The 57671-nt window shown below is 47.8% G+C and carries 52 protein-coding genes, 1 pseudogene, 1 riboswitch and 1 other annotated feature (1 of these 55 running past the window's edge); of the genes and pseudogenes, 13 read left to right on the top strand and 40 right to left on the bottom strand.

Annotation, left to right across the window (positions count from 1 at the left end; translation table 11 throughout):
- The 10 genes from sigB to acpS all read right to left on the bottom strand — a co-directional run.
- A protein-coding gene (gene sigB, locus M3N64_RS10455; RefSeq protein WP_249102022.1) for an RNA polymerase sigma factor SigB crosses the window boundary here: on the bottom strand, window positions 1–753 show its 5' portion. 36 nt of this gene lie to the left of the window's left edge; 753 of the gene's 789 nt are visible here — the first part of the coding sequence; its start codon is at window positions 751–753; its stop codon lies off the left edge, out of view.
- The gene (gene rsbW / locus M3N64_RS10450) at window positions 725–1204 is read right to left on the bottom strand and encodes an anti-sigma B factor RsbW (protein ID WP_249102020.1); all 480 of its coding nucleotides are present in this window, start codon (window positions 1202–1204) and stop codon (window positions 725–727) included. The genes sigB and rsbW overlap by 29 nt, the downstream gene beginning before the upstream one ends.
- On the bottom strand, window positions 1197–1535 hold the full coding sequence (locus M3N64_RS10445; protein WP_249102017.1) for an STAS domain-containing protein: 339 nt from the start codon (window positions 1533–1535) through the stop codon (window positions 1197–1199). Before M3N64_RS10445 ends, rsbW begins: the two co-directional genes overlap by 8 nt.
- A 61-nt stretch (window positions 1536–1596) precedes the next feature.
- Entirely contained in the window at window positions 1597–2610 is a 1014-nt protein-coding gene (locus M3N64_RS10440) for a PP2C family protein-serine/threonine phosphatase (RefSeq protein WP_249102015.1), read from the bottom strand.
- 634 nt (window positions 2611–3244) lie between these two features.
- Window positions 3245–3595, bottom strand: coding sequence for a type II toxin-antitoxin system PemK/MazF family toxin (locus tag M3N64_RS10435; protein WP_093674775.1), 351 nt, complete (start codon window positions 3593–3595; stop codon window positions 3245–3247).
- 2 nt (window positions 3596–3597) lie between these two features.
- On the bottom strand, window positions 3598–3876 hold the full coding sequence (locus tag M3N64_RS10430) for a CopG family ribbon-helix-helix protein (protein ID WP_249102012.1): 279 nt from the start codon (window positions 3874–3876) through the stop codon (window positions 3598–3600).
- Between the two features lie 153 nt (window positions 3877–4029).
- Complete coding sequence (gene alr / locus M3N64_RS10425; RefSeq protein ID WP_249102010.1) at window positions 4030–5220, bottom strand: alanine racemase; 1191 nt, start codon at window positions 5218–5220, stop codon at window positions 4030–4032.
- A gap of 490 nt (window positions 5221–5710) precedes the next feature.
- Entirely contained in the window at window positions 5711–6715 is a 1005-nt protein-coding gene (locus M3N64_RS10420) for a LolA family protein (protein WP_249102008.1), read from the bottom strand.
- Window positions 6716–6762: 47 nt separating this feature from the next.
- Window positions 6763–8277: an NAD(P)H-hydrate dehydratase gene (locus M3N64_RS10415; RefSeq protein ID WP_249102006.1), complete on the bottom strand. Its 1515-nt coding sequence runs from the start codon at window positions 8275–8277 to the stop codon at window positions 6763–6765.
- Window positions 8278–8332: 55 nt separating this feature from the next.
- Complete coding sequence (gene acpS, locus M3N64_RS10410; protein ID WP_249102004.1) at window positions 8333–8695, bottom strand: holo-ACP synthase; 363 nt, start codon at window positions 8693–8695, stop codon at window positions 8333–8335.
- Window positions 8696–9240: 545 nt separating this feature from the next.
- Between acpS and M3N64_RS10405 the strand changes: the two genes are divergently transcribed.
- Both M3N64_RS10405 and M3N64_RS10400 read left to right on the top strand, forming a co-directional pair.
- Window positions 9241–9855 carry a rhomboid family intramembrane serine protease gene (locus tag M3N64_RS10405; protein WP_249102002.1) on the top strand — a complete coding sequence of 205 codons (615 nt, stop codon included), beginning with the start codon at window positions 9241–9243 and terminating at the stop codon, window positions 9853–9855.
- A 238-nt stretch (window positions 9856–10093) separates the two neighbouring features.
- A complete protein-coding gene (locus tag M3N64_RS10400) occupies window positions 10094–10330 on the top strand; it encodes a ferredoxin family protein (RefSeq protein WP_249102001.1) in 237 nt (78 codons plus the stop codon).
- 252 nt (window positions 10331–10582) lie between these two features.
- Here M3N64_RS10400 and M3N64_RS10395 read toward each other — a convergent pair whose 3' ends face one another.
- The 3 genes from M3N64_RS10395 to M3N64_RS10380 form a co-directional block, all read right to left on the bottom strand.
- Window positions 10583–10849 carry a late competence development ComFB family protein gene (locus M3N64_RS10395; RefSeq protein WP_249101999.1) on the bottom strand — a complete coding sequence of 89 codons (267 nt, stop codon included), beginning with the start codon at window positions 10847–10849 and terminating at the stop codon, window positions 10583–10585.
- A 374-nt stretch (window positions 10850–11223) separates the two neighbouring features.
- Window positions 11224–12183 (bottom strand): peptidoglycan-binding protein, encoded by a 960-nt coding sequence (locus tag M3N64_RS14115; protein ID WP_283163410.1) that lies wholly within the window; start codon window positions 12181–12183, stop codon window positions 11224–11226.
- Window positions 12184–12362: 179 nt separating this feature from the next.
- Entirely contained in the window at window positions 12363–13094 is a 732-nt protein-coding gene (locus tag M3N64_RS10380) for a DsbA family protein (RefSeq protein WP_249101995.1), read from the bottom strand.
- Between the two features lie 281 nt (window positions 13095–13375).
- On the opposite strand from M3N64_RS10380, the gene M3N64_RS10375 reads away from it, so the two are divergent.
- Window positions 13376–13978, top strand: coding sequence for a DedA family protein (locus M3N64_RS10375; protein WP_249101993.1), 603 nt, complete (start codon window positions 13376–13378; stop codon window positions 13976–13978).
- A gap of 34 nt (window positions 13979–14012) precedes the next feature.
- Here the strand turns inward: M3N64_RS10375 and M3N64_RS10370 are convergent, their stop codons facing one another.
- From M3N64_RS10370 to M3N64_RS10345, 6 genes are all read right to left on the bottom strand, one after another.
- Complete coding sequence (locus tag M3N64_RS10370; protein WP_249101991.1) at window positions 14013–14906, bottom strand: DUF1002 domain-containing protein; 894 nt, start codon at window positions 14904–14906, stop codon at window positions 14013–14015.
- A 143-nt stretch (window positions 14907–15049) separates the two neighbouring features.
- Entirely contained in the window at window positions 15050–15349 is a 300-nt protein-coding gene (locus M3N64_RS10365; RefSeq protein WP_249101989.1) for a Dabb family protein, read from the bottom strand.
- Between the two features lie 1001 nt (window positions 15350–16350).
- Complete coding sequence (locus M3N64_RS10360; RefSeq protein ID WP_249101987.1) at window positions 16351–18213, bottom strand: bifunctional homocysteine S-methyltransferase/methylenetetrahydrofolate reductase; 1863 nt, start codon at window positions 18211–18213, stop codon at window positions 16351–16353.
- On the bottom strand, window positions 18213–19400 hold the full coding sequence (metC, locus tag M3N64_RS10355) for a cystathionine beta-lyase (protein WP_249101985.1): 1188 nt from the start codon (window positions 19398–19400) through the stop codon (window positions 18213–18215). Before metC ends, M3N64_RS10360 begins: the two co-directional genes overlap by 1 nt.
- Window positions 19393–20514: a PLP-dependent transferase gene (locus M3N64_RS10350; RefSeq protein WP_249101983.1), complete on the bottom strand. Its 1122-nt coding sequence runs from the start codon at window positions 20512–20514 to the stop codon at window positions 19393–19395. Before M3N64_RS10350 ends, metC begins: the two co-directional genes overlap by 8 nt.
- A gap of 95 nt (window positions 20515–20609) precedes the next feature.
- Window positions 20610–20723, bottom strand: a riboswitch (SAM riboswitch).
- Window positions 20724–20874: 151 nt separating this feature from the next.
- The gene (locus M3N64_RS10345) at window positions 20875–21708 is read right to left on the bottom strand and encodes a MurR/RpiR family transcriptional regulator (protein WP_249101982.1); all 834 of its coding nucleotides are present in this window, start codon (window positions 21706–21708) and stop codon (window positions 20875–20877) included.
- Window positions 21709–21893: 185 nt separating this feature from the next.
- Here M3N64_RS10345 and M3N64_RS10340 point away from each other — a divergent pair, with 185 nt between their 5' ends.
- Genes M3N64_RS10340 through M3N64_RS10325 form a run of 4 tightly spaced genes read left to right on the top strand, consistent with a single transcriptional unit; the run spans window position 21894 to window position 26067 of the window.
- The gene (locus M3N64_RS10340; protein ID WP_249101980.1) at window positions 21894–22766 is read left to right on the top strand and encodes a DUF8171 family membrane protein; all 873 of its coding nucleotides are present in this window, start codon (window positions 21894–21896) and stop codon (window positions 22764–22766) included.
- Complete coding sequence (locus M3N64_RS10335) at window positions 22726–24480, top strand: ABC transporter ATP-binding protein (protein WP_368389913.1); 1755 nt, start codon at window positions 22726–22728, stop codon at window positions 24478–24480. The genes M3N64_RS10340 and M3N64_RS10335 overlap by 41 nt, the downstream gene beginning before the upstream one ends.
- Window positions 24447–25271 carry an energy-coupling factor transporter transmembrane component T family protein gene (locus tag M3N64_RS10330; protein ID WP_249101977.1) on the top strand — a complete coding sequence of 275 codons (825 nt, stop codon included), beginning with the start codon at window positions 24447–24449 and terminating at the stop codon, window positions 25269–25271. The genes M3N64_RS10335 and M3N64_RS10330 overlap by 34 nt, the downstream gene beginning before the upstream one ends.
- A gap of 16 nt (window positions 25272–25287) precedes the next feature.
- Window positions 25288–26067, top strand: coding sequence for a PHP domain-containing protein (locus tag M3N64_RS10325; protein ID WP_249101974.1), 780 nt, complete (start codon window positions 25288–25290; stop codon window positions 26065–26067).
- A 52-nt stretch (window positions 26068–26119) separates the two neighbouring features.
- On the opposite strand, the gene msrA is transcribed toward M3N64_RS10325, so the two are convergent.
- The 9 genes from msrA to M3N64_RS10280 form a co-directional block, all read right to left on the bottom strand.
- Window positions 26120–26653, bottom strand: coding sequence for a peptide-methionine (S)-S-oxide reductase MsrA (gene msrA, locus M3N64_RS10320; RefSeq protein ID WP_249101971.1), 534 nt, complete (start codon window positions 26651–26653; stop codon window positions 26120–26122).
- A complete protein-coding gene (locus tag M3N64_RS10315; RefSeq protein WP_249101967.1) occupies window positions 26637–27968 on the bottom strand; it encodes a sensor histidine kinase in 1332 nt (443 codons plus the stop codon). The genes msrA and M3N64_RS10315 overlap by 17 nt, the downstream gene beginning before the upstream one ends.
- Before the next feature lie 7 nt (window positions 27969–27975).
- Window positions 27976–28647: a response regulator transcription factor gene (locus tag M3N64_RS10310; RefSeq protein ID WP_249101964.1), complete on the bottom strand. Its 672-nt coding sequence runs from the start codon at window positions 28645–28647 to the stop codon at window positions 27976–27978.
- A gap of 68 nt (window positions 28648–28715) precedes the next feature.
- Window positions 28716–29879, bottom strand: coding sequence for an ABC transporter permease (locus tag M3N64_RS10305; protein WP_249101963.1), 1164 nt, complete (start codon window positions 29877–29879; stop codon window positions 28716–28718).
- Window positions 29879–30565, bottom strand: coding sequence for an ABC transporter ATP-binding protein (locus tag M3N64_RS10300; protein WP_283163409.1), 687 nt, complete (start codon window positions 30563–30565; stop codon window positions 29879–29881). The genes M3N64_RS10305 and M3N64_RS10300 overlap by 1 nt, the downstream gene beginning before the upstream one ends.
- Window positions 30562–31563 (bottom strand): efflux RND transporter periplasmic adaptor subunit, encoded by a 1002-nt coding sequence (locus tag M3N64_RS10295; protein ID WP_249101961.1) that lies wholly within the window; start codon window positions 31561–31563, stop codon window positions 30562–30564. Before M3N64_RS10295 ends, M3N64_RS10300 begins: the two co-directional genes overlap by 4 nt.
- 170 nt (window positions 31564–31733) lie before the next feature.
- A complete protein-coding gene (locus M3N64_RS10290) occupies window positions 31734–32858 on the bottom strand; it encodes an AbrB family transcriptional regulator (protein WP_249101959.1) in 1125 nt (374 codons plus the stop codon).
- Between the two features lie 121 nt (window positions 32859–32979).
- Window positions 32980–34812 (bottom strand): APC family permease, encoded by a 1833-nt coding sequence (locus M3N64_RS10285; RefSeq protein ID WP_249101957.1) that lies wholly within the window; start codon window positions 34810–34812, stop codon window positions 32980–32982.
- A 176-nt stretch (window positions 34813–34988) separates the two neighbouring features.
- Window positions 34989–35945: a DMT family transporter gene (locus tag M3N64_RS10280; protein WP_283163408.1), complete on the bottom strand. Its 957-nt coding sequence runs from the start codon at window positions 35943–35945 to the stop codon at window positions 34989–34991.
- A gap of 477 nt (window positions 35946–36422) precedes the next feature.
- Between M3N64_RS10280 and M3N64_RS10275 the strand changes: the two genes are divergently transcribed.
- From M3N64_RS10275 to M3N64_RS10255, 5 genes are all read left to right on the top strand, one after another.
- The gene (locus M3N64_RS10275) at window positions 36423–37178 is read left to right on the top strand and encodes a glycerophosphodiester phosphodiesterase (protein ID WP_249101955.1); all 756 of its coding nucleotides are present in this window, start codon (window positions 36423–36425) and stop codon (window positions 37176–37178) included.
- Window positions 37179–37287: 109 nt separating this feature from the next.
- On the top strand, window positions 37288–37959 hold the full coding sequence (gene rpiA, locus M3N64_RS10270; RefSeq protein ID WP_249101953.1) for a ribose-5-phosphate isomerase RpiA: 672 nt from the start codon (window positions 37288–37290) through the stop codon (window positions 37957–37959).
- Window positions 37960–38299: 340 nt separating this feature from the next.
- Complete coding sequence (locus tag M3N64_RS10265; protein ID WP_249101951.1) at window positions 38300–38716, top strand: Rrf2 family transcriptional regulator; 417 nt, start codon at window positions 38300–38302, stop codon at window positions 38714–38716.
- Window positions 38717–38768: 52 nt separating this feature from the next.
- Window positions 38769–39407, top strand: a complete 639-nt coding sequence (locus M3N64_RS10260; RefSeq protein WP_249101949.1) for an NAD(P)-dependent oxidoreductase — start codon at window positions 38769–38771, stop codon at window positions 39405–39407.
- A gap of 157 nt (window positions 39408–39564) precedes the next feature.
- A complete protein-coding gene (locus tag M3N64_RS10255; protein WP_249101947.1) occupies window positions 39565–40089 on the top strand; it encodes a YceI family protein in 525 nt (174 codons plus the stop codon).
- A gap of 189 nt (window positions 40090–40278) precedes the next feature.
- On the opposite strand, the gene M3N64_RS10250 is transcribed toward M3N64_RS10255, so the two are convergent.
- The 11 genes and pseudogenes from M3N64_RS10250 to argC all read right to left on the bottom strand — a co-directional run bounded on the left by M3N64_RS10250 (window position 40279) and on the right by argC (window position 54456).
- Window positions 40279–40674 (bottom strand): hypothetical protein, encoded by a 396-nt coding sequence (locus M3N64_RS10250; protein WP_249101944.1) that lies wholly within the window; start codon window positions 40672–40674, stop codon window positions 40279–40281.
- Window positions 40675–40689: 15 nt separating this feature from the next.
- Window positions 40690–41930 (bottom strand): annotated as a pseudogene (locus M3N64_RS14265) (multidrug effflux MFS transporter).
- Between the two features lie 317 nt (window positions 41931–42247).
- A complete protein-coding gene (argH, locus tag M3N64_RS10235; protein WP_249101936.1) occupies window positions 42248–43636 on the bottom strand; it encodes an argininosuccinate lyase in 1389 nt (462 codons plus the stop codon).
- Window positions 43593–44852, bottom strand: a complete 1260-nt coding sequence (locus tag M3N64_RS10230) for an argininosuccinate synthase (protein ID WP_249101934.1) — start codon at window positions 44850–44852, stop codon at window positions 43593–43595. The genes argH and M3N64_RS10230 overlap by 44 nt, the downstream gene beginning before the upstream one ends.
- 22 nt (window positions 44853–44874) lie before the next feature.
- Window positions 44875–45834: an ornithine carbamoyltransferase gene (argF, locus tag M3N64_RS10225; protein ID WP_249101932.1), complete on the bottom strand. Its 960-nt coding sequence runs from the start codon at window positions 45832–45834 to the stop codon at window positions 44875–44877.
- A 5-nt stretch (window positions 45835–45839) separates the two neighbouring features.
- Entirely contained in the window at window positions 45840–49076 is a 3237-nt protein-coding gene (gene carB, locus M3N64_RS10220) for a carbamoyl-phosphate synthase (glutamine-hydrolyzing) large subunit (protein ID WP_249101930.1), read from the bottom strand.
- Complete coding sequence (locus tag M3N64_RS10215; RefSeq protein ID WP_249101928.1) at window positions 49060–50148, bottom strand: carbamoyl phosphate synthase small subunit; 1089 nt, start codon at window positions 50146–50148, stop codon at window positions 49060–49062. The genes carB and M3N64_RS10215 overlap by 17 nt, the downstream gene beginning before the upstream one ends.
- A gap of 17 nt (window positions 50149–50165) precedes the next feature.
- Entirely contained in the window at window positions 50166–51362 is a 1197-nt protein-coding gene (locus tag M3N64_RS10210) for an aspartate aminotransferase family protein (RefSeq protein ID WP_249101926.1), read from the bottom strand.
- Complete coding sequence (gene argB, locus M3N64_RS10205; RefSeq protein ID WP_249101922.1) at window positions 51355–52158, bottom strand: acetylglutamate kinase; 804 nt, start codon at window positions 52156–52158, stop codon at window positions 51355–51357. The genes M3N64_RS10210 and argB overlap by 8 nt, the downstream gene beginning before the upstream one ends.
- A 23-nt stretch (window positions 52159–52181) precedes the next feature.
- Complete coding sequence (gene argJ, locus M3N64_RS10200; RefSeq protein ID WP_283163406.1) at window positions 52182–53405, bottom strand: bifunctional ornithine acetyltransferase/N-acetylglutamate synthase; 1224 nt, start codon at window positions 53403–53405, stop codon at window positions 52182–52184.
- 13 nt (window positions 53406–53418) lie between these two features.
- Window positions 53419–54456, bottom strand: a complete 1038-nt coding sequence (argC, locus tag M3N64_RS10195) for an N-acetyl-gamma-glutamyl-phosphate reductase (protein WP_249101920.1) — start codon at window positions 54454–54456, stop codon at window positions 53419–53421.
- Between the two features lie 163 nt (window positions 54457–54619).
- Window positions 54620–54874, bottom strand: a binding site (T-box leader).
- A gap of 664 nt (window positions 54875–55538) precedes the next feature.
- Here argC and bacA point away from each other — a divergent pair.
- Window positions 55539–56342 (top strand): undecaprenyl-diphosphate phosphatase, encoded by an 804-nt coding sequence (gene bacA / locus M3N64_RS10190; RefSeq protein ID WP_249101918.1) that lies wholly within the window; start codon window positions 55539–55541, stop codon window positions 56340–56342.
- Window positions 56343–56620: 278 nt separating this feature from the next.
- Here bacA and M3N64_RS10185 read toward each other — a convergent pair.
- The coding region (locus M3N64_RS10185) for an N-acetylglucosaminidase (protein WP_249101916.1) at window positions 56621–57671 on the bottom strand (1051 nt) is incomplete at its 5' end.

Raw genomic sequence — 57671 nt, 5'->3', positions numbered from 1 at the left:
CGGCAGATTGTCCCGCAGTTTGCGAAGCGCGTTGCGCTGCAGGCGTGAAACATGCATTTGTGAAATTCCGAGACGTTCACCCGTTTCCTTTTGACTCATATTTTCAAAATAGGTGCAGGCTAAAATGGTTTTCTCGCGTTCTGAAAGCACCTGAAAGGCCTCGTTCAGAACAAGTTTCTGATGAACTTTTTCATATCCGCTGTCCTGTCTGCCAACAATGTCGAGCAAAGTCATGGCACTGCCTTCTGAATCACCGTCGATTCGCGAATCAACAGACAGCGTATTGTACCCCCGTGCCATTTCGAGCGTTTCCAGAACCGTCTCCTCATTTTCGCCGATTTCCTCCGCAATTTCTTCAATTTTTGGAGAGCGCTGTAACGTTCGGGTCAGCTTTTCTGTCGCTCTGCGAATTTTCGGACTCAATTCCTTAACACGCCTTGGCACGTGGACGCTCCACGTTTTGTCTCGGATATAGCGCTTGATTTCACCGACGATTGTCGGAACGGCAAAAGATTCAAAACTGCTCCCAACCGACGGATCAAACCGTCTGATTGCGGCAATCAGACCGATCATGCCCACTTGATAAAGATCTTCGCTCACATCACTGTTCCTGGCAAATTTATTTGCCAATGCACGAACCAGATGATCATAATGCCGGATAATTCTGGTCTGCAAAGATTCATCCTCGGGATTCTTCTGAAATTCAGCAATCCATTTGTGAATGTTACTCTGTTGTTGAGACCTTGTTGGCAATGCGCCCCACCCCGTCTCCGTTCAAGAACTTGATCATTCGGACAGCTACACCGCATTCTGTGCTTATCGTCACCTGATCCATCAGCGCATTGATCAAAAAAAGTCCCAAACCTCCTTCACTGACTTTATCCAGTTCAGCGGACGCGTCAATCGGTTTAAGATTCTTCAATACATGTCCGGCATCGAAACTCTCACCATTATGCAAAATGGTGATGGCCATCCCGCTGCTTCCGCACTCCAGATCAATCTGGATGTTGCCTGTGCCCTTTTTCCCGTATCCGTGGCTTACTGCATTGGTACAGGCTTCCGACACTGCAACTTTGATATCTTCAATCGCGTCAAACGTATACCCCATTCTGCTCGCTGCGCCCGAGCATGCCAGTCTTGCAACGCTGACAAATTCGGGTTTTGCCGGTATAAGAAGCCGAATGACATCATTCGCTTCAGTCATTTGCAACCCCCCTGCTTGTCTGTACTCGCTTCAGAAGCTCCATCAGCCCGGTGATTTCAAAAAGTCTTTGAATGCGCGGTGTCATGCCAGTCACTGAAAAGCTGCACTGGTGCCTGGATGCAGACTTCAGCGCTGCAACGATCACACCAAGTGCCGTACTGTCCATATATCTGGTTTCATTTAAGTCCAATATCAGCGTACCGCCGCGTATTTCGGTCAACGGCAGCAGTCCTTTCTGCAATTCCGGAGCTGTAAAAACATCGATCTCTCCTGAAACAGCAACCAGAAATCGATGATCTCCCTGATCCTTACGTTTAATTGATATATTCATCGCTATCCTCCTGATCACCATAGCTTTATAAGTTAATACCCGTTTGCCTGCGGTGCCAAACTTAAAACTTTATAGCAATAAATGTAAAGTCGTCCTGCAAAGAAAAATCCTGCATTTTTTTCAAGGCACGCATTACCTGCTTCACAATCTCTGCGGCAGGCAGGTGCATCCAGCGACGGATCAGGGCAACGATCTGTTCACGTTCGATAAAATCATGATCTTTTCGAATCTCGGTCACGCCATCCGTCAAGAGAAAAATCATATCACCGCTGTAAATCCGGCGTGCATATTCTTTGTACTCAGCTTCCCTTGCCAGTCCAAGCGATAATCCTCTTGCCTCAAGATCCATGAATCGATCTTCACGCGCGGAATAGTAAAATCCAGGTTCATGCCCGGCGGAAGAATTTGAGAAAATTCCTGTCTCCGGATCATAGACACCGTAAAACATAGTGATGAACATATTTGTATCTACATTCCGCTCAACAACCCGATTCAAAAGAGACAGAATGTACGAAGGGGCACCCTGGCTATTTTCCGGCAGGCTGTCCATCGCGTATTTAATCATCGACATACACATTGCAGCCGGAATACCCTTGCCAACAATGTCTGCAATGGTGACCACCAGGCGTTTTCCGTCATTTACAATTCGGTAATAGTCTCCGCTCATTCTTTTCGCCGGTTCGCTGATTGCACCAATATCGGCAAATGAACAGGCAGGCACCTTTCCATCCAGCAGTGTCTTTTGAAGTGCCGAGGCAATGTCAAGTTCCGTATCCAGCTGTTTCTGCCAGTCTTTCAATTCCTGATGTTCTCTGTATGCCTTACTATAGCCCGACATCATTTTCATTAAAAAGTTCAGGGAGCGCATCATTGCGGATTCCGAAAAAATGCCTGCGCCTTTCAGCGCTTCAATATGCAACCCGAGCAAATCTTCTGGAAGAATTCCGCAGGCATGCAGTTGTCGACGAAGATGCTCACTTTCTTCAGTCGGGAGTTTCTGGTCTTTCTGAGAAATATAGTGTGCAAGCAATGTTCGGTACTCAGAAAGCTGTGATTCGTCTTCTTGTGTTTCCATCTTGTCCGCTCCCTTCCCGCCTCAAAAATCATCACTTCTTCGATGAATGAATATTCTTGCATTAAGAGACACAGAAGCTCGTGCCGTTTTAATTTAACACTGCTAAATGCCGCCCGTTTTCGTTTCACTTTGACCATTTGCCAATGCACATGAATGATCAATCGCTATTTGTTACAAATGTGTCAATAAACGATGCCGACCCGATCTTTAACATAGCCAGATTTCAGGAAGAAAGGATAGGTTGAAAAAGATTGCATCTCTTATTAATTATTTCATGTAATCCTTATTATGGCAAAAAATATGGACGGCGAAATTCAGTACCTGCAGCCAAGACAGGCGGTTGGCGAAAGACGCAGAAAATAAATTCAGAAAATCACCCGCCTCAAGCAAGCCATGAATGTTTCTTATTTGTGCAAAAAAAGAAGCCTGCATGCTCCTGATAATCATCTGGAGAAACAGCCTTCCGTTTTCTCATATTTATTTTTTCAATAATAATTGGCACTGGTAAGTCCCACTGCTGATTTTCCCATTCATCTGGAATGATTGATGAAGCCTGTTCGCAAAAGGGTTCTCCCTTCACGGATAGATCGTCCTGGGAAAAAACGGCACGATGCCTTGTCAAATAGTCAGGCATTTAAAAGTCGATCAGGCTGAGACTGATCTGAATCGCCTTGTTCACCCGGCTCATCATTTCTTCATCCAGATGCGTGATTTTATCCGTCAGCCGCTGCTTGTCAATGGTTCTGATCTGTTCAAGAAGGATGACCGAATCGCGATCAAAGCCATATCTCTTTGCATCGATCTCCACATGAGTCGGCAATTTGGCTTTCTGAATTTGTGCGGTGATGGCCGCTACTACAACCGTTGGGCTAAAGCGATTGCCAATGTCATTTTGGATAATCAGAACCGGACGGACACCGCCCTGCTCCGATCCAACGACCGGTGAAAGATCTGCAAAGTAAACATCGCCGCGCTTAACAATCACTGTTACACCCCGCTGACGGAGCGTTCCAGAGTGATCTCTGCCTCCTCTTCAGCAAGGAATGCTTCAGAAGCAATGTTCAGATTTATTTTCGCCATTTCCATGTAGCCCTGACGCATAAGTTCACGGATATAGCCCTTGTTACGCTCGCGCAGATACAGTCTGATGGCGCGATGGAGAAATTCACTGCGGTTCATGTTGTCCCGACTGGCCATTCCATCAATCTCACTCAACAAATGTTGTGGTAAACTCAGCATGATTTCTTTAATCTTAGATTCCGGCATGCCTGCACCCCCATCACTTTCGTCAGAATATATCTTTTTTTCAACTAAAAATTATGTTACCATGTCACAATTCATTTGCATAGCTATTTTCGCCAAAAAGCGCATGCTTTTATGCTTAATTATGATATTTTTTTCATTTTTTTGTCGATTTTTTCACTGATTCTCTGCAAGTGCCAGAACCGGATTGCTTATTTCTGTACGTTTGCCATTTTTCCAGTAAATTCTTGGCACACGTGGATGCACCATGCACGTCACCTCATAATTGATTGTCCGAAGCTGCCGTGCACGATCATCTGCTGTCATTTGCTCGCTGCCGTTCCTTCCGATCAGCGTGACTTCCGTTCCTTCAGGATATGCATGTGGCAGACGGCACATAAACTGATCCATACAGATACGTCCGACAATCGGGCAACGCTGACCGTCAATGAGTACGTCTGAACCCGCAAGTGCCCGCAACCAGCCGTCCGCGTAACCAATCGGCACAGTTCCGATCCATTCATCCGCAGATGCCTGATACGTTGCACCATAACCGATTTTCGTTCCGGCCGTTACTTTCTTGACAAAGGTCAGGCGGCTGTGCAGGGACAGTACCGGTTTCAGCTGAAATGGAAGCTGTTTCGCCATTTCCGGAGACGGTGACAAGCCGTACATGGCAATTCCATAACGGACCATGCTGAATAGATGCCGTTTCTCCGCCGGATATTTCAGTGTCATCGCACTGTTGCCGCAATGGATCACCTCAGGATGCGCGCCGAGCGCATGAATCCAGTCGACCATCCGTTCGAAGCGTGCATACTGCTCATTGAAATAAGTCCCGTCATCCTGGTCGGCAGTTGCAAAGTGCGTAAACAGACCTTCAAGCGTGAACCGTGAATCCGACTCGATTTCATCAATCAGAGCTGCCGCCTCTTTCCGTGTGCGGACGCCGATTCGTCCCATACCCGTGTCACACGAAAGATGGAGAAGCACCTGTTTGGAACCTTCATAGTATTTTTTTGCCTGTCTGACCCATTCCTGAGCAGATACAGTCACTGAAATGCAATTTTCCGCTGCAAGCCCTGCGTGCTGCGGCGGAATGGGCGAGAGCACGAGAATCGGTGCTTTGATCCCCTCCTTGCGAAGCGCAAGTGCCTCGTCAAAAAGCGCAACGGCCAGCCATGTCGCCCCGTTTTCCAGAGCCGTTTCAGCTACCTGCAGGGCGCCATGCCCGTACCCATTCGCTTTGACGACCGCCAGAAGTGCAACATTTGCAGGAATCTGTTTCTTCATATTCTGCACATTGACGGCAACTGCGTCTAAATCAATATCTGCCCAAGTTTCCCGATAATAGGATGAAGCTTTCATCGCTTACCTCGACCATCCAATCTCATTTAGTGATTTTTTACAGGAGAACGCCTTCGGTTCGGTCCGACTTCAAAACATATCCATGCTACGGTGTCCGGCTCCCCTTGATTCGACAAGTTCTTTTTCTATTTAATCACTTCTTCGTCGAAAACGAAAGTGGGTTTAGGCGGCGAATCCGTTCAGGAATTTTTTCTCCTGGCTGAGCGCTTCACTCGGCGGTGAATTCTCTCATTGACATCTCTGGTAGATCATTGCAAATCTAAGAAAAAAACAGACTTAGTCCGATCTTTTGCCGTCGATCTTGTACCGGGCGACACTCCAGCTGCTCGCTTGACGCGCGAACCATGAACCTCCTCAAGCAGGATGTGTAATCTGCGAGATCTCGCAGGCATCATCACACGGACATTAAATGTCTCTGAATCTTACATTGTCTTATTTGTGTAAAAAAAAACGCCCGTTCGTAAAGAGCGGGGGCGCTGATTATCAATGATCATTTTGTCGCTGTGCCATTGACGGACTGGGCGATTACTCTCATTTCATCGTCAGTCAGTTTATCGGATGCAAGGAAATAATCGGTGCCGTTATGTGACCAGGAAAGTGATTTATCACTAATTGAACCGATCGCAAAGCCAAGATTCTCCGGATTTCCGGTCGCCAGTGTCGGTGTTGACGACACGGATGTCTGACTCTTCGATTCAATCAGCGTGAACGGCTTTTTACCTTGATACTTCAGTACATAGCGGTCACCGATCTGCGTCGTTTCCGGCTCTACTGACGAGAGTTTGGTTCCCGAAAGCGTCGCCGTCGGATACAGCAGTTTAAATGAACTATTCTTTGCCGTTGCTGTCTGTGTTTTTGAAATAAGCGCGGCAGTCATATTCTGCTTTACATCAAAGGTTTTGTTATCGATTGACGGATTCACCTTAAACGATTTGAATTTTACTGTCACTACAGTGTTCTCGTCTTTATCTTTAATTTGCACATTTTCCGGTGTCAGGTCTTTTTTCAGAGTAATCGTTTGATTAGCCAGCTGCGGCGTGTTGTAGTTCGTTTTTGTTTTAAAAATATATTGATTTTCTTTAGCAGTAAAGCCTGGGTTCGGATCATTCAGAATATCCTTTGCAAGTGAGTGAAAAAGATAAGCCTGACTGCGATTGTTGGGCCAGTCACTGGTGAAGCGATAACTCTTTTTTAATTCCGGTGTCAGAACAAAGACACCATCCTTGTTCTTCAAAATCATTTGCTGATTGGTCTGGTTTCCATCACTGAGTGCGACTTTATAATAGTTCGGTTTTTTATAGGTGACATTGATCTTGTAGACCTGTTTTTTCCCCTGACTCTGAAACGTCATCACTGCATCTGTCGAATAGCTGTTCATGTTCTCATAACGCTTGTTTAAGTCGTCAATCACGTCTTTTTCCGATTTGGTGCCGCATCCGGAAAGCAAGGCGATCATCAGGATTGCGCCAATCCATAATGCCGACCACTTTTTCATATATCTCCAACCCCTTTGCCTCTATTCAGTGACAAAGGAGGAACCGGTTATCGGCCGGTCGTATCGCTGTAAAGCTGGTGCAGAACAGGAGGAATCATTTCAATGACATCAGTTGCCAGTACGTCAAGCAGAGAATGCCCACGCTTCACGAGTTCATCCGCGGCCGCCCCATGAACGTATACCGCATTGCAGACGGCTTCCATTATCTGTTCATGTTGAAGCAGAAAGGCGAGCAGAATACCCGTTAATACATCGCCTGACCCGCCCTTTGCAAGCGCGGCATTACCGGTCGGGTTGACCGACTGCCGTCCGTCAGGCGCGGTGATAATCGTATACTTGCCCTTAAGCACTAGGTAGACGTGGTTATTTTGTGCAAAAGCTTGTGACAGCGCAAATCGACTGCGCTCAACTTCCTTGACCGACACGCCGGCCAGACGCGCCATTTCGCCCGCATGAGGCGAAAGAACAGCAGGAACTTTACGCGCGCGCAGCACATCCAAATGCGTTTTTAAATGGAAAAGCGCGTCGGCATCAATGACACAGGGTACCTCGCTGCTCTCTTCAACAGCTCGCAGGACAAGTGCTTCTTCATCACGCCCCCGCCCAAGCCCCGGGCCAATTGCAACGCCGGTGATGCTCTCAAAGTTAAGCTGATGACGCGACATATACATTGCCTCTGGAACTCCTGCGCCAATCACCGGTTTCACCGCATCAGGAACGCAGACCTTCAGCAGGCCAATTCCCGAGCGCAGTGCGGATCTGGCCGCAAAGAATGCCGCACCCGGCATCCCTTCAGCGCCGGCAACCAGCAAACCCCTGCCATGCGAGCCTTTATGTGAAAAAGGATCCCGGACCGGCAAAGTACGGATCACTTCTGCACGATTGCGCAGCCGGCGCTGAATGCCGACCGCCCGGTATGCCGCACTTGGAATACCGATTGGGAGCACATGCACCCTCCCAAAATAACGCGCGGCCGGCAGCACAAACTGTGCAAGTTTCGGACATTCTAAAGTCAGTGTCCGGTTGGCCAGCACTGCCGGGTGGTCAAAAGATTCACCATTGGCAGGGACACCGCTTGGAAGATCAATCGATACAGTCTCTGCTTCTGAGTGATTCATCTGTTCGATGACCGCTGCGTATTCAGGGTACGGCGCGCCGCGGACACCGGTCCCGAGGAGCGCATCCACAATAAGATGCGCCCGGTCGAGCTGTGCCGAAAACTGCTCGTGTTCCTCTTCAATCTGCCGCATTTCGCCGCCGCTTGCGAGATAGGCATTCATATGCACAGCCGCATCCCCGGTTATTCGCTCCGGATCTACGGCCAGCCAGACCTCAGCCTGTGCGCAGCTGTCCAGCAATTGCCGTGCAACAACAAATCCGTCACCGCCATTGTTCCCTTTACCAATAATGACAAGCACGCGGGTTTCTGGTGATAAATCCGGCTCAATGGCAGCATAAATCGCCCGGCCCGCGTTTTCCATAAGCACCGGTCCTCCCAGCCCGATCTGCTTTATGGTGTACTGATCAATGCTCTGCATCTCTTCTCGCGATACAACATGCACAATAGTCCCTCCCAGCGTAGTAAACTATATGAGACAAGGTTCTTTAATATGCAGACTAGCATGACAAGCTTTCTATGACAACGAACGCAGCGGCCGCATGTTTTGTATGCGTGATCGACAGATGAATCACATCCGCTGAATGCAGCCGATCTTTAAGAGCGGGTTGCCCGGATGCGTTGTAACTCACCGTCAGATCCTGAAAAGAAACGGACCCGCCAATGCCGGTTCCCTTCGCTTTTGCATAAGCTTCCTTAGCTGAAAAATGGCCGGCCAGGAATTCGATTTTGCGCCTGTCATTAAGTGTTGCGTAGGTTTTCTGTTCCGCCGCTGTCAAAATGCGTTTGACGAATGCCGCATGATGAATCTGCTCGGCCACCCGATCCAGTTCGATCAGATCAACACCGATTCCTTTTATCATGAATAACTCCTGCCTTGCGTGCTTTTTCCAAAAGCACTCATTTTTGTTTTGTTCTGCGTTGCGGGTGACCTGATTGATGTGAGGTGCCTGCAGGCGCCCGCACCTTACGTAGCTCCAACCGACTTATTGATGAAATGCCGCTCATTTCACATAGTAAAGTCATTTAATTGATTTACTTGTGAAAAAAAACGTTCGTTTCAGAAAAACTTGGCTGCGCCTGGTCCTTTACCGTAGATCTCGTACCTGACAGACACGCCAGCTGCTCGCTTGCCGCTAGCGTCTTGCGCTTTCGTGTCTGGTTTACACTTCTATGTTTAGCTATAATCCTTAAAATTTATATGCTTTCTTATAAAAATGGTCGAGTCGTTTACAGCGGTTTCTGATCATCCTGCTGTGTAAAAACAGCCGCAGTCGGCGATGCTGAGCCTGTGCTCACTTGCTGAAATTTTGTCTGAGATGTTGAGTAACCTTTTTTTGCTACCACTGTTTTCTATTTTACCCTATACTTAGTACAAGATCATGCCTTAAGGAGGGTACACCCTGTTTTGTTTATTCGAAATGAATCTTTTAAACACTTTATAAAATTTTATCCGGTGACAACCGTCCTGCTTGCTGTCAACCTGCTGGTGTATTTAGTGTTTCTGATTACCGGGACCTTGCGGCTTGCGCCGGAATTCGCTTTTCATCTATTCGAATTTGCTGCCGGCTCAAACAATGCCATATTAAATAGCGGTTCATGGTGGCAGCTCGTCACGCCGATTTTTCTGCATATCAGCTTCGGTCATATCTTATTTAATGCATTCTCGCTTTTCATTTTCGGACCGGCGCTCGAAATCATGCTTGGGAAGCTGCGATATGCTGCTGCTTTTCTGGCTACCGGTGTCATTGCGAATATCGCCGCACTGTTTCTTGAGTCAGCAGGCTTCAGCCATTATGGCGCGAGCGGAGCTCTGTTCGGCCTGCTCGGCATTTACATTTATCTCGTTGTTTTCCATAGAGAACGTATTGACAGGCAGGATCAGACCATCATCTTTGTCATCGTGCTGATCAGTCTGATCAGTTCGTTCTTTGGTGCCAACATTGACGTGATGGGACATCTGATCGGTTTTCTCTCAGGGCTTGTGCTTGCCCCCCTTCTTTTTTTCGGAAGGCTGCGTTAAAATAAAGTCTCATAATTTTTTTGACTGCGAGCAGCATCCCTTTCTGGGACCGTCTGCAAGCCGTAAAACATGGCCCAGAAAGCAACAGTAAACAGAGCATCATCTTCCCAAAAAATTTAACCTATTATTCTATTCAGCAGGCAGATATGTATGCTGAAACAATTGTTTTTTGTTCAAATTATGTTCATAATAGGAGAAGCAGCTATTCAGATTTCTTAGTTGAAAGGAGTTCCTTTATATGGCTTTTGTGATCACTTCCGCCTGCGAAAATGAAAAGGCTGGCGAATGCATTGAAACTTGCCCTGTCGACTGTATCGTTGAGGGCGAAAAACAAATGTATATCGATCCCGATGTGTGCATCGATTGCGGTGCCTGTGAAGCCGTCTGTCCGGTTGAAGCCATCTATCCCGAAGATGAGGTGCCGGAGAGCGAACAGAAGTATATCCAGATCAATCGTGATTTCTTTAAATCGTGATCCTGGTTTTAGAAAATCTGGTTTCGCGTTTATATGATAATCCTTGTTTTATATTAAAAGACTTGGCTTTACCAAGCCTCTGGCGAAGACAAAGACGCCGCCTGCGCTTAGACGATAATTCGCTGAATTTTAAACTTGCTTATAGCAGAACAATAGGACCCCTTCACTGCAACTTAGCCTGCAGTGAAGGGGTTTTTGTTCTGCAGTCATCGTTCTCTGCAGCGTTTTACTCGTTCGAGAAAAAATTCTGAATTAATGATGCGGATAAGCCGAAACCACTTTGGCACTCTCAGTAATGGCAGTTAAAATAGTGGCCCGTGCCTGAGTAGTCATTAAACTTGCTTTCGCATACATCCTGCCGGACTGATCCCGTACATAGTGAGGTTTAAGCCGATTCAGGCTCAGTGCGTACACATCGGATTTACATGTCTCACAATGACAGGAAACCGGTAAATCGCCCCAGTATTTTTCCAGAAGATCCTTCACGGAGTCTTCCATAACATTATGTACGGTTCCCATACCAGATCCTTCTTTCGCTCTGTCTGAATCGTAGCAAAAAATGCATTTCCAAAAAGAGGATATCTGCTTTATGCATGAATCGTAGCACAGAAAAACAGACAGCTCAAGGCATCATTATCCGATAGGGTAAATGGGAACTATCCATTTCATGTCTTCTCATTTGTTAGAAAACCTGGCTTTGCCAAGCCTCTGGCGAAGGCACAGCCGCCGTCACACTTATACGATAATCCGCTGAATTTTAAACTTTCTTATATGCAAAATAAAATCGTTCATTACGAATTTGGTGCCTTTCGTTACGGTTTTCGATGGTTTCGTTACACCTTTTACCTGCAGAAAAAAACCGCCGAATCGGCGGCGTTTCAATCATTCAATCGTTATTCAATAATTTTTACTTTGACCGTTCTTCTTCCCCACTGCAACGCGTCAGAATTGCTGTTAAAAAACACATCAATTTTATGGCCTTTAATGGCTCCACCGGTATCTCCGGCAACAGCGTAGCCGTAGCCTTCGACGTAAAGTTTCGTTCCGAGCGGAATAACGGATGGATCAACGGCGATCACTTTTGTATCTGGATTCTTGAGCAGGTTGATTCCGGTTGCTGTCGTTCCTGAGCACCCGTTGCAGCGTGCGGTGTAGGCCGTACTGTTAGCGTAGAACTCTCTGACCGCTGATACATGATCGGTCTTCCGAATGATCCGCGATCGCTTAGACGGCCGGACTGATGGAGTAGTTTTTTTGATCTTTTGTTGGACCTGAGCCTTTGATGCAGCCGGTTTGACAGATGTCGCGATCGGCTGGGGGTGACGGAGCTGTTTTTCGATGCTTCCCCATGTTTCCGGACCAACGATTCCATCGATATGAATACGGGTCTTTTTTTGCAACTCCAGAACAGCTTTTTCCGTTCGCACACCGAAATAGCCGTCAACCGGGAGTGCTTTAAACCCAATGGTCCTGAGCATCTGCTGCAGATAGGCGACTTCATTTCCTTTTGCACCCCTTGAAAGCAAATCCATATTTTTATTCGTGTACCTGATCAGTTCCTTTTTGGTTTTGGGACCGACAACACCGTCGATGTCCAAAGCGTTTTCTCTCTGAAACTGTTTCACCGCTTTTTCCGTCTGCGCTCCAAAATAACCTGTAGATTTCATCAATGGATACCTGCCGGTTGATTTTAAAATCGACTGAATTGTTTTGACCTCATCGCTGTGCGTTCCTTTATAAAGTAAATTGCTGCTGGTCAAATGCGCGGCAGCGTTCTGAGGCAGGATAATGAATGTCGATGTAAACGTCGCTACCACAGCTGCGCTTTTTGCAAGCGCGGTCCCACTGTACATTGATGTCTCCTCCCATCCTGAATCTCTACTTTACTACTATGTGCATGATGGGCGGAACATACTTTACAATTAGATAACAGGACAAGTACCGCCGCCGCGGGCATCAAAGGAACAGCCACATATAAACAAGGGGCGCCGCGCAGTCAGAAGACTTTTGCGACCCCCTCGGAAGTTGCGATTTATTTATTGGCTGCAAGTGCGCTGTCAATGGCCTTTTTCAGTACTTCGTAATCCTGTGCCTCTTCAACTGCTTTGTCTCCAACAAAAATGTACGGTGTTCCCGGTACGCCAAGGGAATCAGCCATCGCATTGTCTTTGTCTACATCGTTCTGACGCGATTTAGTATCCAATGCATTCTGAAAGGCTTTCAAGTCAATTGAAGGAACAGTTTTCTTCGCAATATCGGTAAGCAGTTTCTTGCTGACCCACTGCTCTTTTTCATTCTTCTGTGCCTGAAAAACCGCCTGATGGAAAGCCCAGAAGGCTTTCGGATTCTGATGATAAACTTCCTCAGCCGCATTCGCCGCCAGAACAGAGCCAGGGCCAAGAATTGTATTATTAATAAAATAGAAACTGACCTTTCCGGTTTTTACATAATCATTGTTCAGTTTCGGGATGACGGTTTCTTCAAATTCCTTACAGTACGGACAGTGGTAATCAGAAAATTCGACAACTTTCACTGGTGCATTGCTGCTGCCGATATATGGCTGCCCCTGATAGTCAATGCGTGCAGTCTGCTCTGTGCGATGAGTCGGCTGCTTCTTCGGCTTCGCCTCCTCGCGGTTTTGATTGCTGAAGATCATGACCAGAATGGCCGCTACAAGAACGATCACAATAACGGAACTGAAAATAACAATACGTCCCTTTTTGGGATCGCTCGTTTCTTTAGAAGAATGTTTGCTTCCTGCCATGTGCTCACCTCGTGACTGTTTTCTGACGACTTTCGCCAAGTTCATTTATGTATTGACAAATTTTTCGGATGCTCAGCGTTCTGCCGACAAATGGGACATCTTCTCATCGATACTTTATAATAACAGTTTATACATGATTTCATCCAGTAAACAGTAATATTTATTGCCTGAATCCCGAAGTCATATCGAAAGAAAAAATTGCTATAATTATGTTGGGCTTTGTCCATGCTGTAGTTAGTTCATCAGCCTGTGCCAGCAAAGCAGACAAGCGGGGGCACTTCATGGAAAACATACAATCTCTGTTTCTTACATATGGCTATTTATTCGTGTTTCTTTATCTTTTCTGCGGACTGATCGGTGTGCCTGCCGCTGAGGAATCCTTTCTTCTGTTTGTGGGTATCACGCTTTCTCAGATCACGGAAGCGGACCCGCCACTCCGGCTCTCCGTCTGTATTTTGATGGCGGTACTTGGCGCCTCTTCAGGTATGGTCAGCGCATATCTCATCGCCTGCTACATTGGCGAACCGTTCATTGTACGCTACGGAAAATATATCGGGCTGACAAAACAACGATGGGAAAAAGCCAGAAGACGTTTTCAAAAGCATACCTTTCTCGCTATTATCGCAGGGTACTTTATCCCCGGCATTCGGCAAATTAATCCGTATCTGGCCGGACTCAGCCGCGCACGGTTTATCACTTATCTGTCGGCATCTTTACTGGGTGCGTGGGTCTGGGCCACGATATTTTTAAGTCTCGGTTATTTCGCGGGAAATCAGATTCACCGCTTTATCGGTTTTGGACTTTTCCATGTGATCCTGATTGGGGCTATTCTCTTCATCGGATTCGTGATCATCACGATAATCCAGTTCAGGAGAAAAAAATAAGCGGCTGATACTGAGCCGCTTACTGATTTCCAAATCATTTGAATAACGAAGAAACCGCATTAAAGATTGATGAGAAAAAATCACCGACCGCCTGCAAAACCTGAGCAAAAAAACCTTTCGCCTGATCAGAATTGGCCAATTGGCTGACTTTATCCTTCAATTGCTGCATCTGGCTGCCCACATCGCCCCAGTCGATATGCAAGGTACGCATTTTATCGAAAAGATCGACAAGCTTGTTCATGTCTGCATCGCTTAATTTCACGTTGACCTGATTGGCAGCATCACGCACTGCCTGTTCAACGTCGGCACGTGACTGCGGTTTGTTCTTAGCCAGATTGTCTTTAATTGCGGTTACCAGATCCGCAGCTTTTTCCTTGCCGACGCCATCCTTATTCGCCAATTGGGCAGTGGTCACCACTTCTTCGTTGGCGACCTGTTTCTTCGCTTCCGGAATGGTATCACCCGTCTTGGCTTCATAGGCTTTGATCAGACCGGTCAGTGCCGCGGTTCCCGACACCGGGAAAGGCGCGGTCACATAAACATCGGCATCTTTTACCCCGGCCGTTGCCAGCGCGTTAATATACATATCCTTCGATACATAAGTGATGTTGTGCGTGCTTGCGGTTAACCCCGAACCGGATTTTCCGATCGTTATCTTGGAAGAACTGATCGCCCGTGTACCGATCTGCGCTGCAGACAAATATTTATCAAGATATTTATGTTCCTCAGTGTTGCTGACGGTGACGATCTGGGCCGAGTCTGAAGACACATCCATTTCATTCAACAGAGACTGCCGCTGATCCGCGGTCAGATTCGCGCCCAGGGTAACTATTACATCGCCTGGTGAAGCATCGGCAAACACCTTTGCCGGTGCAAAAGCAGAAAGCGCTACGATTGCAGCAATTACAAGAGCACTCACTTTTTTCATGTTGATCACCTATTCCTTTCCGGGAGTGGCAACAAAGCCCTGCACTCCCTAAAAGCTTTGCTTAAAAAGCGCTCCGCTCATTTTCTTCAGCACCTGAGCGAAGAAAAAGCGGCAAAAGTTTATAGCTGACTGACAATGTCCTATTATTCGGTAATTTCAAAATCAACGGCCAGTGAGTCTGCAAGCCCGATTTCTTTCAGATAGGAGAGGCAGGCCTGATGTTCCGGTGATGGCGTATAATGCTCATGGTCCGCCTTGGAACGGAAGCGGACAGTCAGAGCCATGGAATACCCTTTGGCACGTATGGAGTAGTTTTGCCCCGCCTCAATGTCAATAATACCGGGCAGCCTGTCTTTCAGTTCATGTAATCTGCGAGCACCTTCTTCTCTCTGCGCCACGGTCGTCTCGTCACTGAATTTAAAGAGTACAATATGTTCAATCATCAAATACCCTCACTTCCATCTTATTGTCACTTGTCCGTCATTATCATAGCATCTTTTTATCTATCTGCGATGGTTTCAGAGATCTTTACATAGATTGTGAAAAAAATTGATTTAAGCATCAGCGCTGCGTCTGCTCACCTGCCGTAGGTGCACTGCGAGCCTTCTCGGCAAGCAGGAACCTGGAAGACACCTTGCATTTCTTGAACACGCCTTTGATGACAGGCTGCTAATCCAGCGCTGTACAGCAAGACAGTTCCCATTAGAAAAACCGGGCAAAAAGCACCCGGTCCTTACTTCCGCAGGATGCGGTGGCTTCCGCGTTGTGCACAGGACGTACTTTCACAGGATACCGTTTGACTGCGATTTACCGACCATTCAGCATGATTTACCGGTCATTCCTGCGCTATTTACCGGTCATTCAGTACGATTTACCGGTCACTAATCATCATTTACCGGTCATCGCGTGTTTTCACAGTTTTCTACCGGAGTCTTTGATCTGTTTGTTTGGTTGGCATCGACGCTTCAGTTGCTCGCTTGCCGCGGGCGATCCGGAAGCCTCCTCAGGCAGGCCAATTCCTGCGAGGTCTTTCCAGGCTCGCTGATCAACAGGAACGCGCCGCAGGTGCCAGCGCACCTCCGCTTTGATTCTCGATAAGACACTGGTTTATTGGTTTTCATATGGGTCAAAATGATATACTTTCTTATATATTAGAAAATTTGGCATCGCCAAGCCTTTGACACGGGCGAATCCGCCGTCGCGACGGCCATGGACGGCCTAGTGTCCGATAAGCCGCAGGACGCGGCGTTTTTTCGGACCACTTATACTATTTTCCTTAAAATTTATATATTTTCAAGAGTATAAAAAACGTCTTTGTTTTTCACAAAGACGCTTTTTCTCGCAGATTTTATTAAAGAACAACGCTGTTTTCACCCTGCGGATCATGGACGTTTCCTTAAAAAAATTCTTCAAAATCAGAAGTAAAGACGGTTACCTGTATCTTTTACAAAGTCGCGCCCGCTCCGTTTCTCTGGACAGCCAGCATCCTTTCTTTTTGCTTGATATAGTTAACCAGTTCAACACTCATCGAATAATGGCCCATTGGCGTGATCAGATAGATACCACGGAAATGTTCCATCGCGGTGTCAATCAGTTCACGACAAATTGCCAGACTCACGCGGCGAGCTTCTTCTTTTCCCCTGGCCTTTGCCATACGTACGCGGACATCATCGGGCAGGCGGATGCCCGGCACCTCGTTGTGCAGAAATTCGGCATTTCGTGCTGAAGTCAGCGGCATGATTCCAATGTAGATCGGTGCGGATACCTCGCGCGTTGCCTTGCTGATTTCAATAATCCGCTCCTTATCGAAAACTGGCTGCGAGATGAAATAATCCGCGCCGCATTCCGCTTTACGCTTCAGCCTTTGTATGGCACGATCCAGATTACGTACATTCGGATTAAAAGCGCCCGCTACCCGAAACCGGGTTGCTTCCTTCAGGCTTTTGCCTGAATAGGAAACGCCGCGGTTGAATTGCTTGATCAGCTTGATCAGTTCCATTGAGGATACATCATATACAGAGGTTGCTCCTGGAAAATCACCGATTTTTGTCGGGTCGCCGGTCACGACAAGCAGATCGTGCAGACCGAGCACGTGCAGACCGAGAAGATGCGACTGCAGACCGATCAGATTGCGGTCGCGACACGTCAGATGAACGAGCGGCGGCACGCGGAACCTGTCTTTGATCAGCTTGCCGACAGCAGCGTTGCTGATGCGCGGCGATGCAAGCGAGTTGTCCGCCATCGTCACCGCGTCTGCGCCTGCCTCCTCCAGTGCCTTGATGCCTTTAAAAAAGCTGTCTGTATTCAAGTGGCGCGGTGGATCAAATTCCACAAAAACGGACCGCCCGCTCATCACCTTCTGATAAAGTGGCGATTCGGGCGCTTTATCATGTATGTGTACTTCAATGGCTTTAGGGCGTTCCGCCACCACTTTGGATTCGAGAGGTTCGAGTTCCGAGATGCCTTCCTTAAATGCTCGAATCTGCACTGGTGTCGTGCCGCAGCAGCCGCCAAGCAGCCGCACCCCTTCATTTCGGAAATCCACCGCATATCTTTTAAAATATTCAGGTTCGTTTTCATAAAGCAACTTGCCATCCCGATAATCAGGCAGACTGCTGTTCGGATAGGCGGAAAGGAATGCTTTTCCGGGAAGCGGGATGCCTCGCAGTGCTTCAATCATATGAAAAGGGCCAAGCCGGCAGTTGGTTCCGACAATGTCCGCACCGAGTGCTTCCAGCTGTGTCAGCGCTTCAGGCAGCGCCAAACCGTTCATGAGCACACCGGGTTCCTGCATCGATACATGAGCAGCAATCGGCAAATCAGTCATGCTCCGTGCGATCTGCAGCACATGGCGCAGTTCATCAAAATCATAATAGGTTTCAAGCAGCAGACCGTCGACACCTTCATCGAGCAGCGCGGTCGCCTGTTCTCGGAAACCGGTACCAATGTCACTGAGCGATAAAGATTGTTTCTGAAAACCACGGATGCCGCCAATCGTGCCCAATACATAAGTATCCGGATTAGCCGCCTGCTTTGCCAGCCGCACGGCCGCGCGATTAAAACGGTCCACTTCACGCTCAAGGCCGTATCTTGCAAGCTTGGTTCGGTTTGCACCATAGGAATTGGTCTGAATCACATCCGCTCCCGCGCTGATATACGCTTCATGGACATGTTCCACCTCCTCTGCCTGTGATACATTCAGTTCTTCAAAACATCGGTCAATACCATAAGAATAGAGCAATGTCCCCATTGCGCCGTCGCCGATCAGTATTCGCTTTTTCAATTCATCCCGAATGGATTGCCGCATCACTCTTCGCCCCTTACTGTCACCTGCCGCTGAGTGCGCACACAACCAAGCGCATTGCTGAAATCCTGGATCAAATCTTCGGCATCTTCAAGACCGACGGACAGGCGCAGCAGTCCGCTGCCAATTCCCGCCTTTTCACGTTCTTCTTCATTGAGTTCTGCATGCGACATTCGCGGCGGATAGGAGAGGATAGATTCCACTGCACCAAGACTGACCGCAAAAACAGGAAGCTGCACATGATTGACAAAAATCCGCGCGCACTCTTCGTTTTCAAGTTCAAACGAAAGCACCGCTCCGCCTGAAGTAGCTTGTTCAGCCTGCAGCGCGAAGCCAGAATGCTCAGGAAGACCAGGATAAAAGACATGTCGAACATCCGGCTGCGCAGCGAAAAATCCGGCGATACGCCGTGCGGAATCCGCGGACTTGCGAATACGTACATCAAGCGTTTTCAGTCCGCGAAGCAGCAGCCAGGAATCCTGTACGCCCAGCACAGCGCCAAGTGCGTTTTGCAAAAAGTAAAGACGATCAGCAATCGCTTTGGAGCCTGCAACTGCGAGACCTGCCACAACATCGCTATGCCCGGAGATGAATTTCGTCGCGCTGTGCAGCACCAGATCAGCGCCAAATTCAAGTGGCTTCTGAAAAACCGGTGTCATAAACGTGTTATCGACGAACGTCCAACATCGATGTGCTTTCGCCAGCCGTACAACAGCACGAATATCGGTCACACGCAATGTCGGATTCGAAGGGGTCTCCACATAAATCACTTTAGTATTCGGGCGAATCGCCTCCTCAATCGCATCAGGACGAGTCGTATCAACAAACGTGTGTTCAATACCGAACCGCCCGAGCACCTGGGTCAGAATACGGAAGGTACCCCCGTAGACATTTTTCGGAACAATGGCATGATCCCCTGCGGACAGCAAAAGAAACGCTGTTGAAATCGCCGCCATACCGGAAGCAAATGCGAACCCGCGCACGCCGCCTTCAAGCGAGGCGATAGCGTCTTCCAGTGCTTCCCGCGTCGGATTGCCTGAGCGTGTGTAATCATATTTTCCAAAGTGATCGAAATCCTTTTGATGAAAAGTCGATGACAAATAAACGGGTACATTGGCCGACCCGGTTTGCGGATCGACACCTACCGTTTCTTTAATCAGTTTTGTAGAAAAATGATAGTTTTTACTCATGCGCTGCCACCCCTCTCTTCAGCTTCTGAAAGGCCTGCTTAAGATCGTCGATCAAATCATCCGGATGTTCAATTCCCGTGGACAGACGGAGCAGTGCGTTGCTCAGGCCGTATTCCAGACGCAGTGCTTCGGGAATGTCCGCATGAGTCTGTGTTGCCGGATACGTAATGAGACTCTCAACACCGCCCAGACTTTCTGCGAAAGTGATCAGCCGAAGCGCCGTAAGGAACGGCTCCACTTGCTTTGGCGAAGCCAGTTCAAAACTGAGCATGCCGCCCTTGCCCGGATACAGCACTCTGCTGACCAGCGGCTGTTTCTCAAGATAATCGGCAATCCGGCGTGCATTGTCCTGATGCTGACGCATCCGCAGTGCCAGTGTCTTAAGACCGCGGATGACCAGCCAGGAATCAAAGGGGCCGAGCACAACCCCACATGAATTATGATAGAGGCGCAATCTTTCCGTAATTTTTGTCTGATTCGACACGACAAGGCCAGCCAGAACGTCATTATGTCCAGCCAGATACTTGGTCGCACTGTGGATCACGATATCGGCGCCGTGCTCAATCGGCCGTTGTAAAACCGGCGTATAAAAAGTGTTGTCAACGATCAGCAGCAGCTCATTTCGTTTTGCGATGCCGGATATTTCAGACAGATCGACTTCATGCATCAGTGGATTTGTCGGCGTTTCAATGAATATCGCCTTCGTTTCGGGACAGACAAGGTTCGCCAAATCATCAGGATTTTCGCCGTCCCAATAGGAAAAGGACAGATGATATTGATTTTTAAGTATTTCAAAGAGACGGAACGTGCCGCCATATAAATCTCTCGAGGCAATAATATGGTCGCCTGAGCTGAATAATGAGAATACGAGCTGAATGGCGCTCATTCCCGAACTGCATGCGAACCCTTCCTGACCGCCCTCAATATCGGCAATTGCTTTCTCCAGAATGGAACGTGTCGGATTCCCGGTCCGTGTATAGTCATAACCTTTTGAAATACCGATCCCCTGATGCTTATAAGCCGTAGATAGATAGATTGGCGCATTAACAGCGCCCAGCTCATCGAATCCATTTCCGATCTGTGTCAGTTTCGTTTCCGTTTTGTATGATGCCATCGCACATGTCCTCTCCATTTAAGCATTTTTTCACCGAAAACAGCGCAAATAAAAAGCCTTCCTCGATAAGAAGAAGGCTTTGTGCTCTGCGTTTCTTCTTATCCCTCAGACCCGAGACGGTCTGCTGGAATTAGCACCTTGTCGCGCGTGCTGCTGCGACGGTTGCTGAAGCGTCATTGGGCCAGTCCCTCGGCTTCTCTTGATAAGAATTAAAATTGCTTCGTTCAGTTGTTGTTTAGTAGTGTACACTAGTCAGTGTTTTTTTTCAAGGTTTATTTGTTCTGAAAAAGCACGTCCGCTGAGTTCAGACTGCTTCCGTATAGTCCGATGCGACTGCGCCAAAAAGCGTTTTAAAACTGTTCACCTTGGCAGATCATCTTTGTATTTCTTTCGCAGCGTACTCAATTCCTCAAGCCGCTGCAGGTTTTCCTTTTTCTGCCGTTCGCCGACTGCAAGAATCAGGTTTTCTATTAAATAGGTGGCAGCGATCATTGAATGAAACTCATCCCGTTCCCCGCGATCGGCATACAGAAGCACATCGAAAGCATGCGGGGTGCGCAGCACGGGCTGATCCGTGATAATGATTGTCCTGTATCCCGCAGACTGTGCATGGTCAAGCAGTACCTCCCCTTCTTTTAAAATCCGTGAAAAAGCAAAAATCAGCACCACACACTCATGATGAAGATGAATCAAATCCTCGAGCAGCTCACTTCCCCATCTGTGCAAAATCATTACCGATATGCCGAAACGCGATAAACGATGCTTTAATAATTCTGCCAGACCAATGGAGGGTCCCGGTGCATAGATATACAGCCCGGCAGTTTTCTGAATCAGCGAAACCGCCTGTTCAAAATGGATTTTATTAAAATGATTTAATGTCACCTGAAGCAGCTGGATGCTTTTGTTCAGATGATGAAGCTGCAGCGGCGTATGCTCCAGATCACCAATCGTGTTCATCATTTTTTTTGCCGGTGTCACTTCAAGATCTTCTCTTAATTTTTGCTTATACTCTTTCAGATTTTTAAAACCGATCATCGACCAGAATCGGGATACAGAGGCAATGCTGACCCCGGACTCTCTGGCAATTTCTTTTTCCGTCAGCAACATGACTGCTGATTCATTATGCTGCAGCCATTGAGCAATTTTCAGATGTGTGGGCGACAGCTGACTGACATTGATTAACCTGCGGTTCATCCAATCACCTTCTTTGCATTGATCATAGCAGACAGACAGCCTTTTTCGAACGGACATGAAAATAAAATTACATTTTTATATAAAATAATATTTTATTTACAATAGATTCACATAGCCGGTACGGTTGGTTAACAGTGATTCTCTATACTACAAGAGAAGTTAAAAACAGGAGGGACAATGAACACATGGCTCAAATCAAAGAACGCTACACGCTGACCCAGCCCCAGAAAATGATGGTTTTTATCTTGTCCATGTCATTATACGGCCTATCCAACATGATTACTGAACTTGTGCCGGAATTTAACATCGGTCCTGTCAATTTTTCAATTGAGTATTTCGCATTTATTCCACTCACCTTATGCATCCTTTTCCATCCGTTTTATGCAGCACTCGGTGCGTCTGTCGGTGAAATTATTTTCGGCGAAATTATGCTCGGCCAGTTCGGCGGATTCGGCGAAATTGAAAAACTGGTGCTTTTCACACTTGCGATGTGTGTCGCCGGACTGATTGTCAACAATCCGAAAAACAAAATTCAAGTCGGCATTGCCGCCATTACCGGTGTGGCCATCCATCAATTTCTGAATATGATCTCTGACATCATGAAAGTGTGGATCGGTGTCGAGGATTTCGAAGCCGTTCCCGGACTTCCTGAAAGTGTCGTAGCCATTGAAGGGTTCTCTTTTCTGAACGATGTCCTGTTTTCAGGTATCCTCTTCGCACTTCTGCCGACGCTGTATCTCGTTCCGCGCCTGTACGGCAAAATCGAACCATTGCTTGGCATGAAGCCACGTGACAACAAAACATCCTATCCGATCAGCAGCATCCTGACGCCGCGCTTTATCGCCGGAGGCATCCTGCTTTCAGCTGTAGGCATGGGCTTCGAATTCCTGTCCGAAGCCGGAATCAATGTCTTTGAATGGGAAGCGGATTTTGTTGATAAATTTGGCAATACGGCCATTTTCATCAGTCTTGCAGTTGCCGCGGCGGTTGCGGCGCTTGCGGTGATCCTGATGCTTAGTGCAAAAAACAGAAACAAAGGCAACGCAGTCAATGAATGAACTGATCCGAACTGAACAGGTCACCTTCCACTATCCGGGGGAAGATGCCGCTGTTCTGAAAAAGATAAATTTCACTATTGAAAAGGGTGAATTTCTTGCGGTGATCGGCAGCAACGGCAGCGGTAAATCTACGCTGTGCAAGTTGTTTAATGGGCTGATCCCCCATTTTTATTCCGGAGATTTTGAAGGCACTGTAACAGTCTGCGGACAGGACACCCGAACAAGCAGTGTGGCAAAACTTTCCTGTCATGTCGGGTATGTCTTCCAGGACTTTGAAAATCAACTCGTTCAGGCACGCGTTCTCGATGACGTATCGTTCGCACCGCTCAACTATGGCAAGGCCGATTACCTGCAGCGCGGACGGCGCGCATTGAAGATTGTTGGTCTGGATCATCTGGAAGATGAATTTGTCTGGCAGTTGAGCGGCGGACAGAAGCACCTGCTTGCACTGGCCGGATGTCTGGCCATGGACCCTGATATTATTGTCATTGATGAACCAACCGCACAGCTTGACCCCTATCATGCCAAAGAAATTTATGATGTACTGAAAACGCTGAACGAGCAATTTGGAAAAACAATTATCACAATTGAGCATCACACCGAATTCATTGCCGAGTATTGCAAAAATGTACTGCTGCTGAATCAGGGCGCGATCATCTGGAAAAAAACCGTGCGCGAAGCTCTTGCCGAAGTGGATCTGTTAACGGAGCTCAATATTTATCCACCGCAGGTGGCACAGGCCGCATGCCGGCTGAGCGCTGGTGAACCCGTTCCCGTTACCCTTGATGAAGGGATTCGCTTTTTTGGTGAAAAAGCCATGCAGCATGCAGACGACGTTCGATCAGAACACAAGCCGTCCGCGGAAGAACCCATCGTCACTTTTGAAGACATTAATTTCTCTTACAAGAGGATGGACCGCACACGTGTACAGATTCTGAAAAATATAAATCTTATGCTCTATAAAAGTGAACAGGTGGCCGTCGTTGGAAATAACGGTGCAGGCAAATCGACATTGATGCGCCTGATCACCGGCGTGAAAAAACCCGACAGCGGCATTCTGAGAATCGGATCACTCTCGGTGACCGCAACTCATCCAGAACGCATCGCTGATCAGGTGGCTTATATTTATCAAAATCCTGAAGAGATGTTTATTGATGATTCGGTTCGAAAAGATATTGCTTTCTATCCGCGCGAACGAAAAATCGCCGGATACGAGGCAAAAATCGACGAAATTCTGGACCAGTTTCATTTAGTCGATCTGCAGGATAAGGACAGCCGCCTGATGAGCGGCGGGCAGCAGCGGCGGGCATCGCTCGCCATCGGTGCGGCGATGGAGCCTTCGGTGATCCTGCTTGATGAACCGACGGCAAATCTTGATATGGCGACCCGCAAGCATCTGACACAATTCATTGTCAAGTTAAAAGAAAGGATTGACCTGGTAATGATCGCTACGCATGACATGCAGCTTGTCAGTGAGTGGGCAACCCGGGTCATTGTCCTTCATCACGGTCAGATCATTTTCGATGGGAGAAAAGAAGAACTGTTCGCAAATCCCGCACTGATGGATAAAGCCGGACTGTTTCCGCCGCAAATTGTCAAACTCAGTCTCGCGCTCGGTGTAAAACCAGTGGCCTATTCAGTTGATTCATTCGTTCGCCGCTTCAGGAAGGAGGGCAGCAAATGGCAGCCGTCAAAAATTTCGCAGACAAAATAAGCTTCGAACAGATCAAAGTCGAGCTCCTGAATACAGCATACGGCAATGATCGGACGCTGATCGCAAGACTGGACCCGCGCACTCTGTTCATCTGGTATATGCTCTTTGGCATCGCCCCCTGGTTCATTTACAGTAAAACGATTCTGGCCGGTCTGCTGCTGTTTGTCATTGCAACAACCATCATGACCAGGGTCAGCCGGCTGGTTATTTTTATCCTGATTCTCGGCCTGCTGGGTGAAAGTGGCTACATGCTGATCGCGGCGCTGTTCTTTGGCGGCAATCTCAGCATTGTGGTCCCGCTCCTAATGCTGACCATGAAACTGTCGGTCATTTCACTTGCCAGTATGACCACGTTCTGTTCCATGAGTCCTGAACGGCTTGGCGAAGGTTTGATGAGCATCGGCGTTCCGGGACAGGTTTCCTTCAGCATCTCCTATGGCTACCGAATGCTGCCAAATCTGTTTGACGAGTACAATCATATTTTCATGTCTTACCGGCTCAGAGGGAAAAGTCCTGAGAAGCACGGCATTTTCTACTGGCGCTCGGCTGCTTACTTTGTCCGATTAGCAATGAAATCCTTTTATCCATTGCTGCTCAGCATGGCAAAACGCGCCCGGACAACCGTTGAAGCTTTGGAAACCAAAGGTGGTGCGTACGCTTTCAGCACACCACAGGTGAAAAAACTGAAGCTGGCCAAATTAAAGATTGGCAGAAACGATTATCTGTTTTTATTACTTTCACTGATCTATCTTGTGTTCATTTTTATCATCGGTCACTATATTCAACTATAAGGGGGATGGACGTACATTGAATATTGATTTTCATACGCATGTCAAAGTAGCCAAAAAGTCCGACTTTTCACCGGACTATTTTAAGGAAATGATCCATGAAGCAAAGCTCGCCGGACTTGATGCCATCGCCCTCACCGAGCACTTTAACACATCCAGTCTGGAAACCGTCTACCAGTATCTTGACGATCACTTCGATTATGTTCAAGACTATTATGATGCGGATGGCCTGAAAATTTTCCCCGGCATGGAGGTTGATGTCCGCGAAGTCAGCCACATTCTGCTGATCAGCCGCCGGGAAAATGTCGCCGCTATGTTCCGGACGCTGAAAAATCATCTCGGCAAGGAAGACTTCCTGCCGTTCAGCGCGCTGATGGACCTGGCAGAACAGTACAACGTGCTGAAGATCGGCGCCCATCCGTTCCGTCCGGCAACGCCGCTGACACAGCACGCGCCTGAGCAGCTCAAGCGTCTTGACGCACTGGACCTGAACGGAAAAGATTTGTACTCAATCGGCGTCGATGAAAATCGCAGCAAAGTATATGGGTTTGCCGAAAGGCTCGGGCTTCCGGTGACCGGTGGCAGCGATACGCATCAGTTCATGCAGTACGGAACGGTGATCAACACATTGCCGGAAAATTGCGCGACCATTGACGATCTGAAGGCTGCGGTGCACAGCGGCAATTTCTCCATTCGAATCTCGGATGACCTGAAGCTGCGCGTCAAATCAGCCACTCTAATCAAAAAACTGGTCAAGCAGCTGCTTGAAAAAGGCAAAGCTGTGCACGTCAATTCCTGAGTTCTTTTATTAAATCAAAACCACTTTCGCACAAATCTGCGAAAGTGGTTTTTCAATTCTGTCCCCAGGTTTTGCGGATAAAGTCATCGCGTCCGGATTCGATACGTTCGGCTTTATAACGCTCGGGGTGTTTCTGGTAAAACTTCTGATGTTCTTCTTCGGCGGGATAGAACGGCGCTGCCGGAAGTATACGGGTCACGATAGGTTTAAGAAAGCGCCCGCTTGCCGCCAATTCTCTTTTTGATTGTTCTGCCGCAACGCGCTGCAATTCACTGTGATAAAAGATCGCGGTCCGGTAGTTGGGGCCCCGATCGAAGAACTGTCCGCCGTCATCGGTCGGATCAATTTGCGTCCAGTACAGTTCGAGCAGTTTTTCATAAGGAAAAATATCTGGCTCAAACCGGATCTGTACGGCTTCCATATGACCGGTTGTTCCGCTTTTCACCTGTTCATAAGTCGGGTTTTCGACAGTTCCTCCTGTATAGCCTGAGACCACCTGCTTAATTCCGGGCAATGTATCGAAAGGCTTGACCATGCACCAGAAGCAGCCTCCGGCAAATGTCGCTGTTTCAAACGTTTCGGTCATCTTCATTCTCTCCTTCACGGTGATCGTGATGATCTTGATCTACCGGTTCATCCTTCATCAGAGGAAGGCGGACAAAAAAAGTCGTTCCCTCGCCAAGCTGACTGGACACTTCAATTTTCCCGCGATGCTTGTGCACGATCCACTCCGCGATGGATAACCCAAGTCCCGTACCCTTTTGTCCGGTCCTCGCATCGTCAGCCTGATAGAATCGATCAAAAATGTGTTTCAGATCGTCCTCAGAAATGCCGCATCCGTTGTCAGAAACCGATAAACGTGCATATCTGTTCTCACGTACACAGGCGACTGAAATCTTTCCGCCTTTCGGTGTGAATTTCATCGCATTATCCAAAAGGATAACCACCAGCTGATGGATGCGCTGTTCATCTCCATTAATATAAATCGGTTCTTCTGTACCAGCAAGTGTAAAGGTTTTTTCTTCAAACTCCGCCATCTCCGCAAACGGTTCAGTCACTTTCTTCAGCATGGCACTAAGATCAAGCGGTGCCGGATTGACTTCCAGCCGGTTTGCATCTGAACGCGCCAGAGTTAGCAGGTTAGCCACAAGCTTGGACAGCCGCCGCGTCTCGTCCAGCATGATCGCAATATCTTCGCCGACATCCTGGACCTGCTGCCGCGGCTGCCTGAGCAGCCCTTCGATTTTCAGCTGAATAATAGACAGCGGTGTCCGCAGTTCATGTGATGCATCGGCAACAAACCGATTCTGCCGGCCCCAGGCAGATTCAATCGGCCGAAGCGCGCGGCGGGCAAGAATATAACCAGCCACCACTGAGACAGCGGCTCCGGTGGCAAGACCAATCAGGATGATCATACGCAGCGTGTTTAATAAATTTTTCTCTGGTGTCACGTCAATGCTGAAAATGATCTTCAATGATTGTCCATTTATTTTTTCCTTTTTTACCAGCAGATGATAATACCTGCCATGAGCTTTTTTTTCAGAAACACCGTTCCCGGTCGTATTTAAAAAAGGCTTAAAAAACTGTTTTGCTCCATCCGTACCAAGAAAACCATCCATACTGGATTGAAGCTGTTCATTGCTGCTGCTCGTGATCACCCAGTAAAAGCCGGGATTTCGCAGGTGCTGATCCATCGCCCCCTGATCCTGACCCTGAATAGGATTACGCCGAAGAAGGAGCAAGCGTCCTGAAGCCGCATCCTTCAGAGTCTTATTGCTGTCCCGAAAGGTCACGTTCTGCTCATAGAAATAGATGGCACCGCCCAGCAGACTCAGCAGCAGAATCAGCAGGACCGCATTGGTGATCGTCAGTTTTATCAGCGTTTTTCGAAAAAGTGTCATTGATTTCTCACTTATCTGTCAGCATATAGCCGATGCCCCGGACTGTCCGGATATCATCGTCGTACGCGTATTTTTTCAGCTTTTTCCGCAATTGATGAATATAGACCTCAACAATCCCGACCGTTGTATCGGAATCAAAACCCCAGATGCGGTCGAAAATCTGTTCGCGCGTCAGTATCTGATCCTCATTCTGCACCAGATACTCAAGCAGATCATACTGTTTTGTTGTGAATGAGAGTACATCGCCATTGACTTTAATCTGTTTACGTTTATTATCAATCTCAATGCCTTTATAGCGCAAAGTATGGTCCAGCGACATCGGTGAACTGCGTCGTAAAATCGCTGCAACACGGGCTTTCAGTTCCATATTTTGAAAGGGTTTCACAATATAATCATCGCCGCCCAGATTCAGCCCCTTTACACGGTCGTCAACGGCATCGCGTGCGGTCAGAAAGATGATCGGGGTCGCAATGCCCTTTTTCCGAATGTGATCCGTGACTTCAAAACCGTCCATCCCGGGAAGCATAACGTCCAGTACGATCGCATCATAAATATTCTGTTCGGCCAGATAGAGGGCTTCATCGCCGTCTTCCGCCGAGTCGACTGTATATTCATCCGAAAGCAGACGGACGATTTCCTGAAGCAGATAATGATTGTCTTCAACAACAAGAAGTCTCATCGCCGCACCCTCCTCAGCTGCATGCTTTTAGCTCTATTGTACATGAATCTGTCAATAAACAGATGTTTTTATTCATTACGAAGTGCCTCAATCGGGTTCAACTTCGATGCTTTATATGCCGGGAAGACACCGAATATGATGCCGACAAGAGCGGAAAAAAGAAAGGCCGCTGTCATGATCGGGAATGAATACACAACCGTTCCGCCTGTCGCCGCCGCATAAATCTCAGAAGCAGCAAATCCGATACCGACACCGATAATGCCGCCCAGCATGCTGAGTACGGCCGCTTCAATTAAAAACTGAAGCATAATATCGCGCCTGCGCGCGCCGATTGCCTTACGAATACCGATTTCACGTGTGCGTTCGGTCACGGATACAAGCATGATATTCATAATACCAATGCCACCGACAAGGAGCGAAATGCCCGCGATCCCGGCAAGAAGCAGCGTCATGGTGCTAGTCACAGAGCTCATCGCATCCATCACATCCTGCTGATTCACAACGCTGTAATCATCTGAATCACTGTATGTTTGGCTCAATACACGTTTGATGCCTGCCATCGCCCAGTTTACGGAGTTTTGATTATTCGCCTGCGCATAGAACTGGGTGAGATACGTTGTTTTCATCAGGCGCTGCGCAGTGGAAAAGGGAATAAAGGCGGAATCATCACTGCTCTGCCCCATCGACCCACCTTTGCTGTTCAGCACGCCGACAACCAGATAGCGCTGACCGTCAATCAAGACGTACTTGTTAACTGCCGACTGATTTTCAAACAGTGTATCCGCAAGATCGCTTCCAAGCACAACGACCTTCTGGCGAAATTGCTCGTCGATTGATGTGACAAAGCGTCCTTCCTTTACAGAAAGCTTGCGAATGGACAGATAGCTTGATGTCGTTCCCGTAATACTGGACTCTGAAGAATTGCTGCCGTTCACAAGCGTTTCCCTGCCGCTGAGTATCGGAGCGACCGACTTAACACCGGACGTCTCTTTCACTTCATTTAAATTTGATTTTGTAAAATGTGTATCCGTATTCGTAATCGTGACGGTGATCAAGTTCGTTCCCAGACTGTTCACGCTGTCCGAAACAGATTTACTTGACCCCTGGCCGATTGCCAGCAATGCAATAACCGAAGATACACCGATGATGATGCCCAGCATGGTCAGAAACGAACGCAGCTTGTTCCCCTGAATGTTACGAATCGCCATTTTTATCGATGTGAAAAAGTTCATTAGATATGCTCACCTTCCTGAAGCCTGCCATCACGAATGCTGACCGTTCGTTTTGCTTTGCGTGCAACGTGCAAATCATGCGTAATCAAAACGATGGTCCGCCCATTATCGTTTAATTCAGTCAGCAGACGCATAATTTCTTCGCTCGTTTTACTGTCCAGCGCTCCGGTCGGTTCATCGGCGAGCAGAATCTGCGGTTCGCCGGCAAGCGCCCGGGCAATCGCGACACGTTGCTGCTGGCCGCCTGAAAGCTGGCTTGGCAAGTGGGCAGCGCGTTCTTCAAGGCCGACTCGCATCAGGCATTCCATCGCCCGCGTGCGTCGTTCTTTACTTTTCACACCGCGATAGATGAGCGGAAGTTCCACATTTTCCACAGCTGTCAGCTTTCCAAGCAGATTAAAATTCTGAAAGATAAAGCCAATTTTCTGATTGCGGATGTCTGCCAGTTCGCGGTCCTTCAGTCTGTCGATACGGCTTCCGCCCAACGTATATTGTCCGGCATCCGGTTTGTCCAGACAGCCCATCATATTCATCAACGTGGACTTTCCCGACCCTGAAGGCCCGATAATGGAGACGAAAGCACCAGTTTCAATCGTCAGATCAATGTGATCCAATGCATGAACCACACTTCCGCCGAGCTCATACTTTTTCTCAATGCCATGCATTGTGATCATCGCTTCGGTCATGGGCGATTGCCTCCCCCACTCTGGGTGCGCATCGTTCCTCCGCCGTTCATGCCGCCGCCATTCATGGAACGCATCATTTGAAACTGATTCTGCCCGTTTTCAGAGCTTCCGCTGCCTGAAGATTTTGTGATTGCATTTAACTGAACAGCCTGTCCTTCCTGCAGTCCGGATTTAATTTCAATATATTGATCGTTATGAATGCCGATCGTTACTGCCTGCTGCTTGCCGCGTGTGGTTTCCATACCGCCGGCGCGTCCTGTTTCCTGATTATCGGAAGAAGAACCATTCGACAGATAAACGAAATAGCCATTCTGATTCTGGTGAACTGCTCCGGATGACAAATAAAGCACATTCGTTTTCTTCTCAAGCACAATGTTGCCGGTTGTAGTCATGCCTGCCTTGAGTCCTTTCGAACTGGACAAATGAACAGTGACATCAAATGTGGCGGTTCCGTTTGTATCCGTGCCTTCCTTTGCAATTGAAGTGACTTTGCCGCTATATGTTTTGTTCTCGTACGCATTGACCGTGATCTTAACGGTCTGCCCTTTTTTAATCTTAGGAATGTCCAGTTCATCGATGGAAAGCACCGTATTCAAATCACTGTAATTAGTAATATGGGCAACCTTGGTTCCGGCATTCACCCGACTTCCTTCATACACATTAAGGCTGGTTATTGTCCCTGAATGGGGAGCGGTCAGAGTGGTTCCGTCCGTGAATGTCAGCAGCGTATCGCCTTTTTCTACGGTATCGTCCTCTGACACTGAAATGCTGTCAATCGTTTTCGAGGCATCGTCCGAATCAATGGTGACATCGTCATCAACTGCCGGTGTCAGCGTTCCCGATCCGCTGACATCTGTTGAAATCGTGCCTTTCTGAACCGTGGTCGTTGGAATCATCGCACTCGTTGCCGACGACTTGTCCCGTGAAAAATACCAGAACGCACCTCCTCCACCGAGAATAACCACTGCAATAAGAATGAAAATCAGGCTTTTCTTCATTTTCCTAACCCCTCCGCTGCTTCTCCAAGCAAGTTTATGGGATCAGTTTATAGAAGGATTCTTAAAATTCTCTTAAGGAAACGCGCAGTTAACTATTGCGATAATAGCCCCGGCATACGTTTGACTGAACATGCGTTCTCATGCCTATGCCCTGCGTTTTAATATAAACATCAACCTGAGGTTATCTTTTTCTGATTCTGCTGTTCCCGTTTGCGCTGAATTTGATTAAAAAAAGGCGGCAGCAGCATACAGATAACGAGCACGCGCAAGACCTGTACGGCCACCACAAACGTAGAATCCGCATGCAGCACTTCCGATGTAATCGCCATCACATCGATTCCCCCAGGAGCAAAGGCCAGAACGCAGGTTACCGGATCAACGGTGGTCAGCGCCGATACGAGCAGCGCACCAAGAAACATGGCTGCCGTCAATCCGACGGAGCCTGCCAGCCCTACCAAAAAAGCGCGTGTAATGCCACGGAACATGCCCGGATACAGCCTTGCACCAACGCAAGCCCCAAGCATGATTTGTGCGGCAATAATCAAAGCAGGTGGCTGCCAGACGGGAAAGTCGCGCGCGGTTATGTATTCAAACAGTGTCTGTGCTGCGGCAACACTGATCAAGGCTCCAAGCAGCCACGGCGCCGGCATATGTAATCGGCTTCCCGCCAATGCGCCAAGACATGCAAGCAGCAAAAGAAAGGCGAGACCGAATGCCGCCTCTGGACGCAACGCAGAGACAGGGGCCACCGCCGAATCTGATGCAGATTCATGGACATGAACAGCCAGGAGTGACACGGTGAATGGAATTGTGCTCTCAACAAGGATCACACGCAGTGTCTGAATCATACTGACAACCGCCATATTGGCTCCCGACTCAGCTGCAATGCCAATCATCGACGATAAACCACCGGGCGTTGTTCCATAAAGACTCGTAATCAGACTGGTCTGACTGAAGCGAAACAGTACAAATCCACTCAGGAGTGCTAGTATAATTGACATCAGGATCATGGTCGAAATCGGCAGCCAGCCGCGGTGAAAAACGGCAAATAAAGACAAATGAACCTGATGGCCGATCTGTACACCGAGAATCAGCTGGCCAATCTTCAGCCAGTAGCTGCCCAGTCCGCGTTCATCCTGAATCTTTCGAAGCAGTCGCGGACGAATAAGAGAAAATGCTCCGGCAGTGATCAATGTGCCAATCATCCAACCAATGGAAAGACCAGCCATAGTAAGGATTAAGCCGCCAATGCTGCAGATTAAAAGGAACAGTACGTTTTTCATAAATAGTTTCAAATGCGTCTCACCTGCTCCCTCCTTTTTGGCAATTCCTGTGCCTGTTTTTACCTTATCGGGCAGGCTCTGTGAAACTTCGTGAGCCAGCCCGTGCGGATCACATGATGATGCTTGACCATGCCTATTTTTTGAAATGATATGGGACTGTTGCAATGACAACATCTTTGTGCCGGATCAGACTGGCTTTAATGAGAACGCCTGACTGGTTATGCAGCAGGCTCTGCCACCACTTTTTTGTATAGAACTGCGGAAATACGACCGTAACGGTCGCCCCGCTTTTATCCGCCTTGTATTTTACTGTACTGATAAATTTATCCAGCGGGCTGACGATGCTTCGATATAAAGAATGGAGCGTAACCAGACGGACCCCGGGATTCCATTCATTCCACTCACGTGTCATTTTCTCAATTGCTTCAGGACTGTCGCCGACGTAGACAGCCATTACATTATCCGATAAAGACTTGGCATAGGTCAGTGACTGCTCGACAACTTTCGTTATCCCGGCAACCGGTACCACGATCACATTGTCGGATGAATGGATGACAGGCAGCGGTTCTGAAAAATCGATGCGCAGCTGCTCCGCCACATGCATGTAATGCTCATGAATTTTATGAAAAATAATGATGACAATCGGGACAAAGACAAGCACAGGCCAGATATTTGTGAACTTCGTGAGAAAGAATATAGCAAGAATCAAATAGCAGATCAATGCACCGATCAGATTGATCACCAGCTTCCCGCCCCAGCCCTTCGGTTTTTGCCTGATCCAATGTACAATCATCCCGGTCTGCGAAAGTGAGAAGGGAATAAACACGCCAACCGCATAAAGTGGAATCAGGTTTTCCGTTCTTCCTTTGAAAATAATAATCAGGATGATGGACAGTGCGCCTAATGTCAGTATTCCGTTTGAATAACCGAGACGATCACCCCTGACTTTGAATGGCCGGGGCATATATTTGTCTCTTGCCAAATTGAATGCAAGCAGTGGAAAGGCTGAATAACCCGTGTTCGCGGCAAGAATCAGGATAAGTGCTGTAGACGCCTGGATCATGTAGTAAAAAATGTTGCGTCCAAACAAATGTCCGGCGATCTGGGACAGCACGGTCTGATCATTCACCGGATGCACACCGAACCAATAGGCAATAAAAACAATGCCTGCCAGCAAAATTGCAAGAATGCCGCCCATCATCAGCAGAGTTTTCGCCGCATTTTTTGGTGCCGGATTTTTAAAGCTGGGGATCGCATTTGAGATGGCTTCGACGCCAGTCAGAGCTGAACATCCTGATGAAAAGGCGCGCAGCAGGAGAAACAGGCTGACGCCCATAGCCGGCGTTCCCATCTGAGCATGCTGGTGAATCGGCGTAATGGTGCCGGTTAAGGCCGCATAGATACCACCGCCTATAATAATCAACATGATCAGTACGAAAAAATAAACCGGGTAAGACAGCAAGGTAGCTGAATCCGTCAATCCGCGCAAATTCAGGATCGTGATCAGTACAACAATACAAACGGCAACCGACACACTATGGTCGTGAAGCGCCGGGAATGCGGAAGTAATGGCATCTGTTCCTGCCGATATACTGACCGCCACTGTAAGAATGTAATCAACGAGCAACGCGCCGCCGGCAGTAAGGCCAAAATTGGTGCCCAGGTTTTCTTTGGCAACCATATAAGCGCCACCGCCCTGCGGATACGCATAGATAATTTGCTGATAAGACAGAACAAGCGCGACTAAAAGAATCAGCACACCAAGCGAAATCGGCAGCGAGAACCAGAGCGCGCCGCTCCCGGCTGCCATCAAAACAATTAAAATTTGTTCCGGCCCGTAGGCAACTGATGACAGCGCATCCGAGGACAGAACAGCCAAAGCTTTAAATTTATTTAATTTTTGACTGTGTGATTCATTTGACTTTAACGGCCTCCCGATCAGAAGCCGTTTTAATTTTGTTAGCATATTCCTACTCCTTTATTTGTACGGCACATCAGACAAATGCACGTCTGGGTTCTTCCGCATTGTGATTGTATGCCGCGAAGAAGCGCAAAGCAAGAGCAAAAATCAACAGTAATCGTAAAAATGGGATGAAATTTATCAACATTTCCCCGGAAATAATCAACATCCGACATTATTTCTTATTCTTCCCCGCTCATTCTATTTTTTGCCGGATTCTTTTTCAACAATGTCAGCATCATCACGGTTCCTACGATACAGACCGCACCGATCCAGTCAAAAAGCGTAAATGGAACACCCATCCAGACGACGCTGACCACTGCCGCCGATAAGGGCTCCGCACAGCCAAGCAGACTGGTTTCAATGGGCTGCAGATACTTTAAACTGGAAAGATACAGATAAAAAGCAATCAAAGTGCCAAAGACAATGACGAACACGATACCGATCACCGACTGCATCGTCAACTGACCGTGAAAACGCCAGGGAGGATAGAAACAGCTCATCGCCGCTCCCCCGATAACCATCCCCCATCCAACCACGATACCCGGACCAAATTTTCTGAGCAGTTCACCCGGTTGGGTCGCATAGATGGCCCCGCCAAGAGCCGCCATGAGTCCCCAGAAAAATGCAGATGGTGCAATCGACAGATGATGTATCTGCCCTTTCGTCGCAATAAAAAAAACGCCGAGCAGTGCAGTGAAAATAGCGGAAATTTCGACTGTACTTGGCTTTTTCCTCAGCCGAACCGTCAGGTAAAGCATGATCAGAACCGGGCTGAGATACTGCAGAAGGGTTGCTGTTGCCGCATTGCCCGCAGCCACCGCTTCAAAATAAGTATACTGAGCACCAATCATGCCGATCAAACCAAAAATGAGCAGAGACTGAGCGGATTGACGGCTTTTCCATATGTCCCAGATCAGGCGGCGGTCTTTGCCGCACTGCATGATGCAAAGAAGAAGCACACCTGATGTCAGCATACGTACAGAGGTCAGCCAACCAGCACTGATCTTATGAATGTCAAACAAATATTGTGCTGCATTGCCGGATATGCCCCACAACATCGCGCCGCTAAGCACCCGTACCATACCCAGCGGCCGGCCGAAGTCACTTTTTTTTACTGTCTGACGCGCGAGTTCCATATCTCATCACCCTTTCCCGATTCAATGCTGTAAGGATACCGTTCCGATTGAATCATTGCTGTCTTTCTACGTATCGCTCATGATTTGAGAAGTCTAGTTTAGCATAGTTAAGCCACGTTAAGAAGGGCAGATACAGAAACGGTTCGCACAATCATTAGATGTTGGAATCTGGCCATGTGCGCCGCTTTTAAGGAGGATATTTGCATCGCCTGCCAGCACAGCGGCTTTATCAGATACACTTTCAGTGGCAGCCGCAACCCGGCTTAAGTCATCGAAGATGTTCTGGCAGTGTCTGTTTACCGCCGGCTCATCCAGCTTCGAGACATCGAAAAAAAGTTCTGGATGCGTACAAAATGTATGTCCGGCTTCCCTTCATCTTTACGTCATTATAGAATATAAATGAAAAAGATTGCTCCAATCTTCATAAATGAGACACTCGGTTTCGTAAAGTGTTACAACGAACAAGGAGGCTTGATTGTGATAACAGCTGTTTACGCCCATCGTGGCAGTAAATGCAATTGCCCTGAAAACACACTTCCCGCTTTCGAAGAAGCGATGCGTGTCGGAAGCGACGGAATCGAACTGGACGTTCACTTAACAAAAGATCAGCAGGTTGTTGTGATGCACGATGAGAAAATAGATCGGACGACAAACGGCAAAGGGCAGATCAGAAACTATACAATGGATGAACTGCGGCAATTCGACGCCGGCATCTGGTTTTCGGCGAAATTCAAACACACGCGAATACCGACGTTAATTGAAGTGCTTGACCTTCTTGCCGATTACCCCGGCACTCTGAATATCGAGTTCAAAACCGACCGCAATGTATACCCGGGCATTGAAGCATGCGTCGCAGAACTCGTTGAGCGTTATCGACCGCACGCCCCGGTTGTCTATTCATCGTTTAACCATGAATCACTTATTCGATTGAAAAAAATCCGTTCGAATGCAGACATTGCTCTTCTCTTATGGGAACGCCTTGCCGATCCATGGCGCTATACACAGCAGACTGGCGCGACCGCCCAGCATCTCTGGCAGCCATCCGCCCTTTCTGAGACTGCTGCGCAGCTTCAGCAGCATGGGATTAAAGTACGCGCCTGGACTGTCAACCATCCCAAAAATATGGAACACGCCTTCAGGATGGGCCTGGACGCCATTATTACCGATTATCCTGAAGCGGCTCTTGATCTGCGGAGAAGCATTCAGAAAGCTGCAAATAGCAGACACTTTTGATCTTATGCCGAGAATGTCAATTGGACCCGCTCTATTCTTCCGGTATAATAAGATGGACGTTTGAACACCAGCAGTTAGCGACACAAGATCAGAAACCGAGGGATAATACATGAACGGAAAGCAAGCGGCAGGACAGAAAGCGATTGAAGAAATCAGAGAAGGCCAGATTATCGGTCTCGGTACAGGATCAACCGTCTATTATTTTCTTGAGGCCCTGGCAACAAAAGTGGCAGACGGATTTAACGTTATCGGCGTTGCCACTTCGCAAAAAACGATTAAACTGGCAAACGAATGGAAAATACCGATGCGTACGCTGAGCGAAGTCGAGAAAATTGATATAACCATTGACGGGGCCGATGAAGTGGACCCACAATTAAACGGAATCAAAGGCGGCGGCGGTGCACTGCTGTATGAAAAGCTTGTCGCCAAGTCATCTTCCCGCTGTATCTGGATTGTTGACAGCGCAAAGACGAAGAAACAGCTCGGTGCATTCCCCCTTCCAGTTGAAGTGATTCCTTTTGGATGGAAGTATGTACGCAATTATCTATCCGAGAAAGGCTACGCGCCCACACTTCGCCTTGACACAGATGGACATCCATATGTCACAGATGCCAGTCATTACATCCTTGATCTTCATCTGAATACCATCGTTAATCCGGAAGCGCTGGCAAATGAGCTGGATCACCTGACCGGCGTAGTTGAACACGGACTTTTCCTTGGTCTTACAGAAAAGGTGATTGTCGGCTATCCGGATGGCCATACAGAGACATTAAACCAATAATCGTCTTGCCTGTCAGCTCTGCTCCAGTCGGGCAGAGTTTTTTTTACGTTCAGAACGCACCGGCAAAACGTTCAATGAAATTGATGATGGGCTTCTTTACCACAGAGCAACTCGTTCAGCAGCCAATTGGAATAATGAGTCATGTTTCAATTTTGCAACCATCTTCATCATTATATTAGAAAACTTGGCTTTGCCAAGCCTTTGACACGGGCGAAACCGCCGTTGCACTTATACTATAATCCGCTGAATTTTAAATTTTCTTATAGTATAAAAAATTTTTCTATATCCATTGATAGCACTCGATCATGTAATTATAATGGTTACAGGTGGTGAGAGAACAATGATTAACACACGTGTCGCTGTCGCCATCCACATTTTAGCTTTAATTGCATCGAAGCCGCATGAGGATCTGACGTCTGAATACATCGCCTCCAGCGTGAATACAAATCCAGTTGTCATCCGCAGGCTGCTCGGTATGCTGAAAAAGGCCGGATTGATTCAGACAACAGCCGGTAAGGCAGGTGCATGGCTGACCCGTGGTCCGACAGCAATTACTTTGCTGGATATATTCCATGCTGTTGAACCGAATGAAAGCCTGTTCGCGATTCATGATAATCCGAACACGCACTGTCCGGTCGGCAAGGGTATCCAGCGTGTCCTTGATGAAGCGTTCGGTGCCGCGCAAACAGCGTTAGAGGAGCGGCTTTCCGCAGAAACATTGCAGGACATTCTTCATCGTCTTTTTGTTGAAGATTAATTTTTTAATTTCGATGTAACTAAATGAGTTACATCAAAAGGAGATGTGTTTCATGAAAATCGCCGTTATTGGTGCCGCCGGCAAAGCAGGCTCCCGCATTACTGAGGAGGCGCAGAATCGCGGTCATCAGGTGACTGCCATTGTCCGTCATCCTGAAAATCTGAAGGATCCCAGTATTCCTTACATTAAAAAAGATCTTTTCGATCTGACGCGTGATGATTTGACTGCTTTTGATGTGGTGGTCAATGCGTTTGCCACTCCACCTGATAAAGGAGAGCTGTACATCAAAGCAGAAAGGCAGCTCAGTCATCTGCTTGAAAATGCGCCCGGGACACGTCTGATTATCGTCGGCGGGGCAGGCAGTTTATTTGTAGACGATGAAAAGAAAATCCGCCTGATTGACACACCTGATTTTCCTGAAGCATTCAAATCGGTGGCTGTTCCGATGACTGCGAGTCTTGAAGAACTGCAGGCTTCTGAGAATCTGAATTGGACATTTCTGAGTCCGTCGGCCATTTTCGCACTCGGTCAAAGGACCGGGCATTACAAGACAGGCAAAGATAATCTTCTCGTCAACAGCGACGGAAAGAGTTATGTTAGTTATGAAGACTATGCAGCAGCACTTGTTGATGAAATTGAACAGCCAAAACATGTGAATGGACGGTTTACCGTTGTTTCAGAGGAAAATTAATTGGGTACCCAGGGCATTGTTAAATTTTGTTGCTATTTTCCCGGCTCAATTTTCTGCATTCAGCAGAAAGTGCGTGCCCCTTCGTGGTAAAGCGCAACAGGATTTTTAACACAGCCTTTTAAAAAATAGAACAATCACTAAAGGAGAGATGAGTATTATGGCAGAATGGACAATCGATACGGCACACACGGAGACAGCATTTTCTGTAAAACACATGGGGCTGTCGAACGTAAAAGGAAGTTTCCAGACAACTTCAGGAACAGTCACAACCGATGACAGCGGGAAGATTGCTGCAGTGAACGTAACCATTGATGTTGCAAGCATCAACACACGTATTAAGGATCGTGACAACCATTTAAAAAGCGCTGATTTCTTTGATGCAGAGAAATTTCCGGAAATTAAATTTGCTTCAACGAAAGTAACCGCAACCGACGAAGACACTTATCAGGTTGAAGGAACCTTGACCATCAAAGAAACGAGCAAAACGATCAGCTTTGAAGCAGAAGTCGGCACGCCGATTGACGATCCATATGGCTTAAAACGCAATGCCGCCAGCCTGTCCTTCGCAATTGACCGCCGTGACTACGGACTCGTCTGGAGCCAGTCACTGGCAAACGGAAATCTTGTCGTTGGCAACAAGATCAAAATTAACGCCGATGTTGAATTTACTTTAAATGCGTAAACAGCTGGTGGAAGCAATCCGATAAATTCCGATTTTCACATTGGGCATAGAAATAACGGAAGAACATGGATCTTCCTGTATACTTAATCCAATTCACTTGATACACAAAGGGTCGCCTTCACGGGCGGCTCTTTGTGTATGCTGTACTTTTCCAAAACCAGGCACCAGCACCAAACCAACTGCAATCGCTCAAAAATCTCTATTTTCTTTCTTAATTGCCTGGGTGCAGCGGTCAATCCATTGTTTCACAAATTGTTCATGCGGGAGAATACGGTCTTTCAGATCATCAATAAAAACAACCTTTTCTTTCCGGCACCAGTCCAGGCACGTTTGATAGAGGGCCATATCGAGATCATCCATATCCCAGTACACGGGAATAACCGATATCCTGGCTTCACTGTACAAAAGGGCGCGGGTATGTCCATCAGTCAGAAATACCTCGCCTCCGTTCCTTTTAATTGGCAGCGGTACATTAAAACGCACATTCAGCGGATTAAAAGATTCTTTTAACCGTTCCAGTTTTTCCTGATCTATATAAAGCTGACTTGGACGAATTTGATATAAATCCATTAAAAAGGATTGCATTGGACCAATCTTCTTTCATTTCGCAATTTTTAGCGCTTTCTTTCTGATAAAGACGGAATAGATAACAAGCGCGCTGCTGTCACAGAACAAAATCATTAAAGCCATTGGGAAGTACGTATGACTGCCCCCTAGTCCGACAAGCGGTGACAAGAGCGCACCAATTGTATTCATGCCGAAGCCCAGAATTGCCGAAGCACTTCCGGCCACCTTCGCCTGGCTTTGCATCGCCAGTGAAAAGGCTGTTGAATTGACGAGACCAACCATTGAAACAACAAGAAAAAGCGGGATCATAACCGCAACCAGACGCGGCGGTTCGAGCAGGAGGCTCGCAAAGAGTGCAATACTGCCAATTGCTGCAATTATAATTCCAGTTCGCATGATTTTTCGTGCATCAACACGTCCAGCAAGAAACCCGGCAAGCTGAGACATTAGCACAATGCCAAAACCGTTCATTGCGAAAATCCAGCTGAAACCTTGAGGCGATACAGAAAACATGTCCTGCAGCACGAATGATGAACCTGCAAGTAGCAAAACATTGCCCCCATCACCAGGCCAAGGACAAGCGCATAGCCAACAAAACGGCTGTCTCGGAAAATATCCCCCATCGCCGACACAGTCGTTCCAAGTCCGCCTGAAATACGTTTTTCAGCAGGAAGTGTTTCAGGAATATAGAATAATGCACTTAAAAACAACAAAAATCCAATCACACACAGGACGATAAAAACGCCATGCCAGGACGTAAACTGAAGCACAAAACCGCCCATAATCGGTGCCAGAATGGGAAATATCCCATTGACAGCCATCAGCATTGCGAAAAATCGGGTCAGCTTCGATCCCGAATACAGATCCCGGGCAATTGCCCGTGAAATCACCATACCTGCAGCTCCCGCCATACCTTGGATCAATCGCAGAATGACAAGTAATCCAATTGATGTCGTGATCGAGCAAAGTAACGAAGTCAGTGTAAACAGAATTAATCCGGAAAGTAGAGGGATCTTTCGCCCGAACTTATCACTGAGCGGTCCGAGAATTAACTGTCCCGCTGCAAGTCCGATCAAACATGCTGTGATGCTTAATTGTGCCATGGATGTTGTCGTCTGCAAGTCTCGAGTCAGGGACGGCAGGGACGGAAGATACATATCCATTGAAAGCGGACCGAATGCGCCAAGTGCTCCCAGTACAAGCACAAAACGGACATATCCGCCTTTATTTTTGTACGCCACCGCTGAATCGATTTGTACTGCTTTCACGTTAATCCTCCTTTCTTACTTTTAAAACTCGCGGGAAGGTCCAAAATTTATCATAACAAAAAAACAGTGCACAACTAAAATAAATGATCTACCAATGTCTGTAAATCCTGTTCAATTAACTTTTTTCGTGTTCGGCTGAACTTATACGACAATCCGCTGACTTTTAAACTTTCAAGAGTAAAGTAAAAAAATACGGATACCTCTTCTGGTATCCGTCGCTTCAAGACCAGCGATCTTTAAGCAAATTAGGGGGGTTACTGATCCAGGTATGAGCAGCACTTATACTACTCATCCCATGGGTAACTGATATATGAAACAGCTGATCAGAGCGAATCGTTCTGATGCAGACATGCTTCCGCGAGTTTCAGTTGCATCTCAATCTGATGAGGTGCTGTTCCGCCTTCGCTTTCACGCGCGCGCATGACATTTTCAGGCAGCAACGCATCAAAAATATCCTTTTCAAACAGCGGGCTGAATTGTTTGTATTCAGCAAGATCAAGATCAAGCAGATATTTTTTATTTTCAATGGCATACAGAACCATTTTTCCCGTAATGGCATGTGCCTCGCGGAAAGGGAGTCCTTTCTTTGCCAGATAATCCGCAATATCGGTTGCATTCGAATAATCTTTTTCAACCGCATGACGCATTCGGTCCTTCTTGACCGTCATCGTCTCAAGAATCGGCGCGAGCAGCTTCAATGCGCCCTCCAACGTCTTTATCGTATCGAAAATACCTTCCTTGTCTTCCTGCATATCCTTATTGTAGGCAAGTGGCAGCCCCTTCAGAACAGTCAGTAATCCGATCAGGTGGCCAAACACGCGTCCTGTTTTTCCACGAAGCAGTTCGGAAACATCCGGATTCTTCTTTTGCGGCATGATACTTGATCCTGTACAGAATGCGTCATCCAGTTCGATAAACTGAAACTCCTGACTGCTCCAGAGTACCATCTCTTCTGAAAGCCGAGACAGATGGACCATGATCAAAGAGCAGTCCGCGAGTGCTTCAACCACGAAATCGCGATCACTGACGGCATCCATACTGTTCGGATAAACACCGTCAAAATCAAGCAGTTCAGCAACACGGCGGCGGTTAATCGGAAATGTGGTGCCAGCCAAAGCCCCGGCGCCGAGCGGGAGAATGTTTATCCGCTTGACGCTGTCGCGCAGACGCCCTTTGTCACGCTCAAACATCCAGAAATAGGCGAGCATGTGATGAGCGAAGGAAACCGGCTGCGCACGCTGTAAATGGGTGTATCCGGGAAGAATCGTCTCGATGTTCGCTTTCGCCTGCTCAAGCAGCGCATATTGCACGTCTTCAAGCAAATCAATCAGTACCGACGTCTTCTTTCGCACATACAGATGCATGTCGGTTGCCACCTGGTCGTTGCGGCTGCGGCCGGTATGAAGCTTTCCGCCGACCGGTCCGATTTCGTCGATCAGCATTTTCTCGATATTCATATGGATGTCTTCCATATCTGTCGAAAACTGTGCTTCACCGTTCTCTACTTTTTTCAAAATAGACCGCAGTCCATGTTGAATTTTTTTTGCCTCTTCCTCTGTCACAATTCCGCATTCGCCGAGCATCTGGACATGAGCCAGGCTGCCTTCTATATCTTCTTTTGCCAGTTCCTGATCGTATGAAATCGACGCGGTATACGCGTCAACCAGCTTATTGGTTGACTTCGTAAACCGGCCGCCCCACAGTTTTGCCATGGTCAACCTCCATTTCCCCATGCTTATGAACCTCGGCATTCACTTTCGTTGGAAGTCCCCATAGCTTAATGAAGCCAACGGCCGCATTGTGGTCAAATGCATCGCCCTGTGTATAGGTCGCTAGCTTTTCATTGTAAAGGCTGTTGTCCGATTTACGGCCGACTACCGTATGGCTCCCCTTGAAGAGCTTCACTCGAACCGTTCCGGAAACGACTTGCTGCGTTTGTTCAACGAAAGCCATCAATGCTTCTCTGATCGGTGAATACCAGAGACCATCATAGATCACCTGGGAAATTTCTTTATCGATGAGCGGCTTAAATTTAGATACTTCCTTTGTCAGCGTGATTGTCTCCAGTCCTTTGTGTGCATTGATGAGGATTAAAGCGGCCGGGTTTTCATACACTTCACGTGACTTAATGCCGACAAGGCGATTTTCAATATGGTCAATGCGCCCGACCCCATGGAGACCACCGAGCGCATTCAATTCTCTGATGATTTCAATAAAGGGTTTCTTTTCGCCGTTCAGACCGCAAGCAACACCTTTTTCAAACTCAATCTCAATATACTCCGGAGCATCCGGTGTCTTCTCAATCGGATTTGTCCAGGCGAACGCTTCTTCCGGCGCCTCATTCCATGGATTTTCCAGAACGCCCGCCTCGCATGCGCGCCCCCAGACATTAGCATCAATGGAAAACGGATTGTCGAGATCGACCGGAATCGGAATCCCGTTCTTTTCCGCATATTTGATTTCTTCGTCACGAGTCATGCCCCATTCACGAACCGGAGCAACCACCTTAAGCGAAGGATCAAGGGCCTGAATAGCCAGTTCAAAACGCACCTGATCATTTCCTTTGCCCGTACAGCCGTGTGCGACAGCTGTCGCCCCTTCTTTATGCGCGACATCAACAAGCAGTTTGCCGATCAATGGACGGGAAAGTCCGGAAGAAAGCGGATAAACACCTTCATAAAGCGCATTAGCCTTCAGTGCCGGAGCCAGATAATTCTCCGCCAGCAATTCCTTTGCATCGACAACATATGATTTAATGGCGCCCACGTCAAGTGCTTTCTGTTTTACTTTTGCCAGATCTTTGCCTTCTTCACCGACATCGATACTGAGCGCGATCACATCATAATTATATTTGTCCTGGAGATATTTGATGCAGACCGAGGTATCAAGACCTCCAGAGTATGCCAAAACGATTTTTTCTTTTGCCATTGATAAACCCTCCTGAAATTATTTATGCATTCTTTTCCATGAGACATTTCAATATCGCCTTATGGGCATGCAGGCGATTCTCCGCTTCGTCAAACACAACCGAATGTACACCGTCGATGACGCTTTCAGTCACTTCTTCTCCGCGATGGGCGGGCAGACAGTGCATGAAAATATGATCCGGTTTTGCCAGTGCGGTCAGGGCATCATCTACCTGAAAGCCCTGAAAATCGTGCAGACGCTGTTCTTTTTCATCTTCATCACCCATACTCAGCCACGTATCTGTGATCACGACGTCACAGTCTTCCACCGCTTCCTGTGGTGAATGAGTCAGCGCTACGGCACAGTTATTTTCTGCTCCTCTTGCCTTAGCTGCATTAAAAACGGCCTGGTCCGGTTCGTAGCCTTTCGGGCTGGCTACCGTCATGTTCATACCGACCGCTGCCGCACCCTCCAGCAGCGAATGAGCCATATTATTGTATCCGTCACCGACAAAGCATGCTTTCAGGCCTGCAAGACTGCCTTTATGTTCGAAGATGGTCAGCAGATCAGCCAGTACCTGAGTCGGGTGGTGTGTATTGGTTAAGCCATTAATTACCGGAACATCGGCATTGGCCGCCAGTTCTTCGACTACTTCATGGCCAAACGTGCGGATCATGATCCCATCAACAAAACGTGAGAGGACTTTAGCGGTATCCGCAATGGTCTCACCACGTCCAATTTGAATATCTTTACTGCTTAAGTACAATGCCGATCCGCCAAGCTGATACATGCCGACTTCAAAGGCGACACGTGTGCGCGTTGACGCTTTTTCAAAAATCATAGCCAGGGTCTGCCCCTCTAAGAAATGATGCGTAATTCCCTGCTTTTGCATCGACTTCAAGGCAACTGCCGTATGCAGAAATGATTTCAATTCCTCTTCCGTAAATTCAGCAATGGTCAGAAAATTCCGTCCTTGCAAAGTAGATGCCGTTTTGTTTGTCATACTGCTCACTTCCCCTTATTCGTCATATAACTTAAATTTCGGTACTCTTCAACCGTCAGCACACCCGATGTTTTATCATCGCTCACCATTGATAATGCGGCTTTCAGTGAATCCGCGCAAGTATAGATGGGGATTTGATAACGGAGAGCGAGCTCCCTAATTTTGAATCCGAACGAGCCTCTGTTGCGTCCCGCGGTCGGTATATTGAACAGGGCGGCTATTTTGCCGCTTGCCATCTGCATGGACACTGCCGCCTCATCAGCTGCAACCTTTACCACCGGCATGCCTTTTTCCATAAGGTAATCTGCTGTCCCCGACGTTGCTAAAATGATAAAACCGTGATTGTTCAGTTGTTTCATTAAATTCAGGCTCTCGTCCCGTTGATTTTTTGCAATGGAACAGAAAACCGTTCTTTTTCCAGGCATTCCTGCAAGGGGGGTTGCTTTATTTAAGTAAACGCCCTTCATAAAGGCTCCGGCTGGCGTGCTGTCCATGCCAAGTTGCTCGCCCGTCGATTTCATTTCCGGTCCAAGCACCGGATCGACCCCCTTCAGTTTTGTGAACGAGAATACCGGTGCCTTTACCGCATAGAATCCTGGACGTGGGCAGTAGCCGTCGGCGAGTCCCTGTTCGGCCAGACACTTTCCAAGCTGAACACCGACAGCTTTTTCAACCATTGGCACGCCGGTCATTTTACTGGCGATCGGAACGGTACGCGAGGCACGCGGATTCACTTCGAGTACAAACACATTACCCGATGCAATCACAAACTGAATATTGATTAAACCTTTCACATCCAGTGCACGGCAAATTTTGCGCGTATCCGTTTCAATTTCATTTTGCAACGTCTGGTTAAGACTGAAGGATGGGAAAACAGCAATGCTGTCGCCCGAGTGCACGCCGGCACGTTCAATATGCTGGAAAATGCCTGGAATGACTGTCCGCTCCCCATCGCTGATCGCGTCGACCTCGCACTCAATCCCGGGCAGATAACGATCAACGAGAAGCGGGAATGCGTGCGCACCCAAATACCGGTCACTGTTCATGTACGCATCAAGTTCTTCAGGCCGATGGAACAGGAACATGGACTGACCACCGATCACATAGGACGGACGCACAAGAATCGGATAACCAAGCTCATCGCCTGCGGCGCGCAGCTCTTCCAGATGGTGCACCGTTTTTCCCTGAATATGCGGGATACCAAGCGACTGCAGCAGTTTATAAAAGAGCTCCCGATCCTCCGCGCGATCAATACTTTCCGTCGAGGTTCCGAGTACTTTGATGCCTGCTTCTTCCAGTGCTTTCGCCACATTAATCGCTGTCTGGCCGCCGAACTGAACAAGCGCCCCCTGAACGTTTTCTTTCTCAGCAACATGCAGAATATCCTCAATTGCAAGCGGTTCAAAATAGAGCCGGTCGGCAATCGAATAATCAGTGCTGACGGTTTCCGGATTGTTGTTGATCACAATTGCTTCATAGCCAAGTTTCTTAATTGCTAATGTTGCCTGTACCGAACAATAGTCGAATTCAATCCCCTGACCAATGCGGATCGGTCCGGAGCCGACAATCAATATTTTCGGACGATCACTGGCCGAATCCTCATCAGCGCCGAACCAGGTTGAGTAATAATAAGGTGTCTGTGCTTCAAATTCTCCGGCACATGTATCAACAAGATGGTAGGAAGGTGCAAGCCCCGCGGTACGGATGCGCACCTGAATCTCGTTCACAGAAACATTCAGAAGCTGTGCCAGACGTTGATCGCCAATATTCATCCATTTTGCCCGTTCAAGCTGTGCATCAGTCAGCGCTTTAAATCCCGTTTGCATCAATTCGTTTTCAAGGGAAACAATCCCATAGATCGCAGTCAGAAACCAGCGATCAATTTCTGTCATCCTGTGAACATCCGCAACCGTGCAGCCTCTCCGGAACAATTCGCTGATTGCAAAAAGACGCAGATCCGTCGCCTTCTCCAAATGCATTTCAAGCGTTTCCTTCGATTCGCTTGTTAAATCCTTGCTTTCAAGTCCCGAAAAACCCGTTTCCATCGAACGAATTCCCTTGTTCAGGGCACCCTCAAAGGTTCGGTCAATGGCCATCACCTCACCCGTCGCTTTCATCTGCGTACCGAGACTGCGGTCGGCTTCGGTAAATTTATCGAATGGAAAACGCGGGATTTTTACAACAATATAATCAATTGCCGGCTCGAACGAAGCATAGGTCGTCCCGGTAATCGGATTCAGAATCTCATCAAGATGGAAACCGATCGCACATTTTGCCGCAACACGCGCAATCGGATAACCGGTTGCTTTCGACGCCAGCGCTGATGAACGGCTTACGCGCGGATTAACTTCAATAATGGCATATTCATCGGAATTCGGGTTAAGCGCGAACTGGATATTACAGCCACCGACAATTTTAAGGGCGCGAATGATTTTCAGCGATGCATTGCGCAGCATCTGGTACTGCACATCAGACAATGTCTGCGAAGGAGCCACTACAATGCTGTCTCCGGTATGAACGCCGACCGGATCCACATTCTCCATGTTGCATACAATAATGCACGTATCATTGGCATCACGCATTACTTCATATTCGATTTCTTTCCAGCCTTTGATACTTTTCTCGATTAAGACTTCATGGATCGGACTGAGTTTCAACCCCCTGCGGAGAACCAGATCCAATTCCTGTTCGTTGCAGGCGAATCCGCCCCCGGAGCCGCCAAGCGTATAGGCTGGACGGATAATCAACGGATATCCGGCCTTCTCAGCAAAAGCCAGGCCGTCATTATAGGAACGGATGATTTCAGACTCTGGAATCGGTTCATGAATGGCAAGCATTAAATCTTTGAACATCTCGCGATCCTCGCCATGCCGAATCGAATCGACTGAAGTACCAAGCAGCTCTACACCATATTTGTCCAGAATACCCTGTTCGTGCAGAGCAACCGCAAGATTCAGCCCGGTCTGTCCGCCGAGTGTTCCGATCAGGCCATCCGGACGTTCTCTGGCCAGAATTTTTTCAATGGTTTCGATGGTCAGCGGTTCAATGTAGGTTCGATCAGCAATCTGATCATCGGTCATAATCGTGGCCGGGTTGTTGTTGACCAGAATGACTTCAATACCTTCTTCTTTTAAGGCGAGACAGGCCTGCGTGCCTGCATAATCGAATTCCGCTGCCTGACCGATCACAATCGGCCCTGAACCGATGACCAGCACTTTTTTAATTTCAGTACGTAACGGCATGAGTGACTTCACCCTTGTTTTGTTTAATCATATGAATGAATCTTGAGAAGATCGGATGAGTATCGTCGGGACCCGGATGTGCTTCCGGATGAAATTGTACCGTTTCAATAGGAAGCCGCTTATGTCTCAGTCCCTCTACCGATCCATCGTTCACATTAAAATAACTGATTGAAAACTGTTCCGGATTGATGCTGCCCTTCTCGACAACATAGCTGTGATTCTGTGCAGTGATCCACACCTTCCCGGTTGCGGTTTCTTTAACCGGGTGATTGGCACCGCGATGACCAAACAGTAATTTATCGGTCTTCGCTCCAAACGCGAGCGCAATCAGCTGATGACCAAGGCAAATGCCCAAAGTCGGGTAACTTGAAGCAATGCGCTTAATTTCTGCGAACAGTGGCTTCAGATGAATGGGGTCCCCAGGTCCGTTGCTCAGCATCACGCCATCGGGTTTGAGTGCCGCAACTGCCGAAGCGTCGGTGTTATAGGGTACCACAGTTACTTTGCATCCTTCGTTAAGCAGCGCATTCAGCATTGACTTTTTAAATCCGTAATCGATCAGTACCACATGCGGACCTGATCCTTCGTACGTTGCCATTTTCTTTATTGAGACCTGGTCTACCACATTTTGTGGAAGCGGCTGGTGCCAATTGACAGCTGAAAAGTCAGGTGAATCAGTGATGGCAGCCTTCATTGTGCCGCACTTCCGAACCGCTCTGACCACTGCGCGGGTATCAATATTCGTAAGTCCTGGAATACCGGATTGCTTCAGCCACTGATCCACCGTCCTGATCGATTGATAATGGCTCGGCAAGGCACACAGATTGCTGAAAAGAACGCCCTGCATCCGAATGCCGGGATGTTCATTATCACTGGCATTCACTCCGTAGTTGCCGAGTAAAGGATAGCAGAAAGTCATGATCTGCCCCGTATAAGACGGATCTGTCAGGATCTCCTGATAACCGGTCATACTCGTATTGAAAACGACTTCACCCATTACCGACGCACTAGCGCCGACACGAAAGCCGGTAAAAAGCTGGCCCGATTCCAGAAGCAAGTAGCCTTTTTTCATCATCTGCAGCCTCCTGATTAAAGATCTTTGAGTACAGAGTCAAACGCCTTAATGAATATGTTAATTTCCGCTTCATCAGTGACCAGCGGCGGCAGAATACGCAGCACGTGCTTGCCGGCAGTCAGTATGAGTACATGATGTTTTTCTCTCAGTTGATTCACAATATCAATTGCCGGCGCCGTAGTCTCGACACCGATCAGAAGACCGAGTCCGCGGATTGCAGTGATGTGACTCGGATATTTTTCTTTGAGTGTGTCTAACTCCGTGTTCAGATAGGCCGCATTTTTCATGCAGGTCTCTGTAACATTGAGTTCCTTGAAAGCCTTGATTGTCGCAACACCGGCCGCGGTCGAAAACGGATTGCCTCCGAATGTCGAACCATGCGTTCCCGGTGTAAACAGCTTTGAAATTTCCTTCTTAGCAAGGAATGCTCCGATCGGAATCCCTGAGCCAAGTGCCTTGGCAACAGTCAGGATATCCGGTTCAATGCCATACTGTTCATAGGCGAACAGGGTACCGCTGCGCCCCATGCCCGTCTGGACTTCATCGACAATTAACGGAATACCTTTATCCCTGCAGACTGCTGCAAGTTTCTGAACCCACGCCTTGTCTGCCGGAATCACGCCGCCTTCTCCCTGAACCATTTCCAGCATCACCGCAATACATTCGCTGTCTGCTTCTACATCGCCAAGAGACGTTTCATCATTAAAAGGAAGATATTTGAATCCCGGAACAAGCGGCCCAAATCCTTTTTGAATCTTCTCCTGGGCAGTGGCCGTCATGGTCGCAAGAGTCCGACCGTGGAAAGAATGATGGAACGTAACAATATGCCCTTCCGGTTTGTTGAGCACCAAAGTAGCATAGCGGCGAGCCAGCTTAATCGCCCCTTCGTTCGCCTCCGCACCGCTGTTACAGAAGAAAACCTGATCACAGCACGTGAGTTCAGTCAGCATGCCGGCCAGCTCTTCCTGCGGTGCAATGTGATACAAATTAGAGCAATGCCAAAGTGTATCCAGCTGACGCTTCAATGCCGCTTCCACAAGATCCGGTACATGGCCCAGAGCAAGCACAGCAATTCCGGCCGTAAAATCCAGATATTTTATGCCTGCGCTGTCCCAAACAAAGCTGCCTTTTCCCTTCTCAATCGTTATTGGAAACCGTCCATAAGCGGACATGACCGGTGCGATTTTTTCCTCTGATTTTGTATTAAGCATGGAGTGCTTCCTCCTCAAGAAAAATTTTGGTACCAACTTCTTCGCCATTTGCATAGTCAATGAGACATTCCGGCATCATACCGTTCACAATGACGACCTCTTCAACGTTCTGTTTCAGACTTTCTACGGCAGCCTTTGCCTTTGGAATCATGCCACCACTGATTTTCTTAAGTTCAATCAATCGTTCAATTTCGAGATCGGAAACCTGTTTCAGCCGAACCATCTCTCCATCTTTTTCAACCAATATTCCGGGTACATCACTGATAAAACAGAGTTTTCCATTCAGCGCCGATGCAATGGCAGCGGCCGCCTGGTCGGCATTGATGTTGTAATGCTGTCCCTGATCGTCCATCGAAATCGGAGAAATGACGGGAATGTAGCCTTGCCCGCACAGGCTGGTAATGATTGTTGTGTTCACCGAAATAATTTCGCCGACATAGCCAAGTTCGGACAATCCCAGCGGTTTGGCCTTAAATAAACCTCCGTCCACACCACTCATACCGAACGCCTTGCCTCCAGATGCACTGATTCTGGATACAATTTGTTTGTTCATCATTCCACTGAGGACCATTTCCGCCACATCAAGTACTTCCTGCGTCGTTACGCGAAGCCCTTTGTGAAAAACCGTCGGGATTTCCAGCTTGCTCAGCATTTGAGAAATCGCCGGCCCGCCGCCGTGCACAATCACCGGCAGCCAATGACTCTCCGCCCGAATTTTCCGTATACTGTTAAAAAAAGCGGGTGTCAATTTATCAAAAACGCTTCCGCCGCATTTAATGACAAGATAATGGTTCATTGTTGACCTCCTGACTCATGGTTTCATGAACGATAGGATGCATTGATTTTTACGTAGTTGTAAGTCAGATCGCAGCCCCACGCAACCGCCTTGCCGCCGCCTTCGCCCAGTTGCGCACGAATCACAACCGTATCGCCGCTTAAATATTCCGATGCTTCCTCCTCATCAAAGTGAACGGGAACGCCGTTCTTGAACAATGCGATGTTCCCAAGCGCCAGAGACACCTTTTTCGGATCGAACTGTTCACCGCTGTAGCCCATTGCGCAGACCACTCTTCCCCAGTTCGCGTCACCGCCAAAGATCGCTGTTTTCACAAGGCTCGAACCCACAATCGTTTTACTGATTACATTGGCCGATTCATCATCTCTGGCACCGCTCACCTGAACTTCGATCAGCTTGGTTGCGCCTTCGCCGTCTCCGGCGATGAATTTAGCCAGACCGCGGCAGACGTATTCCAGTCCTTGCAGAAAAATCGACCATTCCGGATGCTGCTCGTTCAGTAGTTGATTTGCCGCTCTGCCATTGGCAAGAAGAAGAACCATATCATTCGTACTGGTGTCACCGTCAACCGTGATTCGATTGAAAGTCCGATTGACGACACTTTTTAAAGCGGCCTTCAACGCTTCGGGAGCAACGGATGCGTCTGTTGTCACAAATCCGAGCATCGTTGCCATATTAGGATGAATCATCCCCGATCCCTTGCACGCACCGCCAATCATGACCTGTCTGCCGTCAACCTCCAGTTGAACTGCCAGATGTTTCGGCTTCGTATCTGTGGTCAAAATCGCTTCTTCAAACGGCGATGCCGGATCATTCAGTTTAATAGATGCGATGCCGGGCTTCATTTTGTCCATTGGGAGCTGCATGCCGATCACGCCTGTCGATGCGACGCCAACCAGATGTTCGGCAATGTTCAGATGCTCTGCCATCCATTTCCTTGTCGTTCGCGCATTGTCAATTCCCTGCTGCCCCGTGCATGAATTTGCACTGACTGTATTTACAAGAACAGCCTGCAGCTGATCTCCCATTTCCATGCTTTCCCTGGTCACCTGCAGGGGAGCCGCCTGAAACACATTCGTGGTATAAACACCCGCCGCCGTTGCCGGTACTTCCGAATAAATCCAGCCCATATCTGGACGGCCTGCTCGAAGTCCGATATTCTGACCGCCGGTTTTAAATCCCCTGGGCGTGCCGACACTGCCCTTCTCTATATACGTAATATTTGTTTTTTCATAAATCTCTGCCATCTATCTCACCCTCTTAAGGATAGATCGGGGTAAACACAAGTCCTGTCTGTTCATCCCATCCCTTGATCAAATTCAGATTCTGAATCGCTTGACCGGCAGCGCCTTTGACAACATTGTCAATGACGGAAACAATAGTCAGACGCCTTGTCCTCCCATCCACGTTCAGCCCGATATCACAGAAGTTGGAGCCGAGCACTTCTTTCGTCGCCGGCCACGTGCCCATCGGCCTGATACGTACAAAAGGTGATCGGGCATAAAACGTTTCATAGTGTGCAAGCAATTCGCGCGTTGAAAATCCCTGCCTCAGCTGTGCATATATCGTGCACATTAACCCGCGTGTCATCGGAATTAAGTGAGCGGTGAAGGTAACAGCGGTCAGTTCACCGCTGATCGCAGCGATAGTCTGTTCAATCTCCGGTGTATGCTGATGTGTTCCTAATTTATATGCCCGGACGCTCTCATTGATTTCGCTGAACAGGTTGCCGATGATCGCCTTTTTCCCCGAACCGGATACACCGGATTTTCCGTCAATGATGATTGACTGCAGATCAATGATGCCGCTCTTCAATACCGGAGCAAGGCCGAGCAGCGCGGCTGTCGGATAGCAGCCCGGATTTGCAATGAAAGAAGCATTCTCGATCTGTTTCTTATTAATTTCGGCAAGTCCGTAAACTGCATCGTGAAGCAGCGTTTCGTCCGCAGGTTCCTTTTGATACCACTCGGCGTAATCATTCGGATTTTTCAGGCGGAAGTCACCGGAAAGATCAATGCAGATCAATCCACGTTTCAGGCATTCCAGGAGCAGATTCCTGCTTACGCCGGCGGGAGTAGCAAAAAATACAACATCGGTCCTCGCCGCTAGCTCATCCGCGTCAAAGGTTTCCAACGTCTGACTGATGGCACCGCCAAGATGCGGATAAATGCTTTGAATTTCTGTACCCGCAGCTGAATGGGCAATAAGCATTTCTAACTGCACTTGCGGATGATTCAGCAACAGACGTACCAGTTCTGCCCCGCTGTATCCGTTTGCCCCTACTACACCTGCCTTCACTTGAACACCCTCCAATATAACCATAATTTTATCAATGCACTTCATTAACGCTTCAGAGTATTAAACTACACATTTAGTACGAAACTAAGCAATCGAGATCAAGCCTGATAAAGACGGGACTTTTAGGTGCAAAATTAAAAACGCCCGCCTCTTTTCCATATTGAAAAGAGACGAGCGTTGATCACTGTGCCCGCGGTACCACTCTGGTTATTCTCACAAAGAAACCGAGATTTCATTTCTCGCGTTCAAAGAGAGAATCAGCTTGTAATCTCTGTAACGGGAGTTCCCGGATGACCCTACCTGAATCTTCAAGCCATCGCTTCCGAAGTGCGGTTCGCAGTTTTGACTGTACCGGCTCCCATCAACCCGGCTTGCTGAGACAATACTCCACTGTTACTCTCTTCTTCATTAGCTGTCATTTAATAATTTTCGGTTATTTCTAACTTGTGTGATATTCATTATACCTTGATCTATTAATAAGTCAACCCCCTTTTCACATTAATTCACACCGAGCTGATCGAAACTTTTTATCCGCTCATGATTTCTTTGACGCCACAGTGTAATGGGGCACCTTGTCAGGAACGCATTTACAGACATATTTATTAAAGTCTATTCCGTTCAAAAAGTATTATGATGTTCTTTGTTTAGAAAGACTAGACCGTGCTAAATCCAGTCCTTTTCTGTTGATCCTGTACCTGATGGACGCTCCGGCTGCCCGCTTGCCGCGGGTGCACCGCAAGTGCCTTCTCGGACAAGCTGGAATCTGCGAGGTCCCGCTGCCACCTGGGTCAACAGGAACGCTCCGCAGACGTCTCATCTTTCGTACCTGGCATACACCTTTATGTTTAGTTAAAACTTTATAATTTCTTTACCTTTGTAAAAAAATTATGTTTTTTCACCACAGATTGACTTCGCCTGTGAAAAACATGGCTGCAGTAAAATGGTAACGTGTTTGTACTGAAAGTATATTGCCATGGATCAAATGTTCCGCAATAGAGCTCAGGTAGCAAAAGATGAATATGCTATAATGAAAAGGCTTGTTTAACAACGAACATATTCCTGATTTAAGGCTGGTGGAACTTTTGATTCAATTATTGATTGCGATCATCCTCGGAGCCGTTGAAGGGCTCACTGAATTTGCTCCGGTTTCTTCAACCGGACACCTAATCCTTGCCGCTGATCTGCTGCATTTTACAGGCGACACAGCTAAAACTTTTGAGGTTGTTATTCAGCTGGGATCAATTATGGCTGTTGTTGTCCTGTATTGGAAGCGGCTGTGGAGTCTTTTCGGATTATACCGAAATGAACCAAAAAACGGGCCGGAACATTTGAACTTGCTGCACATCATTGTCGCCGGGCTACCGGCAATCATTCTCGGCGTCCTTTTACGGGATTTTATTAAAAGCGTTCTTTTCTCACCACAGAGTGTGCTCATTGCATTGGTCGTCGGAGGCATTCTGATGATTATTGCCGAAAAAATTACTGCAGGCCGTAACTACGCCGCAACTAAAGAATTATCCTACAAGCAGGCATTTATCATCGGGCTTTTCCAGTGCCTGTCCCTCTGGTCCGGCTTTTCACGCTCTGGATCAACGATCGCCGGTGGTCTGATTGCCGGAGTGGAAAGAAAAACGGCCGCAGAATTCTCATTTATTCTTGCCGTTCCGATCATGATCGGCGCAAGCGGCTACGACTTTTACAAAAGTCTTGATTTTCTGACCCTCAGCGATATCCCGCTTTTCGTAATCGGATTTATCACTGCATTTATTGTTGCCATGCTTGCAATCATCTTCTTTCTGAAATTGCTTCGCCGCTTCACGCTTGTCCCATTTGCCGTTTACCGATTTATTCTTGCAGCGGTTTTTGCATTGTTTATTCTTTTCTAAGTGCTGATTAACCACGGGGCATCGATTTTTGGGTTTGCGTCATCGTTGCGGTTGCTCGTTTGCTGCGGGCGCGCCTCCACTTCGATGCTCTGATATGATCTAGTCTTGCTGGTTTGATGCAGGGCAAAGATTTTTTACTTTCCTGACCTTGTAAAAAAGAGTGTCTCAAAGTAATTCTGACTTTGAGGCACTCTTTTTCGTTCATGAAACACAACTGGAAAAGCGAAGTTAACGTCGCAACGCCTTCTACAATCGCTGAACGCTGTCTGGTCAAACGGTTAATTTTTGTACTCCGGAACATCGAACGTCAACGTGTACTGTGTAATCATACCATACAGCCGGTCAATCATCGGTGTCTGCTTTACTGCCCAGCCGACATCGGTTGCATATTGATGTGCGGCATTCCCTTCAACCAGTGCCTCCGGATTCCATCGCATTTTGTACAATGTGTCCTGCCGATAGGTCGCATTATAAACATAATATTTTGCAATCCATGCTGCTCCACCTTCAATTGCTTTTGCAGGCGTCGTCCATCCCTGATTATAAGCATACTTTGCTCCGCTGGAGACCGCACTGCCGTCATAGGCACCGATACCGAACATGTTATAAACGGTTTTTCCATTGTATTTAACGCCGTTAGCCAGTGTGGATGTTCCGTTTCCTGTCTCAAGCAGCGCATGAGAGACCAGATAAACTTCATTCACCTGATATTTTTTAGCTGCATTAATAAAAGCCTGTCCCTGGCCCGAAAGTATTCCTCTGCCCTTCAGCATTGTGTTTATATCTCCGAGAGAGACATTAGCAAGCGAGGAAAGCTGTAAAAATTGATAGTATTCAACGCTCCCCTTACTAAAATTTTTGGGATTAAGATACTGTGCAATTGATGAACTGCTGTTCACCTTCTGTTCTTTTGCCAATGCCTGTCCAAATGAAATGGCATACTTAGTCGTTGTATATGCCGTATTCCCATCCTTAATGGTCGTTGTTGTCTCATCCTTCACATAATCACCATATACATATCCGTCTTTACCGTTATAACTGATTTTCACCCAGCCGTCCGGTGCATCAGCAAGAATTTCAACGAGTGTGCCCGCCTGAAGCACAGCATAACTTTTATAATTCGTTCCAGGGCCCTGTCGAAAATGAACACCTGTTGTAATTAAACCATTATTCTTCGAAGTTCCGGAATCCGAATGATCCGAATCATCCCCTTGCTTCTTCACATAATCGCCTGAGACATAAGCCGTTCCGCCGTTGTATTTGATCTTCAGCCAGCTTCCGCTCGTACCGACCACTTCCACACTGCTTCCCTTTTTCAGCGTTGTCAGC

Origin of the sequence: Sporolactobacillus mangiferae (assembly GCF_023336505.1) — a bacterium.
GTDB lineage: Bacteria > Bacillota > Bacilli > Bacillales > Sporolactobacillaceae > Sporolactobacillus > Sporolactobacillus mangiferae.
Note: the sequence above shows the minus strand (reverse complement) of the source record. Positions and strands in the feature narration are given on the sequence as shown.

What these genes read in the sequence shown, in the direction of transcription:
- rsbW (WP_249102020.1), bottom strand. Translation starts at nt 1,204, where the DNA reads ATGACTGAAGCGAATGATGTCATTCGGCTTCTTATACCGGCAAAACCC.
- M3N64_RS10445 (WP_249102017.1), bottom strand. Translation starts at nt 1,535, where the DNA reads ATGAATATATCAATTAAACGTAAGGATCAGGGAGATCATCGATTTCTG.
- M3N64_RS10440 (WP_249102015.1), bottom strand. Translation starts at nt 2,610, where the DNA reads ATGGAAACACAAGAAGACGAATCACAGCTTTCTGAGTACCGAACATTG.
- M3N64_RS10430 (WP_249102012.1), bottom strand. Translation starts at nt 3,876, where the DNA reads ATGCCGGAATCTAAGATTAAAGAAATCATGCTGAGTTTACCACAACAT.
- alr (WP_249102010.1), bottom strand. Translation starts at nt 5,220, where the DNA reads ATGAAAGCTTCATCCTATTATCGGGAAACTTGGGCAGATATTGATTTA.
- M3N64_RS10420 (WP_249102008.1), bottom strand. Translation starts at nt 6,715, where the DNA reads ATGAAAAAGTGGTCGGCATTATGGATTGGCGCAATCCTGATGATCGCC.
- acpS (WP_249102004.1), bottom strand. Translation starts at nt 8,695, where the DNA reads ATGATAAAAGGAATCGGTGTTGATCTGATCGAACTGGATCGGGTGGCC.
- M3N64_RS10400 (WP_249102001.1), top strand. Translation starts at nt 10,094, where the DNA reads ATGGCTTTTGTGATCACTTCCGCCTGCGAAAATGAAAAGGCTGGCGAA.
- M3N64_RS10395 (WP_249101999.1), bottom strand. Translation starts at nt 10,849, where the DNA reads ATGGGAACCGTACATAATGTTATGGAAGACTCCGTGAAGGATCTTCTG.
- M3N64_RS14115 (WP_283163410.1), bottom strand. Translation starts at nt 12,183, where the DNA reads ATGTACAGTGGGACCGCGCTTGCAAAAAGCGCAGCTGTGGTAGCGACG.
- M3N64_RS10380 (WP_249101995.1), bottom strand. Translation starts at nt 13,094, where the DNA reads ATGGCAGGAAGCAAACATTCTTCTAAAGAAACGAGCGATCCCAAAAAG.
- M3N64_RS10375 (WP_249101993.1), top strand. Translation starts at nt 13,376, where the DNA reads ATGGAAAACATACAATCTCTGTTTCTTACATATGGCTATTTATTCGTG.
- M3N64_RS10370 (WP_249101991.1), bottom strand. Translation starts at nt 14,906, where the DNA reads ATGAAAAAAGTGAGTGCTCTTGTAATTGCTGCAATCGTAGCGCTTTCT.
- M3N64_RS10365 (WP_249101989.1), bottom strand. Translation starts at nt 15,349, where the DNA reads ATGATTGAACATATTGTACTCTTTAAATTCAGTGACGAGACGACCGTG.
- M3N64_RS10360 (WP_249101987.1), bottom strand. Translation starts at nt 18,213, where the DNA reads ATGCGGCAATCCATTCGGGATGAATTGAAAAAGCGAATACTGATCGGC.
- metC (WP_249101985.1), bottom strand. Translation starts at nt 19,400, where the DNA reads ATGAGTAAAAACTATCATTTTTCTACAAAACTGATTAAAGAAACGGTA.
- M3N64_RS10350 (WP_249101983.1), bottom strand. Translation starts at nt 20,514, where the DNA reads ATGGCATCATACAAAACGGAAACGAAACTGACACAGATCGGAAATGGA.
- M3N64_RS10345 (WP_249101982.1), bottom strand. Translation starts at nt 21,708, where the DNA reads ATGAACCGCAGGTTAATCAATGTCAGTCAGCTGTCGCCCACACATCTG.
- M3N64_RS10340 (WP_249101980.1), top strand. Translation starts at nt 21,894, where the DNA reads ATGGCTCAAATCAAAGAACGCTACACGCTGACCCAGCCCCAGAAAATG.
- M3N64_RS10330 (WP_249101977.1), top strand. Translation starts at nt 24,447, where the DNA reads ATGGCAGCCGTCAAAAATTTCGCAGACAAAATAAGCTTCGAACAGATC.
- msrA (WP_249101971.1), bottom strand. Translation starts at nt 26,653, where the DNA reads ATGACCGAAACGTTTGAAACAGCGACATTTGCCGGAGGCTGCTTCTGG.
- M3N64_RS10315 (WP_249101967.1), bottom strand. Translation starts at nt 27,968, where the DNA reads ATGACACTTTTTCGAAAAACGCTGATAAAACTGACGATCACCAATGCG.
- M3N64_RS10310 (WP_249101964.1), bottom strand. Translation starts at nt 28,647, where the DNA reads ATGAGACTTCTTGTTGTTGAAGACAATCATTATCTGCTTCAGGAAATC.
- M3N64_RS10305 (WP_249101963.1), bottom strand. Translation starts at nt 29,879, where the DNA reads ATGAACTTTTTCACATCGATAAAAATGGCGATTCGTAACATTCAGGGG.
- M3N64_RS10300 (WP_283163409.1), bottom strand. Translation starts at nt 30,565, where the DNA reads ATGACCGAAGCGATGATCACAATGCATGGCATTGAGAAAAAGTATGAG.
- M3N64_RS10295 (WP_249101961.1), bottom strand. Translation starts at nt 31,563, where the DNA reads ATGAAGAAAAGCCTGATTTTCATTCTTATTGCAGTGGTTATTCTCGGT.
- M3N64_RS10285 (WP_249101957.1), bottom strand. Translation starts at nt 34,812, where the DNA reads ATGCTAACAAAATTAAAACGGCTTCTGATCGGGAGGCCGTTAAAGTCA.
- M3N64_RS10280 (WP_283163408.1), bottom strand. Translation starts at nt 35,945, where the DNA reads ATGGAACTCGCGCGTCAGACAGTAAAAAAAAGTGACTTCGGCCGGCCG.
- rpiA (WP_249101953.1), top strand. Translation starts at nt 37,288, where the DNA reads ATGAACGGAAAGCAAGCGGCAGGACAGAAAGCGATTGAAGAAATCAGA.
- M3N64_RS10265 (WP_249101951.1), top strand. Translation starts at nt 38,300, where the DNA reads ATGATTAACACACGTGTCGCTGTCGCCATCCACATTTTAGCTTTAATT.
- M3N64_RS10260 (WP_249101949.1), top strand. Translation starts at nt 38,769, where the DNA reads ATGAAAATCGCCGTTATTGGTGCCGCCGGCAAAGCAGGCTCCCGCATT.
- M3N64_RS10255 (WP_249101947.1), top strand. Translation starts at nt 39,565, where the DNA reads ATGGCAGAATGGACAATCGATACGGCACACACGGAGACAGCATTTTCT.
- M3N64_RS10250 (WP_249101944.1), bottom strand. Translation starts at nt 40,674, where the DNA reads ATGCAATCCTTTTTAATGGATTTATATCAAATTCGTCCAAGTCAGCTT.
- argH (WP_249101936.1), bottom strand. Translation starts at nt 43,636, where the DNA reads ATGGCAAAACTGTGGGGCGGCCGGTTTACGAAGTCAACCAATAAGCTG.
- M3N64_RS10230 (WP_249101934.1), bottom strand. Translation starts at nt 44,852, where the DNA reads ATGGCAAAAGAAAAAATCGTTTTGGCATACTCTGGAGGTCTTGATACC.
- argF (WP_249101932.1), bottom strand. Translation starts at nt 45,834, where the DNA reads ATGACAAACAAAACGGCATCTACTTTGCAAGGACGGAATTTTCTGACC.
- carB (WP_249101930.1), bottom strand. Translation starts at nt 49,076, where the DNA reads ATGCCGTTACGTACTGAAATTAAAAAAGTGCTGGTCATCGGTTCAGGG.
- M3N64_RS10215 (WP_249101928.1), bottom strand. Translation starts at nt 50,148, where the DNA reads ATGAAAAAAGGCTACTTGCTTCTGGAATCGGGCCAGCTTTTTACCGGC.
- M3N64_RS10210 (WP_249101926.1), bottom strand. Translation starts at nt 51,362, where the DNA reads ATGCTTAATACAAAATCAGAGGAAAAAATCGCACCGGTCATGTCCGCT.
- argB (WP_249101922.1), bottom strand. Translation starts at nt 52,158, where the DNA reads ATGAACCATTATCTTGTCATTAAATGCGGCGGAAGCGTTTTTGATAAA.
- argJ (WP_283163406.1), bottom strand. Translation starts at nt 53,405, where the DNA reads ATGGCAGAGATTTATGAAAAAACAAATATTACGTATATAGAGAAGGGC.